The 57671-nt window shown below is 67.3% G+C and carries 47 protein-coding genes and 1 pseudogene (1 of these 48 running past the window's edge); 18 read left to right on the top strand and 30 right to left on the bottom strand.

Annotation, left to right across the window (positions count from 1 at the left end; genetic code table 11):
• Positions 1-667: 667 nt before the first annotated feature.
• A pseudogene (locus tag J7J50_RS18035) lies at positions 668-2857 on the bottom strand (Tex family protein); the annotation flags it as partial.
• Positions 2858-3120: 263 nt separating this feature from the next.
• Here J7J50_RS18035 and J7J50_RS18040 point away from each other — a divergent pair.
• Both J7J50_RS18040 and J7J50_RS18045 read left to right on the top strand, forming a co-directional pair.
• Entirely contained in the window at positions 3121-3933 is an 813-nt protein-coding gene (locus tag J7J50_RS18040; protein WP_215057219.1) for a ferredoxin--NADP reductase, read from the top strand.
• Between the two features lie 50 nt (positions 3934-3983).
• Complete coding sequence (locus J7J50_RS18045; protein ID WP_215057220.1) at positions 3984-4589, top strand: TlpA disulfide reductase family protein; 606 nt, start codon at positions 3984-3986, stop codon at positions 4587-4589.
• Between the two features lie 13 nt (positions 4590-4602).
• On the opposite strand, the gene J7J50_RS18050 is transcribed toward J7J50_RS18045, so the two are convergent.
• Complete coding sequence (locus tag J7J50_RS18050) at positions 4603-5529, bottom strand: LytTR family DNA-binding domain-containing protein (protein ID WP_215057221.1); 927 nt, start codon at positions 5527-5529, stop codon at positions 4603-4605.
• Between the two features lie 154 nt (positions 5530-5683).
• On the opposite strand from J7J50_RS18050, the gene J7J50_RS18055 reads away from it, so the two are divergent.
• A complete protein-coding gene (locus tag J7J50_RS18055; RefSeq protein WP_215057222.1) occupies positions 5684-6886 on the top strand; it encodes an acyltransferase family protein in 1203 nt (400 codons plus the stop codon).
• Between the two features lie 264 nt (positions 6887-7150).
• On the opposite strand, the gene J7J50_RS18060 is transcribed toward J7J50_RS18055, so the two are convergent.
• The 4 genes from J7J50_RS18060 to J7J50_RS18075 form a co-directional block, all read right to left on the bottom strand.
• Positions 7151-7633, bottom strand: a complete 483-nt coding sequence (locus tag J7J50_RS18060) for a glutathione peroxidase (protein WP_057943374.1) — start codon at positions 7631-7633, stop codon at positions 7151-7153.
• Positions 7634-7930: 297 nt separating this feature from the next.
• On the bottom strand, positions 7931-10219 hold the full coding sequence (locus J7J50_RS18065) for a TonB-dependent receptor (protein ID WP_215057223.1): 2289 nt from the start codon (positions 10217-10219) through the stop codon (positions 7931-7933).
• A 500-nt stretch (positions 10220-10719) separates the two neighbouring features.
• Complete coding sequence (locus J7J50_RS18070; RefSeq protein ID WP_215057224.1) at positions 10720-12789, bottom strand: amidohydrolase family protein; 2070 nt, start codon at positions 12787-12789, stop codon at positions 10720-10722.
• Between the two features lie 35 nt (positions 12790-12824).
• Entirely contained in the window at positions 12825-13211 is a 387-nt protein-coding gene (locus J7J50_RS18075) for a VOC family protein (RefSeq protein ID WP_215057225.1), read from the bottom strand.
• Positions 13212-13542: 331 nt separating this feature from the next.
• On the opposite strand from J7J50_RS18075, the gene J7J50_RS18080 reads away from it, so the two are divergent.
• The 4 genes from J7J50_RS18080 (at position 13543) to J7J50_RS18095 (ending at position 21531) form a co-directional block, all read left to right on the top strand.
• Positions 13543-15768 (top strand): M3 family metallopeptidase, encoded by a 2226-nt coding sequence (locus J7J50_RS18080; RefSeq protein ID WP_215057226.1) that lies wholly within the window; start codon positions 13543-13545, stop codon positions 15766-15768.
• Between the two features lie 269 nt (positions 15769-16037).
• On the top strand, positions 16038-16805 hold the full coding sequence (locus tag J7J50_RS18085; RefSeq protein WP_215057227.1) for a winged helix-turn-helix domain-containing protein: 768 nt from the start codon (positions 16038-16040) through the stop codon (positions 16803-16805).
• A gap of 304 nt (positions 16806-17109) precedes the next feature.
• Positions 17110-20427, top strand: coding sequence for a YadA-like family protein (locus J7J50_RS18090; protein ID WP_215057228.1), 3318 nt, complete (start codon positions 17110-17112; stop codon positions 20425-20427).
• Positions 20428-20691: 264 nt separating this feature from the next.
• The gene (locus J7J50_RS18095; protein ID WP_215057229.1) at positions 20692-21531 is read left to right on the top strand and encodes an NAD-dependent protein deacetylase; all 840 of its coding nucleotides are present in this window, start codon (positions 20692-20694) and stop codon (positions 21529-21531) included.
• A gap of 155 nt (positions 21532-21686) precedes the next feature.
• Here J7J50_RS18095 and J7J50_RS18100 read toward each other — a convergent pair whose 3' ends face one another.
• Both J7J50_RS18100 and J7J50_RS18105 read right to left on the bottom strand, forming a co-directional pair.
• Positions 21687-23009, bottom strand: coding sequence for a glycerophosphodiester phosphodiesterase family protein (locus tag J7J50_RS18100; protein ID WP_215057230.1), 1323 nt, complete (start codon positions 23007-23009; stop codon positions 21687-21689).
• A 130-nt stretch (positions 23010-23139) separates the two neighbouring features.
• Positions 23140-23448, bottom strand: a complete 309-nt coding sequence (locus tag J7J50_RS18105) for a hypothetical protein (RefSeq protein ID WP_215057231.1) — start codon at positions 23446-23448, stop codon at positions 23140-23142.
• 242 nt (positions 23449-23690) lie between these two features.
• Between J7J50_RS18105 and J7J50_RS18110 the strand changes: the two genes are divergently transcribed.
• Entirely contained in the window at positions 23691-25133 is a 1443-nt protein-coding gene (locus tag J7J50_RS18110; RefSeq protein ID WP_215057233.1) for an amino acid permease, read from the top strand.
• A 193-nt stretch (positions 25134-25326) separates the two neighbouring features.
• Here the strand turns inward: J7J50_RS18110 and cfa are convergent, their stop codons facing one another.
• The 5 genes from cfa to J7J50_RS24880 form a co-directional block, all read right to left on the bottom strand.
• Positions 25327-26472, bottom strand: coding sequence for a cyclopropane fatty acyl phospholipid synthase (gene cfa / locus J7J50_RS18115; protein ID WP_215057235.1), 1146 nt, complete (start codon positions 26470-26472; stop codon positions 25327-25329).
• A gap of 355 nt (positions 26473-26827) precedes the next feature.
• Entirely contained in the window at positions 26828-27661 is an 834-nt protein-coding gene (locus J7J50_RS18120; protein WP_215057237.1) for a DUF3298 and DUF4163 domain-containing protein, read from the bottom strand.
• Between the two features lie 134 nt (positions 27662-27795).
• Complete coding sequence (locus J7J50_RS18125) at positions 27796-28509, bottom strand: pseudouridine synthase (protein ID WP_057943387.1); 714 nt, start codon at positions 28507-28509, stop codon at positions 27796-27798.
• Between the two features lie 363 nt (positions 28510-28872).
• Positions 28873-29148, bottom strand: coding sequence for a GNAT family N-acetyltransferase (locus J7J50_RS18130; protein ID WP_057943388.1), 276 nt, complete (start codon positions 29146-29148; stop codon positions 28873-28875).
• A gap of 66 nt (positions 29149-29214) precedes the next feature.
• Positions 29215-30771 carry a histone H1-like repetitive region-containing protein gene (locus J7J50_RS24880; RefSeq protein WP_251044526.1) on the bottom strand — a complete coding sequence of 519 codons (1557 nt, stop codon included), beginning with the start codon at positions 30769-30771 and terminating at the stop codon, positions 29215-29217.
• Between the two features lie 318 nt (positions 30772-31089).
• Between J7J50_RS24880 and J7J50_RS18140 the strand changes: the two genes are divergently transcribed.
• Positions 31090-31281: a hypothetical protein gene (locus J7J50_RS18140; protein WP_215057239.1), complete on the top strand. Its 192-nt coding sequence runs from the start codon at positions 31090-31092 to the stop codon at positions 31279-31281.
• A 101-nt stretch (positions 31282-31382) separates the two neighbouring features.
• On the opposite strand, the gene J7J50_RS18145 is transcribed toward J7J50_RS18140, so the two are convergent.
• From J7J50_RS18145 to J7J50_RS18165, 5 genes are all read right to left on the bottom strand, one after another.
• Complete coding sequence (locus tag J7J50_RS18145; RefSeq protein ID WP_215057241.1) at positions 31383-32000, bottom strand: rhomboid family intramembrane serine protease; 618 nt, start codon at positions 31998-32000, stop codon at positions 31383-31385.
• A 46-nt stretch (positions 32001-32046) separates the two neighbouring features.
• Positions 32047-33669 carry an oligopeptide:H+ symporter gene (locus J7J50_RS18150; protein ID WP_251044527.1) on the bottom strand — a complete coding sequence of 541 codons (1623 nt, stop codon included), beginning with the start codon at positions 33667-33669 and terminating at the stop codon, positions 32047-32049.
• Between the two features lie 84 nt (positions 33670-33753).
• Positions 33754-34059, bottom strand: coding sequence for a hypothetical protein (locus J7J50_RS18155; protein WP_215057243.1), 306 nt, complete (start codon positions 34057-34059; stop codon positions 33754-33756).
• Between the two features lie 3 nt (positions 34060-34062).
• A complete protein-coding gene (locus tag J7J50_RS18160; RefSeq protein ID WP_215057245.1) occupies positions 34063-34290 on the bottom strand; it encodes a hypothetical protein in 228 nt (75 codons plus the stop codon).
• A gap of 61 nt (positions 34291-34351) precedes the next feature.
• A complete protein-coding gene (locus tag J7J50_RS18165) occupies positions 34352-34978 on the bottom strand; it encodes a glutathione S-transferase family protein (protein WP_215057246.1) in 627 nt (208 codons plus the stop codon).
• A 249-nt stretch (positions 34979-35227) separates the two neighbouring features.
• Here J7J50_RS18165 and J7J50_RS18170 point away from each other — a divergent pair, with 249 nt between their 5' ends.
• The 5 genes from J7J50_RS18170 to J7J50_RS18190 all read left to right on the top strand — a co-directional run bounded on the left by J7J50_RS18170 (position 35228) and on the right by J7J50_RS18190 (position 40600).
• Positions 35228-35845, top strand: coding sequence for a hypothetical protein (locus tag J7J50_RS18170; protein WP_215057248.1), 618 nt, complete (start codon positions 35228-35230; stop codon positions 35843-35845).
• A 111-nt stretch (positions 35846-35956) separates the two neighbouring features.
• Positions 35957-37669, top strand: a complete 1713-nt coding sequence (locus J7J50_RS18175; RefSeq protein WP_251044529.1) for a M14 family metallopeptidase — start codon at positions 35957-35959, stop codon at positions 37667-37669.
• Positions 37670-37833: 164 nt separating this feature from the next.
• On the top strand, positions 37834-38256 hold the full coding sequence (locus tag J7J50_RS18180) for a hypothetical protein (protein WP_215057252.1): 423 nt from the start codon (positions 37834-37836) through the stop codon (positions 38254-38256).
• On the top strand, positions 38253-39164 hold the full coding sequence (locus tag J7J50_RS18185; protein ID WP_215057254.1) for an endonuclease/exonuclease/phosphatase family protein: 912 nt from the start codon (positions 38253-38255) through the stop codon (positions 39162-39164). The genes J7J50_RS18180 and J7J50_RS18185 overlap by 4 nt, the downstream gene beginning before the upstream one ends.
• A gap of 56 nt (positions 39165-39220) precedes the next feature.
• Positions 39221-40600 carry an esterase-like activity of phytase family protein gene (locus tag J7J50_RS18190; protein WP_215057255.1) on the top strand — a complete coding sequence of 460 codons (1380 nt, stop codon included), beginning with the start codon at positions 39221-39223 and terminating at the stop codon, positions 40598-40600.
• Between the two features lie 186 nt (positions 40601-40786).
• Here J7J50_RS18190 and J7J50_RS18195 read toward each other — a convergent pair whose 3' ends face one another.
• Positions 40787-41410 (bottom strand): YdeI/OmpD-associated family protein, encoded by a 624-nt coding sequence (locus J7J50_RS18195; RefSeq protein ID WP_215057258.1) that lies wholly within the window; start codon positions 41408-41410, stop codon positions 40787-40789.
• Here J7J50_RS18195 and J7J50_RS18200 point away from each other — a divergent pair.
• Entirely contained in the window at positions 41373-41684 is a 312-nt protein-coding gene (locus J7J50_RS18200; protein ID WP_215057261.1) for a hypothetical protein, read from the top strand. The genes J7J50_RS18195 and J7J50_RS18200 overlap by 38 nt on opposite strands.
• Here J7J50_RS18200 and thpR read toward each other — a convergent pair.
• The 10 genes from thpR to J7J50_RS18250 all read right to left on the bottom strand — a co-directional run bounded on the left by thpR (position 41648) and on the right by J7J50_RS18250 (position 52788).
• Entirely contained in the window at positions 41648-42235 is a 588-nt protein-coding gene (thpR, locus tag J7J50_RS18205) for an RNA 2',3'-cyclic phosphodiesterase (RefSeq protein WP_215057262.1), read from the bottom strand. The genes J7J50_RS18200 and thpR overlap by 37 nt on opposite strands.
• 219 nt (positions 42236-42454) lie before the next feature.
• Positions 42455-43588, bottom strand: coding sequence for a hypothetical protein (locus J7J50_RS18210; protein ID WP_215057265.1), 1134 nt, complete (start codon positions 43586-43588; stop codon positions 42455-42457).
• A 38-nt stretch (positions 43589-43626) separates the two neighbouring features.
• The gene (locus J7J50_RS25295) at positions 43627-44343 is read right to left on the bottom strand and encodes a helix-turn-helix domain-containing protein (protein ID WP_215057267.1); all 717 of its coding nucleotides are present in this window, start codon (positions 44341-44343) and stop codon (positions 43627-43629) included.
• Complete coding sequence (locus tag J7J50_RS18220) at positions 44340-44918, bottom strand: SRPBCC domain-containing protein (RefSeq protein ID WP_215057270.1); 579 nt, start codon at positions 44916-44918, stop codon at positions 44340-44342. The genes J7J50_RS25295 and J7J50_RS18220 overlap by 4 nt, the downstream gene beginning before the upstream one ends.
• Before the next feature lie 296 nt (positions 44919-45214).
• Positions 45215-47101: an ATP-binding cassette domain-containing protein gene (locus tag J7J50_RS18225; RefSeq protein WP_215057272.1), complete on the bottom strand. Its 1887-nt coding sequence runs from the start codon at positions 47099-47101 to the stop codon at positions 45215-45217.
• Between the two features lie 98 nt (positions 47102-47199).
• Positions 47200-47712, bottom strand: a complete 513-nt coding sequence (locus J7J50_RS18230) for a hypothetical protein (RefSeq protein ID WP_215057274.1) — start codon at positions 47710-47712, stop codon at positions 47200-47202.
• 472 nt (positions 47713-48184) lie between these two features.
• The gene (locus J7J50_RS18235) at positions 48185-49747 is read right to left on the bottom strand and encodes a YdiU family protein (RefSeq protein WP_215057277.1); all 1563 of its coding nucleotides are present in this window, start codon (positions 49745-49747) and stop codon (positions 48185-48187) included.
• 79 nt (positions 49748-49826) lie between these two features.
• Positions 49827-50504 carry a glutathione S-transferase gene (locus J7J50_RS18240; RefSeq protein WP_215057278.1) on the bottom strand — a complete coding sequence of 226 codons (678 nt, stop codon included), beginning with the start codon at positions 50502-50504 and terminating at the stop codon, positions 49827-49829.
• 94 nt (positions 50505-50598) lie between these two features.
• Positions 50599-51804: an MFS transporter gene (locus tag J7J50_RS18245; RefSeq protein WP_215057280.1), complete on the bottom strand. Its 1206-nt coding sequence runs from the start codon at positions 51802-51804 to the stop codon at positions 50599-50601.
• 207 nt (positions 51805-52011) lie between these two features.
• A complete protein-coding gene (locus J7J50_RS18250; protein ID WP_215057283.1) occupies positions 52012-52788 on the bottom strand; it encodes a DeoR/GlpR family DNA-binding transcription regulator in 777 nt (258 codons plus the stop codon).
• A 364-nt stretch (positions 52789-53152) separates the two neighbouring features.
• Between J7J50_RS18250 and J7J50_RS18255 the strand changes: the two genes are divergently transcribed.
• Together J7J50_RS18255 and J7J50_RS18260 are read left to right on the top strand one after the other, a co-directional pair.
• On the top strand, positions 53153-55261 hold the full coding sequence (locus J7J50_RS18255; RefSeq protein WP_215057286.1) for a DEAD/DEAH box helicase: 2109 nt from the start codon (positions 53153-53155) through the stop codon (positions 55259-55261).
• A 286-nt stretch (positions 55262-55547) separates the two neighbouring features.
• A complete protein-coding gene (locus J7J50_RS18260; protein WP_215057289.1) occupies positions 55548-56303 on the top strand; it encodes a gamma-glutamyl-gamma-aminobutyrate hydrolase family protein in 756 nt (251 codons plus the stop codon).
• Between the two features lie 4 nt (positions 56304-56307).
• Here the strand turns inward: J7J50_RS18260 and J7J50_RS18265 are convergent, their stop codons facing one another.
• Positions 56308-57186: a pseudouridine synthase gene (locus J7J50_RS18265; protein ID WP_215057292.1), complete on the bottom strand. Its 879-nt coding sequence runs from the start codon at positions 57184-57186 to the stop codon at positions 56308-56310.
• Between the two features lie 172 nt (positions 57187-57358).
• On the opposite strand from J7J50_RS18265, the gene J7J50_RS18270 reads away from it, so the two are divergent.
• Positions 57359-57671, top strand: the 5' portion of a protein-coding gene (locus J7J50_RS18270; RefSeq protein WP_215057294.1) for a YaeQ family protein. It continues 245 nt past the right edge of the window; 313 of the gene's 558 nt are visible here — the first part of the coding sequence; its start codon is at positions 57359-57361; its stop codon lies off the right edge, out of view.

Raw genomic sequence — 57671 nt, forward strand, 5'->3', positions numbered from 1 at the left:
GGTGCTTGCGCAGGCAGGTCCCGCAGTGGGCATCCTGCCCACGGCGGGACCCGGCGCACGTCCATGTGCGCCGCCCTCCGGGTGTCCCTGGTCTCGCGAGTTACAAGCCGCGCCCAGCAACGACAAAAACAAAAGCCAAGTCAGAGCTAAACAAAATCTTGGCAACTGCAAGGCAAGGCCAACAGCAAGAGCAACTCCGACTCCGACTCCGACTCCGACTATGGCTGTGGCTGTGGCTGTGGCTGTGGTTGTGGCTGCAACTACAGCTACAGCTACAGCTACAGCTACAGCTACAGAATCTTGATTTCGCACTTGGCTTCAACAATCGCCCACCCGACCCAAGACATCGTCGCGCCCTTGCCCACACCCAACAAAAAAGCCGCCTGCTCTCACGAGCAAGCGGCTTTCCCAATCAACCAACAGCACCCGAAAATCAGGGTTTCTGCTTAGCCCTCGCAAACGCGTCCGCCAGCGCCCCGCCCAACGGCGCCGCCGCCTTGCCCTGCGGCGCGAACGAACCCCCGCGCTGCGGCTGATCGCGACGCTCCGCGTTGTTCGCGGGACGCCCGCTGTTGTTGCCACGCCCACCATCGCCGCGACCACCACCACGCTCGTTGCGATCGCCGCGCTCCGCGCCCGGCGCGCGCGGCGCCGGGACCGCGTCGTCCAGGCGGCGGGTCAAGGCGATGCGCTTGCGCGGAATGTCGATTTCCAATACCCGCACCTTGACCACGTCGCCGGCCTTGACCACTTCGCGCGGGTCCTTGATGTACTTGTCCGACAACGCCGAAATGTGGATCAACCCGTCCTGATGCACGCCGATATCGACGAACGCGCCGAACGCGGCGACGTTGCTGATCACCCCCTCCAGGATCATGCCGACCCGCAGATCCTTAAGGTCTTCCACGCCATCGGCGAACTTCGCCGCCTTGAACTCCGGACGCGGATCGCGGCCGGGCTTTTCCATTTCCTTGAGGATGTCGCGCACCGTCGGCACGCCGAATTTCTCGTCGGTGTACGCCTCGGGCTTGAGGCCGCGCACGAATTGCGGATCGCCCAGCAGGCTCTTCACCTCGCGGCCGCATTGCTTGACGATGCGCTCGACCACCGGGTACGCCTCCGGGTGCACCGCGGACGCGTCCAGCGGTTCGTCGCCATCGACGATGCGCAGGAAGCCGGCGCACTGTTCGAAGGTCTTGTCGCCCAGGCGCGGCACTTTCAGCAAGGCCTTGCGCGAGGCGAACGGGCCGTTCTCGTCGCGGTGGCGGACGATGTTTTCCGCGACCGTGCTCGACAGGCCCGACACCCGCGCCAGCAATGCCGCCGAAGCGGTGTTGACGTAGACGCCGACCGCGTTCACGCAGTCCTCGACCTTGGCGTCGAGCGCGCGCGCCAAACGGTATTGATCGACATCGTGCTGGTACTGGCCCACGCCGATCGCCTTGGGATCGATCTTGACCAGTTCGGCCAGCGGGTCCTGCAGGCGCCGCGCGATCGACACCGCGCCGCGGATGCTCACGTCCAGATCGGGGAATTCCTTCGACGCGAATTCGGAAGCGGAATACACCGAAGCGCCGGCTTCGCTGACCACCACCTTGGTCAGCTTGGTCTCGGGCATCAGCTTGATCAGATCGCCGGCCAGCTTGTCGGTTTCGCGCGAGGCGGTGCCGTTGCCGATCGAGATCAGTTCGACGCCGTGCTTGATGCACAGCGCGCGCAGCGTGTGCAGCGACTGGTCCCACTGCTTGCGCGGTTCGTGCGGGTAGATGGTGTCGTGCGCGACGAACTTGCCGGTGGCGTCCACCACCGCGACCTTGACGCCGGTGCGCAGGCCCGGATCGAGGCCGAGCACGGCGCGCGGGCCGGCCGGCGCCGCCAGCAACAGGTCCTTGAGGTTGTCGCCGAACACGTCGATCGCCTCGGCTTCGGCCTTCTCGCGCGCCTGTCCGAACAGATCCAGCAGCAGATGCAGATGCAGCTTGGCGCGCCAGGTCAGGCGGCAGGCGTCGAGCAGCCAGCGATCGGCCGCACGGCCCTGGTCGCCGATGCCGGCGTTGAGCGCGACCCGGCCTTCGCCGTAGGCATGGCCGGATTCGGCGTCGCTGCCCGGGTCCAGGTCGAGGAACAGGATTTCCTCGCGGCGGGCGCGGAACAGCGCCAACAGACGGTGCGAGGGAATCTTGGCCAGCGATTCGGCGTGGTCGAAGTAGTCGCGGTACTTGGCGCCTTCGTTCTCCTTGCCCTCGGCCACGCGCGCGCGGATCACGCCGACCTCGGTGAGCCAGGTGCGCAGTTCGCCCACCAGGCGGGCGTCTTCGCCCCAGCGCTCCATCAGGATCGCGCGCGCGCCTTCGAGCGCGGCCTTGACGTCGGCGACCTGTTTTTCTTCGCTGACGAACCCGGCGGCGAATTCCTCCGGCTTGAGCGTCGGATCGGCGAGCAGGCCGTCGGCCAACGGTTCCAGCCCGGCTTCGCGCGCGATCTGTGCCTTGGTCCGGCGCTTGGGCTTGTACGGCAGGTACAGGTCTTCCAGGCGCGACTTGGTGTCGGCCGCCTCGATGTCGCCGCGCAGCTCGTCGGTCAGCTTGCCCTGCTCGGCGATGCTTTCCAGCACCGCGGCGCGGCGGTCTTCGAGCTCGCGCAGATAACGCAGGCGCGATTCGAGATCGCGCAACTGGATATCGTCGAGGCCGCCGGTGATTTCCTTGCGGTAGCGCGCGATGAAGGGCACGGTCGCGCCCTCGTCGAGCAGAGCGATCGCGGACAGGGCCTGGGCGGTCTGGGCGCCGATTTCCACCGCGATGAGTTGGGCGATCTTGTTCGCGACCTGCGCGGACTGCGTGTTCTTGTCTTGCATCGTGTCCAATCGTTTAGCCCCGCCGAGCGGGAACCTAGCGATTGTCGCAATGCGGGCGTGAAGGGGGAACCCGTTGACAGCGGACGGGAATGGGGAATGGGAAATCGGGAATCGGGAATCGGTAAAGCCGCGGCACAGCTCTGCTTTCCCGATTCCCGATTCCCGACTCCCGATTCCCGCTCCCCATTCCCGCCCAAGCCCAGATAAGAACCGCTCTCATCCTGGGGTACAATACGCGCCCCGCGCCACCCGAAACCCCCGGCATGTCCTCCGCTTTTGGCACCGAGACGGTGCTGGACGTCCGTCACTGGACCGACGATTACTTCAGCTTCACCACCACCCGCGACGACGGTTTCCGCTTCGAGAACGGCCAGTTCGTGATGATCGGACTGCAGGTCGCGAACGAAGACGGCAGCGCGTCCAAACCGTTGCTGCGCGCGTATTCCATCGCCAGCGCCAACTGGGAAGAGCAGCTCGAATTCTTCAGCATCAAGGTGCCGGGCGGCCCGCTGACCTCGCGCCTGAAGTCGATCCGCCCCGGCGACAGCGTGCTGATCGGGCGCAAGCCCACCGGCACCTTGCTGATCCACGATCTGCATCCGGGCCGCAATCTGTATCTGCTCGGCACCGGCACCGGCTTCGCGCCGTGGCTGTCGGTGATCAAGGACCCGGAAACCTACGAGCGCTTCGACAAGGTCGTGCTCTGCCACGGCGTGCGCAGCGTGCACGACCTGGCCTATCGCGACTACATCGTCAACGAGCTGCCGCAGCACGAGTTCCTCGGCGAACAGATCGCCGCCAAGCTCAAGTACTACCCGGCGGTGAGCCGCGAGGACTTCGCTTTCGACGGGCGCGACCAGCGCGGCCGGCTGACTCAGATGATGGACAGCGGCCTGATGATGGAGCAGCTCGGCATCGAGCCGCTGGACGCCGAGCACGATCGCGCGATGATCTGCGGCAGCCCGCAGATGCTGGCCGATTTCCGCGACATTCTCGACCGCCGCGGCTTCACCGCCGCGCCGCGCATCGGCACGCCGGGCCAATACGTGTTCGAACGCGCCTTCGTCGAGAAGTGAGCGCCTGCTACCCTGCCGGCCTGCATGGCATCCGGACGACGGCGGGACGAATGGCATCCAACAGGTTCCGGGCGACGGCGCGCGCGCTACTGTCGGGCTGGCTCATCGCGGCTTGCGCGCTGACCGCTCCGGTCTTCGCCGCCGAGCCCGCGGCCGAAGCACCCGCCGCCACCCACGCCCCGGCCCATTCCCAGCCGCGACCCGGCGAAACGCCGCCGGACTTTCTCGGCCTGGACCTCGCCGGCAAGCCGGTCAAGGTCAGCGACCATCGCGGCAAACTGGTGGTGGTGAGCTTCTGGGCCAGCTGGTGCGCGCCGTGCCTGCGCGAACTGCCGCTGCTGTCGGCGCTGCAGACCGGCGTCGGCCGCGAGCATCTGCAGGTCATCGCGATCAACCTCAACGAGCCCAAGCGCGATTTCGACGAATTCGTGCGGCGCAACCCCGACCTCGACCTGACCTATATCCACGACCCGGGCACCGCGGCCCGCTACTACGCGGTCAAGGCCGTGCCGAATCTGTTCGTGATCGACCACAAAGGCGTGATCGCCAAGGTCCACAGCGGCTACTCGGCGAAGATGGTGAAGCAGTTCGCGAAGGAAGTGGCCGACCTGCTGCCGCCGGACGTGCTCAGGCAGCCGGCCAAAAAGCGCGACTGACGGGCGCGGCGCCCTAGGCCGCGCGCCGCTCCTGCCGCAACGCGCCGCGATAACGCCGGCTGCACGGGATCTTGCTGCCGTCGTGCATGGTGATGCGCGCATCGCCGCTTTCCAGCGGCTCGATCTCGCCCACGCAATCCAGGTTGACCATGAAGCTGCGGTGCACGCGCACGAAGCGGCCCGGGTCGAGCTGGGTTTCGATCGTCGCCATGGTCGTGCGCAAGGGATAGTCGCGGCCGCGCAGATGCAGGTTGACGTAGTTGGACGAGGCCTGCAGCCACTCGACCTCGCTGGCGGCGATCAGGAATTCCTTGCCCAGCTTGCGCACCAGGAAGCGCTCCGGGCGCTCGGGCACGGCCGGCTCGGCCACGTCGTCCGGGCTGGCGAGCAGGCTGGCCTCGCCCTGCCAACGCCGCATCAGCAGGCGGTAGGCCTCCATCCACAGCACCATGTAGGTATAGGAGCGCACGTCCTTCAGGTATTCGTAGAACAGGTTCATGCCCCAGGAACCGAAGTCGTAGCGCTCGCCCAGGCCGACGTAGATCAACTTGCGCAGCGCGACCATGCCGACCACGTGCAGCACCGACCACAGCACGCTGCCGATCAGGTACAGGGCCAGGGCCCGGCGCCAGCTGTCGAAGCGGAACGGAATCCGGCGCGTGTACCAGACCAGCGCCGGCACCAGCGCCAGCGCGACCGCGCAGCTGCTGACCTCCCATACCGCCGGAGCCCAGGCGGGGATGTCGAGCCCGTAGCGGTGGATGTCGATCACCGTGGTCACGGTGCCGAAGGCGGCGTTGACCGCGAACAGGGTCACCCAGGCCAGCACCTCGACCGTGCGGCGCCAGGGTTGGTAGCGGTCCCAGGCGGTCGGCGCGGCGGCGGCCGGCACGGCGGCTTGCGGGTCGGAGGCGTTGGCGGCGGAAGCATCGAAGCTCATGCCGCGCATTCTCGCCTGCAAGGCGGCGGGGACGGCAACCGATTATCCCTCGGGGCCGCGATTCGTCCCCGCCCGGTCGCCTCCGGTCACCCGGGGATGTCGGCCAAGTGCCTGGGCTTACAGGATTTGTCCACCTTCCCGCCGCGGACCCGCCATGCAACGCCGTTACGACATCGACGCCCTGCGCGCCCTCGCCTTCGCCCTGCTGATCCTCTACCACTGCGCCATGCTCTACGTCGCCGACTGGGGCTGGCACCTCAAGAGCGAGCATCTGTCGCAGAACATCCAGATCCCGATGCTGTTCGTGAACCGCTGGCGCATGGACCTGATCTTCCTGATCTCGGGCCTGTCGGTGCATTTCCTGTTGCGCGGCACCTCGCTGGGGCGTTTCGTGGTCCAGCGCAGCTGGCGCCTGCTGCTGCCGCTGACCTTCGGCTGCCTGCTGATCGTGCCGATCCAGCCCTACGCTCAGGGCGTCGCCAACGGCCTGGTCGAGCCCGGGTTCGTCGATTTCATGATCCGCTACTACCACTTCCAGCCCTGGCCGAAGGGCGCGTTCGACGGCTGGGAGTACGGCTTCACCTGGAACCACCTGTGGTACCTGGTCTACCTGTGGGTCTACACGATGACCCTGGCCGCGCTGCTGCCCCTGTTCCGCAACCGCGTCGGCCGCCGCCTGCACGCACTGGCGGTCGGCCTGCGCGGCTGGAAGCTGATGATCCTGCCGGCGCTGCCGCTGGCGGCGTTCACCTTCGTGCTGGCGCCGCTGTTCGACGATACCGGCGACCTGATCCACGACTGGTATCGCCACACGGTCTATTTCACCGTGTTCCTGTACGGCTACTGGATCGGCAACGACAGCGGCCTGTGGAACGAGTTGGTGCGGCTGCGCAAGTGGACCCTGGGGTTGGCGCTGGGCCTGTTCGGCTTCTATCTGACCTTGGTCCTCGTGTTGCCCGACGATATCCCGACGCTGCTGCAGAACAGCGTGTGGCTGCTGCGCAATCTGTACGTGTGGTTCGCGATCTGCGCGATCCTGGGCTGGGGCCATGCCTTGCTCAACCGCCCGTTCCGCTGGCTGCCGTGGGCGACCGAGGCGGTGTACCCGTGGTATGTGCTGCACCAGAGCCTGATCGTGCTGATCGCGTACTGGATCTTGCCGCTGAAGTTCGGCCCGGTGACGGAGCCGGCGATCGTGCTGGCCGGCACGGTAGCGGGGTGCTTCGTGCTGCACGAGCTCATCCGGCGCGTGCCGCTGTTGCGGCCGGTGTTCGGGTTGAAGGGAGCTCGCCATGGTGAAGGTAAGTCCGCGGCGAACTTCCAGAACGTCATTGCCGCGAATGCGGGAGTCCAGTGACTTCAAACGGTCTCGCACGAAATTCGGTACGGACTTCGGCGTCTTCCTTTCATAACGTCATTCCCGCGGAGGCGGGAATCCAGAGACTTCAAACGTTCTCGCACTAAAGGCCCTGGATTCCCGCGTTCGCGGGAATGACGGTAGGTAAGTACGTCGCGCTCATGGCGCGGAAATGGCGGTAGGTAGGTCGATCGGCACTGAAACGAATAGCGCTTCGGCTGGTCAAGCCGAAGCCTTTCTTTCGCTACGCGACGATCAAGACCATCAAGCCAGCGCCTTCTCGATATCCGCCGCGATCGACTCGGGCTTGTCCGTCGGCGCATAGCGCTTGATGACGCTGCCGTCGCGGCCGACCAGGAACTTGGTGAAGTTCCACTTGATCGCGTCGATGCCGAGGAAACCGCCCTTCTCGTCCTTGAGCCACTTCCACAAGGGATGGGCCTTGTCGCCGTTGACGTCGATCTTGGCGTACATCGGGAAGGTCACGTCGTAAGTCAGCGAACAGAATTCCTTGATCTCGTTCTCGTCGCCCGGTTCCTGGTGGCCGAACTGGTCGCAGGGAAAACCCAGCACTTCGAAGCCGCGCGCCTGGTAATCGCGCTCGAGCTTTTCCAGGCCGGTGTACTGCGGGGTGAAGCCGCACTTGGAGGCGACGTTGACGATCAGCAGCACCTTGCCTTTGTAGCGGTCCAGCGACTGGGTCTTGCCGTCGATGTCGGTAGCGGAGAAGTCGTAGGCGGTGGTCATGGGGACGTCGCTCGGTGTATGGGTTGGGCGCACGATAGCGCGTCGGCGCGGCCTTGTCCGGCCGCCGCCGAAGCTGCCCGACAGCGCACGCAAGGATGTCCGCTTCGATCACGGTTTAACACGGCGCCGCGTCTTGTAGGAGGGCCTTCAGGCCCGATGCTCTCCGGTCGGATCGCCAGGGTCTGAACGAAGAGCATCGGGCCTGAAGGCCCTCCTACAAAAATCCGGCCACGGCGCCAGACAAAAAACGGCCCGCACTGGGCGGGCCGTTCTTCATGACTCAAGCGGCGACAACCGTCAGAACGAAGCCTTGAACTCCACGCCGACGATGCGCGGGTCGTTGACGAAACCGACCAGGTTGTTGAAGTCGATGCCGCCGACCGCGCGCACTTCGTCGAGGATGTTGCGGCCGTACAGGGCCACGTCGTAACGGCCGTTGTCCCACTGGTAACCCACGCGCAGGCCGCCTTCCAGCAGCGCCTTGCCGCGGAATTCCTTCGATTCGTACAGGAAGAAATTCACTTCGCTGCGGTAAGCCCAGTCGGTATAGACGTAGAACTCGTTGCCGTTGGCCAGCGGCAGGCTGTAGCGCGCGGTCACGTTGTACACCCACTTGGGCGCCTGCGGCAGCGAATTGCCGTCGATCGCCGCCAGGGTCTGGCCGTTGCGGACCACGAGCGGGTCGGTCACGGTGCAGCCGCCGCCGCACGGAGCGACGAACAGGTTCTTGTCCTGGATTTCGGTATCGTTGTAGCTGGCGCCGAAGGTGACCATCAGGTTGTCGGTCAGGTACGCGTCCAGGTCGATTTCGAAGCCCTGGCCGAGGGTCTTGTCGGCGTTCACCAGGATCGTCTGGTTGAGCGCGCCGCCGACCGCGTTGAGCTGCTGGTTATCGACGGTGTAGCGGAACAGCGCGAAGCCCAGGCGAGCGCGCTTGTCCCACAGGTCGGCCTTCAGGCCGGCTTCGTAGGAAATCACCTTCTCCGCGTCGGCCACCGACGGCTGCGGCGGCGTCTGGAACAACAAACGGCCCTGGATGCTGGGCGCGCGGAAACCCTTCGCGACGCGCGCATACAGGTTGATGTCGTCGGTGGCCTGGAACACGCCGCTGATATCCCAGCTGACGTCGTTGACGTCGGTGGTGACCTTGAACGGGCCCGACACCGGCGCGCCGAACGGCGCGCTCTGCAGCACGCTGGCGCTGAAGTCCTTCTTGTCCTGGGTGTAACGCAGGCCGCCGCGCAGCTTGAAGCGATCGGTGACCGCGTATTCCAGCGAACCGAACGCCGCCCAGGCCTTGTTGCGCTGCTTCTGCTGGGCATGACCGGCCTGCACGCCACCGGCCAGGGTGTCGTAGTTCAGGCTGTCCACGGTGATGTCTTCGTCGAAGTAGAACAGACCGGCCTGCCAGTTGAGCGGGCCGCTGTAGTTCGACTCCAAACGGAATTCCTGCGTGATCTGGCGATGGTCGGGCAGACCGTCGGCGGATTCGGCGGTGAACGGAATGCCGGTCGGGGTGCTGCCGCCGGGCAGGAACATCGCGCCGACGCCGCCGTCGATGTCGCCGCGGCTGAGCGAATCGGCGGTCTCGTAACCGGTGATCGAGTACAGGGTCAGTTCGTTCGACAGATCCCAGCTCAGGCGCGCGCTGGCGCCGAAGGTCTTCAGGTGCTGGAAGTTGCGCCCGTCGATGCCGACCTTTTCCTCGTCGAAACCGTCGAACAGATCGTTCGTGCCCTTCTTGAACAACTGCGCGCGGAACAGACGCGCGGTGCCGTTGAGGCGGCGCGCGTGGACGTTGAACAGCGCGTGGAAGGTGTCGCTGCCGTCGTACTGCAGTTGCAGGCGCAGCGCCGATTCGTCGTAGCCTTCCAGCTTCTGGTTGGTGCGCGCGTTGGGGTTGGTGTTATCGACCCAATCGTCGCGGCGCTGGAACATCGCCGAAGCGCGTCCGGACCAGTTGGCGCCGAGCGGGCCGCTGACCGCGCCTTCGAAATTGGTGGTGCCGTAGGTGCCGTAGGACACCTGGCCGTAGCCTTCCAGTTCGCGGGTCGGCTTGGCCGATTCGAACTTGACCACGCCGGCCGGGGTGTTGCGGCCGAACAGCGTGCCCTGCGGGCCGCGCAGCAGTTCGACATTCTCCAGATCGAAGACCGGGAAGCCCTTGAGCAGCGGGTTCTCCAGGACGATGTCGTCGTACACCAGCGACACCGGCTGCGATGCGTTGAGATCGAAGTCGGTGTTGCCCAGGCCGCGGATATAGAAACGCGGGAAGGCGCGGCCGAACGAGGACTCGATGTTGAGGCTGGGCAGGCGGCCGGACAGGAAGCGGATATCGCCGCCGCCGGAGCCGAGCACGTGCAGCTTTTCGCGATCGACGGTGGTGAGCGCGACCGGCACGTCCTTGGCGCGCTCGACCTTGCGCTGGGCGGTAACCATCAGCGCATCGAGGGTCTTGGCCTCGCCTTCGGCCGGCGCGGCCGTGGCGGGCGCGGCGTCCTGGGCGAAGGCGGCGGCGGAAACGAGGGTCAGGCCGATGGCGGCAGCCAGGGCATGACTGCGGGGAGCACGCAAGTGCTTGAGCATGGTCGGGTTTCTCGGTGGACGCGGCGCATGGGGCGCCAGTGCTTGGGAAACCACCGCGGCATCATGCTCCCCAGGGGCATGGGCTGACGGCGATGGGCGATCGGACCGTCCCTTGACGGTCGGGACGCGGACCTGCCCGCGCCGTGGTCGGCTCATTGACCGGCGAATGTTACCAAATCATTAAAGAGTCCGTGCTCGAATGGGGGTTTTGGTGATCTGGAGTAGGGTTTTTCGTGTCCAACCGAAGCCAAAGAACCCATAGCCCCCTTTGAAAAAGGGGGCGAGCGCCCGGCGCCACCAACCGAAGCCCCGCGTGCCACGGCGCGGGGGATTTGCTTTGCCGGTGGTTGCGATCTGTCGGGTGGATGGCGCGAAGAGCGAATCCCCCCTGCCCCCCTTTTTCAAAGGGGGGAATACTTCGGGGTGGATTCGATTCGGCTTGATGTGCACGGGCTCGGTTGACGCAAGCGCGCCCCTCGCGAACCCAAACCAACCCAGGTTTACTTCGCCGCCGTCACCTTGGCCGGCGCCGCGAACGCCTTCACCCCAAGCGCCTGATAAACCTCGTTCGGATAGAACGCCGTATCCCCGCGCAGCACCAACGAGACCTTGCGGATATCGCCGATATCCGTGGTCGGGTCGCCGTCGATCAGGATCAGGTCCGAACGCTTGCCCGGCGTCACCGAGCCGCGATCGTCGATCACCCGCGCGACCTTGGCCGCGTTCCAGGTCGCGACCTGCAGCGCCTGCGACGGGGTCAGGCCGGCGCGCACGTACAAGGCCAGTTCGTGCTGCAAGGTGAAACCCGGCACTTCGTCGGTGCCGGCCAACAGCGGCACACCGGCCTTGTAGGCGCGGCCGACGAACTCGACCATCTTGTCGTAGGACTTGTTGTAACGCGCGGCGGTGGCGTCGTCGGGGATGTCCATCTCGGCCGAGCGGCGCATGCGTTGCACGTCCGGCGGCAGGTGGGCTTCGATTCCGGCCACGATCGGCGACAGCTCGCCGTTGCGCTGGTGCAGGAACTCGAACGTCGCCAGGGTCGGATCGATCGCGATCTGCTTTTTCGCCAGGGTCGCGATGAAGTCCTGCACCGGCTTGGAATCGAAATCCAGACCCGCGGTCTTGTCCGCGACCAGATAGAAACGTTGCAACGTGCGCGTGTCGGTCTTGTCGTCGACGAAGAAGTTCAGCATCAACTGATTGATGTGCTGGATTTCGTCGAAGCCCTGATCGACCACGTCCTGCGCGCGCAGGAACGCCGGCACGTGGCCGCTCACGCGCATGCCCTTGCCGTGCGCGTAGGCGACGGTGTCGCGCAGCACGTCCTTCGGGAACGAGTTGTAGATCTTGATCTGCGGATAACCGTGGTCCGAATACCAGTCCACCGCCTTCTTGGCTTCGTCCAGGTTCTTGATCACGAAGCCGTTGCGCGCCGAATACTGGCTCTCGCCCTCGATGAAGCCGGCCGGCACCACGCGCGGCAGGATCAGCGTGCCGTCGTCGCCTTCGGCGATCATCTGCTGCAAGGTCGCGTTGTCGTTGCCCATGTCGCGCACGGTGGTCACGCCGGCGGCGATGTTGAGGCCGCCGTCCCAGCGCGACAGATGCCCGTGCATGTCGAACAACCCCGGCATCAGCACCTTGCCGCCGCCATCGACGACGCGATCGGCCTTTACTTCCTTGCCGGCCTTGCCGACCGAGACGATCTTGCCGTCGGCGATCACCACGTCGGTGGCGGCGCCGAGCTTGGCGTGTTCGCTGTCGAATACCCGCACATCGCGCAGCAGCGTGGTGCCGGCGAAGGAATGGCCCAGTTGCTTGCGCAGATCGACCAGCAGCTTGCCTTCGGCGGTTTTCTGCTGGGCTTCCAGGGCGGCGGCGTTGCCCTGCCAGCCTTCTTCGATCAGTTGCAGATAGCCGGGGAAGATGAAGGCGAACAGGCGCGGATTGGCGCCGGTGGTGACCCAGGCGAAGCTGGGCGAGAAGCCCTGCCCGCTCAGGGCTACCAACTCCACGGTCTGGGACTTGCCGTCGCGGCCGACCTGGGCCTGAGCGAGCTTGCTCATGCTCAGGGTGCCGACGGGCAGCAGCGGCAGTTTGCCGTCGCTGCGCTGGTTCAGGGCGTTGATCATCACCGACACGCCGGCCGGCGTGCCGCCCAGCGGCGAGTACAACCCGACGCCGTCGAGTTTGATCTCGCCCGAATCGGCGAGCGATTTCCAGCTGGCCCGCGCGCCTTCGCGCTTGAAGCTTTCATCGACCTTGGCGCCGAAGGTCGAGGTGCCCTGCACGGCGTAGGTCTGGTACGTCCCGTCCTTGCCGAGCGTGTAGGTTTCCTTCAGCTCGGGGCCGCGGCCGTTGTCCTTGAAGATGTAATCGACCGTGGTGGTGCCGTCGTCGGCGACGTTGACGATCTGATGACCGGCCTGTTTGCCGCCATCGACCAGGGCCAGATAGCGCGTGGTCTGCGCCGCCAGCGCGGTGGTGGACAGGCCCAGCAACAGGCTCGGCAACAGCACCCGCGCGAATGCGCGGCCTGCAGTGGATTTCAGACGCGCTGCATTCATCGGGTACGGCTCCGGGCAATAAGAAAAGTGCGGAATCAATCGTCGTGGTGGGTAATCATCAGGACGTAGCCGTCCGGGTCGCTGACCCGGAACTCGCCCTTGGGACGGTAGAACGGATAGGCCATCTCGCCGGCCTGCATGCCGGCGGCGAGCACGCGTTCGCGCATCGCCGCGACGTCGTCGCAATAGAGGTAGAACAACACGCCCTGGACGGTGTCGTCGATCGGGGCGTCGGCCTTGACCAGCATGAACTGCGCGCCGCCCGGGCTTTCCAGCCAGGCCCAGACCGGGTCGTCGCCGCTGCCGGGCTCATGATGGACGTCGCCGACGCGGAAGCCGAACACCGTATAGAAATCGATCGCCCGCGGCAGGCTGGCGACGTGGACCAAGGGCACGAAGGCGCGTGCGCTCGCCGTGGTCATGGCCTGCTCCCTGCAATGGCGCTGCGCATCCGCCCTCTCCCGGCGTGAAGATCGCCGGAGTGTAAACCGGCGGCCGCGGCGGTTCCCGGGCGGATGGTCATGCTCGTGGTGGGCTTTGGGACTCGGGACTCGGGACTCGGGACTCGGGACTCGCAAAAGCGTAACGCTGGCAGTGGGAGCCGGCAGGCTTTCCCGATTCCCGATTCCCGATTCCCGATTCCCGAGTCCCGAGTCCCGAGTCCCGAAGCCCGAAGCCCCCATGCCTTTCGTCAGGGGCTCCTATCGCCCCCATCGGGTAGGCTTCCAGGTTCCTTTTGACGAGGTTCGTACGATGAAGCATCCCCTCGCCGTGGCCCTGGCCGTGGCCCTGATCGCCACCGTGCCGGGCCTGGCCCACAATGCCCAGGCCCAGACGAAGACCGACAAAGCCGTGACCCAGACCACTGCCTCGACCGCCGCCGCATCCAGCGCGAACCCGTTCTTCCAGCTCAGCCCGCTGCCGCTGCACTTCCCGCAGTTCGACAAGATCAAGGACAGCGATTTCGCTCCGGCCTTCGATCGCGGCATGGCCGACCAGATCAAGGAAATCGAGGCGATCGCGAACAACGCCGACGCCCCGACCTTCGACAACACCCTCCTGGCGATGGAGCGCTCGGGCCAGATCCTCAGCCGCGCCGGCGCGACTTTCTTCAACCTCACCGGCACCGACACCAATCCGACCCGCGAGAACCTGCAGCAGCAATACGCGCCCAAGCTGGCCGCGCACCGCGACGCGATCTCGCTGAACCCGAAGCTGTTCGCGCGGATCAAGAGCCTGTACGACCAGCGCGACAAGCTGGGCCTCGACGCCGAGGGCGTGCGCCTGGTCGAGCGTTACTACTCCGACTTCGTGCGCAGCGGCGCCAATCTGAACGACGCGCAGAAGACCCGGCTCAAGGCGATCAACGCCGAACTGGCCGAGCTGGGCGCGAAGTTCAGCAAGAACGTGCTGGCCGAGGTCAAGGAATCGGCGATCGTCGTCGATACCAAGGAAGAACTGGCCGGTCTGTCGGAAGAGCGCATCGCCGCCGCCGCCGAGGCCGCCAAGGGCCGCAAGCTGGAAGGCAAGTACCTGCTGACCCTGCTCAACACCACCGGCCAGCCGCCGGAAACCGACCTGACCAACCGCGCCCTGCGCGAGAAGCTGCACAAGGCTTCGATCGTGCGCGGCAGCCGCGGCAACCAGTACGACAACACCGCGATCGTGTCCAAGGTCGTCACCCTGCGCGCCGAGCGCGCCAAGATGATGGGCTACCCGAACTACGCGGCCTACGTGCTGGAAGACGAAACCGCGAAGAGCCCCGATGCGGTCAACAAGATGCTCGGCCAGCTCGCCCCGGCCGCGGTCGCCAACGCCAAGCGCGAAGCCGCCGACCTGCAGGCGATGATCGACAAGGAACAGGCCGCCAAGGGCGAGAAGAGCTTCCAGCTCGAGCCCTGGGACTGGGCGTTCTACGCCGAGAAGGTGCGCAAGGAAAAGTTCGCCTTCGACGAAGCCGAGCTCAAGCCCTACTTCGAGATGAATAACGTGCTGGAAAACGGCGTGTTCTACGCCGCCGGCCAGCTCTACGGCCTGAAATTCAAGCAACGCACCGACCTGCCGCTGTACCGCGACGACGTCACCGCCTACGACGTGTTCGACGCCAACGGCAAGCAGCTGGCGATCTTCATCGCCGACATGTACGCCCGCGACAGCAAGCGCGGCGGCGCCTGGATGAACTCCTACGTGGAGCAGTCCGAGCTGTTCGGCACCCTGCCGGTCGTGGCCAACCACCTCAATATCCCCAAGCCGCCGGCCGGCAAGCCGACGCTGATGACCTGGGACGAGGTCACCACCATGTTCCATGAGTTCGGCCATGCCCTGCACGGCATGTTCTCGAACGTGAAGTATCCGTACTTCTCCGGCACCAGCGTGCCGCGCGACTTCGTCGAGTTCCCCTCGCAGGTCAACGAGATGTGGGCCGACTGGCCGTCGGTGCTGGGCAACTACGCCAAGCATTACCAGACCGGCACGCCGATGCCGAAGGAACTGCTGGACAAGGTGCTGGCGGCGTCCAAGTTCAACCAGGGCTTCACCACCACCGAATATCTGGGCGCGGCGATGCTGGACCAGAACTATCACCAGATCGGCGAGGTCAGCCAGATTCCGGCGCCCAAGGACGTGATGGCATTCGAAACCGCCTCGCTGAAGAAAGACGGCATCTATTACCCGCCGGTCCCGCCGCGTTACCGCACCCCGTATTTCAGCCACATCATGGGCGGCTACGCGGCCGGTTATTACGCCTATATCTGGTCCGAGGTGCTGGACGCCAATACCGTGGAATGGATCAAGCAGCACGGCGGCCTGACCCGCGAGAACGGCGACCGCTTCCGCGCCACCTTGCTCTCGCGCGGCGGCAGCAAGGACGCCCTGCAGCTGTTCCGGGACTTCTCCGGCCACGATCCGCAGATTCAACCGCTGCTGGAACGCCGCGGCTTGACCGCGCCGGCGCAGGCTCAGGGCTCGAAGAATAAATAATTCAGCCCGACCCGACGGGTCTTAACAAAAAAGGCCGTCCACCTGTCCGGTGGGCGGCCTTTTCTGCGTTTGAGGCCACATAGACACACCGGATTCGTTATCTCGATCTAAATATCGAGAATTACTTCCGCATTATTTACCTGCTTTTTATGAAGCCCGATCTATGTCACATTAGGTTTCAAGGGAGCCCCATTAACCTGATATTGGATATCGACGGCACTGTTTCCATAAGAAAGCAGCTTGGAGTTCGATCAACAGGGGACATCAGGATGGCCGCTATCTCAGCAGTTCATTCCGGCAGTTCGAACCACTGCGCCGACAATCGCAACAACCGCCGCATCGCTGTGGTCGAACGCGATCCGAATCTGCGCCAGCAGATTCTGCATTCGCTGCAGATGCGCCAGTTCGCGATCGTCGAATGCGCCAACGCCACCGCGCTCTACCGCAACCTGCTCAGCGCGCCGTGCGACATCGCGGTCATCGCCAGCGATCTGCCCGACGACAATCCACGCACCGTGGCGCTGCATCTGCGCCAACACTCCGACATCGGCATCGTCATGCTCGACGCCGACCTCGCCAACGGCGCTCAGTCCGAGTCGTTCCACGATTTCGCCGACGCTTGCTTCGCCAAGCCGGTCGATCTCGACGGCCTGGCCGCGGTGATCACCGCCATGCACAGCCTCCAGCACCACATGCGCGCGATGCCCACCCGCGCCAGCGCCGGACAGCCGGATTGGGAACTGGCCCTGGACGGCTGGACGCTGCGCACGCCCGACGGCGCTTCGATCGACCTGAGCGCGCCCGAACGCAGCGTGTTGATGCGTCTGGTCAACACCGGCGCCGGCGGCCATCCGGTGTCGCACGACAGCCTGATCGGATCGCTGACCAGCGACGTCTACGACTTCGATCCGCACCGTCTGGAGATGCTGATCTATCGGCTGCGCAAGAAAGTGGCGGTGATGAGCCCGCTGCCGTTGCCGCTGCGCGCGGTGCGCGGCATGGGTTACCTGTGCACGATCATCCGCGCCAACAACTGAACCGTTCAGCGCCGCGAGGCGCATCACAACGCTTGAACGCAAGACGGCGGCCTCACCGGCCGCCGTTTTTTTCGCTCGCGCGCGCTGCAATTAGCGTGAGCGGCGGTGAGTGTGTTGCGTGATTCACGCGCCTAGCCTGCGATCGCCGAGGGCTGATCGTGCCAGCGAACGCGGCAGCCAAGGCGTCGGGGGACGGGGGACATCATCGGGGCCGCATCGCTCCGGATCGGTTGCAACCGCTTTCGCATGCGCTCAATCCCATCGAATGCCTATCGGCCTACCGCACACGCAGACGGAGGCTGTCATGACCAGGCTCGACACGAACCAACGCAAGCACACGTCCACCTCTTCCACGTCCGCACGCGCGAAGCTCCTGCGCGCATCGGTGTTGAGCTGGTGCATAGCCATCGGCATGACCGCCCTGCCCGCGACCGCGGCCGAACTCGCCGCCGGCGTCTCGCCGGATCTCGAAAGCGTTGAATCCCAGCCTGTCGCCGACAGCGGCGAAGAATCCGCCACCAGCGATCAGGCGCTCGACAGCGAAGCGCCGCTGCTGCCGCTGGTGTTCGACGGCATTCCCAATCGCGACACCTGGAGCTCGGCCAGCGCCTTCGACGGCGGCATGGTCTCGCCGATGAGCGTGATCGAACCGCCGCCCGCCTTGAACAACACCCTGCCCGGCATCAGCGCCTACCTGAGCAACTGGCTGCTGGGCAACGATTACCAGGCCTGCGGCCTGCTCGGTTCGGGCTGCCTGACCATCGACCGCGCCAACTTCAATTACTCGTACCTGTCGCTGATCCTCAATCTGGTGCAGGCGCCGAACGTGCTCGATCTGGACGGCAACCAGCCGGCCAACCACTTGACCCTGATCGGCGCGGTGCAGTCCGACAGCTACATCCAGTTCCAGGACAGCAACTACACCGGCAACAACAACAGCGCTTCGTGCGTGATCATCGGCCTGGCCTGCACCTGGCAGACCAACGCGGCGCAGAACAACCAGACCATCATCGGCGACGGCAGCTACGCCAACGGCTCCAACACCATCGTGATGGGCACCAACGCGCGCCACCAGTTGCCCACCATCACCGCCGCCGCGGCCGGCTTCACCGGCGGTCCCGACACCAACTACGCCGCGCGCCTGGGCAATTCGGTGGTGATCGGCGACAACAGCTTCGGCAACGCCAATCGCCAGACCATCCTCGGCTTCGGCGCGACTTCCACTCACGCCAACAGCGTCGCCCTCGGCGCCGGTTCCTCCACCGCGGTCGGCGCGCAGGCCGCTTACGCCGCCTTCGGCCTGATCGCGCCGCAGACCTCATCGGGCGAAGTTTCGATCGGCTCGGCCGGCGCGACCCGCAAGCTCACCAACGTCGCCGCCGGCAGCAGCGGCACCGACGCGGTCAACCTCGCCCAGTTGCAGGGCGCGCTGTCCACCGCGGCGTCCGACCCGTTCTCGGTCAAGTACGACGACCTGGGCGGCACTCCGGATTTCGCCAACGTCACCCTGCAAGGCCCGGGCGGCACCACCGTGTCGAACCTGCGCGCCGGCCTGATCGCCGCCGGCAGCACCCAGGCGGTGAACGGCAGCCAGGTGTCCGCGATCAGCCAGTCCAACGCGCAACATCTCGGCGGCGGCGCCACGGTGGCGGTGGACGGAACGATCGCCGCGCCGAACTACGTCATCGAAGGCAACGGCTACAACAACGTCGGTTCGGCCCTGGCCGCGATCGACACCGGCCTGGCCAACGCGGACGCCTTCGCGGTGCAGTACAACGACGACGGCGCCGGCAATCCGGACTACGGCGCGATCACCCTGCGCGGCCCGGCCGGCACCGGCACGCTGATCGGCAACCTGGCCGCGGGCCAGATCGCCGGGGGCAGCCTGGAAGCGGTCAACGGCGGACAGATCTTCGCCATCGGCGGCGCCACCGCGGCGGTGTTCGGCGGCGGCGCCGCGTTCAATACCGGCGGGACCTTCACCGCGCCCAACTACGTCATCGGCGGCACCGGCTACAACAACGTCGGCGCCGCGCTGGCCGCGCTCGACAGCGGCCAGAGCACCGGCAACGCCTTCGCCGTGCAATACGACGACGACGGCGCCGGCAATCCCGACTACGGCAACATCACCCTGCGCGGACCGGCCGGCACCGGCACCGTGCTCGACAACCTCGCCGCCGGCCAGATCGCCGCCGGCAGCCTGCAGGGCGTCAACGGCGGACAGATCTTCGGCCTGGGCACCTCGATCGCGAATCTGTTCGGCGGCGGCTCGGTGTTCAACGCCGGCGGCACCTTCACCGCGCCGAATTATCTGATCGGCGGCAACACCTACAACGATGTCGGCTCGGCGCTGACCGCGCTGGACGGCAACATCAACGGCGCCAACGCCTTCGCCGTGCAGTACGACGACGACGGCGCCGGCAATCCCGATTACGGCAACATCACCCTGCGCGGCCCAGCCGGCACCGGCACCGTGCTCGGCAACCTCGCCAACGGCCAGATCGGCGCCGGCAGCCTGGAAGCGGTCAACGGCGGGCAGTTGCACACCATGGGCAGCGACCTGGCGTCGATCTTCGGCGGCGGCGCGCTGTTCAACAGCGGCGTCTTCGGGGCGCCGACCTTCACCGTGCAAGGCAGCGGCTACCAGAACGTGGGCGCCGCCTTCGCCGCCGTCGATGCCAGCCTGACCAACATCAACAACCGCATCGACAACCTGCCGCCGGCGACCACATCCGATCCGCGCATCGCTATCGACGGCACCGGCAACGCCTCGGTCGCGGCCGGCTCGCGCGGCGTCGCGGTCGGCGCCAGTTCCAGCGCGGGCGGCGATCACGCTACCGCGATCGGCGGCGACAGTTACGCGGCCGGCGCCAACGACACCGCGATCGGCGGCAACGCCCGCGTCAACGCCGACGGCAGCACCGCGGTCGGCGCCAACACCACCATCGCGGCCGGCGCCACCAACGCCGTCGCGGTCGGCGAAGGCGCCAGCGTCAGCGCGGCCGGAGCGGTCGCGCTGGGCCAGGGCGCGGTGGCCGATCGCGCCAACACGGTCTCGGTCGGCAACGCGGGGCAACAGCGCCAGGTCGTCAACGTCGCGGCCGGCAGCCAGGACAACGACGCGGTCAATGTCGCCCAGCTCAAGGCCTCGCAGAACGGCACCGTGCGTTACGACACCAACGTCAATGGCAGCGTCAACAACACTCAGATCACCCTCAACAACGGCGGCGCGGCGGTCACCATCCGCAACGTCCGCGCCGGCGTGTCCAACACCGACGCGGTCAACGTGCAGCAGCTCAACGAAGGCGTGAACCGCGCGATCACCGTGTCCAACACCTACACCGACAACTGGGGCAACAGCCTGCGCCGCGAGATCGGCCAGCTCGACGACAAGGCCAGCGCCGGCGTCGCCTCGGCGATGGCGGTCGCGGGCCTGCCGCAGTCGTACATGCCGGGCAAGAGCATGGCGGCGATCGCGGCGAGCAGCTTCCGCGGCGAGACCGGTTTCGCGATCGGCGTCTCGACCATCACCGAGGACGGCCGCTACGTCTACAAGCTGTCGGGCAACAGCAACTCCAGGGGCGATGTCGGCGTCACGGTCGGCGCGGGCATCGTCTGGTAATCGCTCTGGCCACAGGGATCTCCCCCCGGCGGCCCACGAGCCTCGGCTCGCAGGCCGCCAGGCCGCCCGGAGCGATCCGGGCGGCCTTCTTGTTTGCCGGCGCGGACGCGGCGCGATGCCGCGCCTGCGCCGTTTGCCTCGACAGGCCCGGACGTGGATCGACGGTGTCGGGCCCGCAACCGCGCGTTCCGGACCGGCCCTTGGATCGCCGCTCCCTCGCCGCCATCTCAGAGCCGTGAATCGACGCCAGCCATCGCCGCCCGCATGAATTCCTCCATCGCCCACGACACCCACACCGCCGCGCAAGCGCTCTACGACTGGCTGCGCCCGCACCGGCGGGTGTTCGTGCTGACCGGCGCCGGCATCAGCACCGACTCGGGCATTCCGCATTACCGCGACGAAAGCGGCGCCTGGCAGCGCAAGCCGCCGATCGACCTGCGCGCCTTCGTCGGCGACGCGAGCGCGCGTTCGCGCTACTGGGCGCGCAGCTTCGTCGGCTGGCCGTCGTTTTCCGGCGCGCGGCCCAATGCCGGACACGACGCGCTGGCGCGCTGGCAACAGCGCGAACCCGATCATGCGCTGGTGACGCAGAACGTCGATGGCCTGCACGCGCGCGCCGGCAGCCTCGACGTGGTCGATCTGCACGGCTGCCTGGACGAAGTGATCTGCCTGGACTGCGGCGCGCGGCAAGCGCGCGAAGCCTTGCAGCAGGAACTGGCGCAACGCAATCCGGATTGGGTCGGCCTGGACGCGGCCGCCCTGCCCGACGGCGACGCCGATCTGCAGGGGCTGGACTTCGACCGCTTCCACGCGCCGGTGTGCGCGCAATGCGGCGGCATGGTCAAGCCCGATGTGGTGTTCTTCGGCGAGAACGTTCCGCGCGCGCGGGTGGCGGCGGCGCAGCAATCCCTGGCCGAAGCCGACGCGATGCTGGTGGTCGGCTCGTCGCTGATGGTCTATTCCGGGTTCCGCTTCGCCCGCGCGGCGCGCGCGGCGGGGTTGCCGTTGGCGTTGCTCAATCGCGGGGTGACTCGGGCGGATGAGATCGCGACGTTGAAGTTGCAGGCGGATTGTGGGGCTACGTTGCAGGCGGTGTTGGCTTGATAGATAGAACGCGGGGGCTGAGCGAAAAGCATCGGGCCTGAAGGGCCCTCCCACAACAATCCCATCGGTCACGGCGCTCGCGAAGCGCCGAGGTCTTTTGTGGGAGGGCCTTTCAGGCCCGATGCTTTTCGCTCAGCTCGCACCGAACCCCGACCTCAAGGCCCCTTGACCGGCGCGATCCGGCTCTGCTCCAGGAACAGCTTGCGCGCCGCCACGCCGATGTCCGGCTGGTCGATGAAGAAACCCTGCACTCCCAGCGAATACCACTGCAGCGCTTCGCCGAGCGCGCTCTGATCGACGCCGTTGGCGGTCTGGGTCAGGAACGGCTCTTCGGCGCGCAGCGTGTACGGATGCACCTGCAACCCCAGCGCCAACGCGCGGCCCAGCAGCGGATGGATGAAACCGGTATTGCGCGTGCTCAACAGCGCACGGCCGTCGGCGTCGGCATCGCGCTTGGCCGGCAACGGCGCGCGCAGAATCACGCTGCTCTTGGACGGCCCCAGGCCGGAGACGTAATTCGCCTTCATCCAGGTCAAGGCCGCGGTTTCGGTCAGCGCCGCGAACGAGGTCCTGGCGTCGATACCGCCGGGAATCGCCGCGATCAGTCCGCCGTAGATCGCGTCCAGATCGGCCTTATGGCCGGCGTTGTAGACGAAATCGTAAGGCCGGTCGCGTTCGAAATCGCCGTACAACTGCACCAGCGGCAGGTCGATGCCGGCCTTGGGCAGGATGCGCTGCTTGAGTTCGATCAGATTGGCGACTTCGAAACTCTGGATATACACCCGCCCCGGATCGGTGAAGCCTTCCGCCACCAGCGTGGCGACCAGCTTGTCGCCGAGCGAGAGGTGGATCGGCGATCCGTCCAGGTGCGTGCCTTCGCGGGCGAACCAGGTCGGGTGCTTGGTCTCCGGGTAGATGCCGATGACGCGGCCGTCGCGGCTCTCCTGCCTGGCCAGCGCGATCACTTCCTTGAACGTGGCGATCGGGAACTGCCCGTCGAAGCGGGTGTTGCCCGGGCGGATCTGCGCGATGCGCTCCTTCGCCCGCAGCGTCTTGAGTTCGGCGAGGGTGAAATCCTCCGTGAACCAGCCGGTGAGTTTCTCGCCGTCGATGGTCTTGCTGGTCTTGCGATCGGCGAACTCGGGATGGTCGGCGACATCGGTGGTGCCGGAGATCTCGTTTTCGTGGCGCACCACCAGTTCGCCGTCGCGGGTCGCGACGAGGTCGGGCTCGATGAAGTCGGCGCCCTGCCGGATCGCCAGGCGGTAGGCCTCGAGCGTGTGCTCGGGGCGATAGCCGCTGGCGCCGCGATGGGCGATCACGATCAGGCCCTGCTGGCCCAGGACGGTGGCTCGGTCGGTCATCGGCGTCTTCGCGGGCGTGGGAGCGGAAGCGTGGGCGGCGCTCGCGGCGCACAGCGCCAGCGCGGCCAGCGACCGGCGCAGGCTCGGCCGGGTCAGGAGATGAAAGTGCGGCATTGCGGGATCCTACCTTGTCGTACAGGGCCAGAGAGCGGCGGCCAGGCGCCGCCGCTTCAGTCTGCCGCGACCGCATGACAGGCAGGCGGGAGCGGGCGACGACCCGCGACCGGGTCGTCGCCCGCGTCGATCACTTGTGACTGGCTTCGCCGACCGCGACCACGGTGACCGTTCCGCCGCCGGCGGTGATGAAGATGCGGTCCGGACTGCCTTTGCCGCCCGGATACACCTCGATCGTATTGACGCTGCCCTTGACCTTCTGCGCGAGGATGTCGTCGCCTGCGAGCACCCCCAGCCACTGATTGACCTGATCGCCGGTCACCGGCTCGGTCTCCCCGGCCAGCGTGGAAATCTCCTCGATCACCGCTTCCGCCTGCACAGGGTTGGCGAGCTTGGCGATCTTCTTGGGATTGACGTCGTTGACGAACTGGTACGGCATAGAGCCTCCTGCGGGTATCCGCATTCGATGGCCGGCGCGCCGGCGGCGCCCGGCGCGAGGCCGCGCCGCGCCGTGCGTGGGCACGATCGCCGCGGCCGGCCTCGCATCCAGCACAACGTCCGCCGGCCGGGCTGCGTGAAGCGCCCGGCCCGCCGAAGCCGATGCGGCGCCTCCATGCGCCACCGTCCGCCGCGCGCCCGCGCAGCCGCTATGATGCGGCGGTCATTCGGAAGGAGCGCTCGATGAGCCTGGTTGCCAAGATCCTGCGGCACAAGTCGGTGGAACAGCTGCAAGCCGAAGCGGGCAAACGCTCGGACTTCCGGCGCGTGCTGGGGTTATGGCAGCTCACCGCGATCGGTATCGGCGGCATCATCGGCGTCGGCGTGTTCGTGCTCGCCGGCCATCAGGCCGCGGAGAACGCCGGCCCGGCGGTCGCCCTGGCCTTTCTCATCGCCGGCATCGCCAGCGCCGCGGCGGCGCTGTGCTACGCCGAGTTCGCCGGGATGATCCCGGTCACCGGCAGCGCCTACACCTACAGCTACGCGACCCTGGGCGAACTGGCGGCGTGGCTGATCGGCTGGGACCTGCTGCTGGAGTACGCCTTGATCGTCGCGGTGGTGGCGATCGGCTGGTCCGGCTACGTGCAGGTCCTGCTCGAAGGCATGGGCATCCATCTTCCGGTGTGGGCGCAAGGCGCGATCGGCACCGGCGAAGGCCGCGTGTTCAACGTGATCGCCGCCGGCGTCACCCTGGCGGTGTCGGCGCTGCTGGTGTTCCGCACCGAATGGGGCGCGCGCTTCAACACGCTGGTGGTGGCGATCAAGATCGTCGCCGTGTTGCTGGTGATCGGCGTGGGCGTGTTCTACATCGACACCGCCAACTGGGTTCCGTTCATTCCCGAGCGCGTGGTCGATGCCAACGGCGTCGGCCACTTCGGCTTCGCCGGCGTCGGCACCGCCGCGGCGGTGGTGTTCTTCGCGGTGTTCGGCTACGACACCCTGACCACGGCGGCGGAGGAATCCAAGAATCCGCAGCGCGATCTGCCGCGCGCGGTGCTGCTGTCGCTGGGCGTGTCGATGGCGCTGTACCTGGCGGTGTCGCTGGTGCTGACCGGCATCGCCCACTACTCCACGCTCGACGGCGACGCGCCGGTGTCGGACGCCTTCGCCGCGCTGGGACTGCCGTGGGTGGCGAAGGCGATCGCGTTCTCGGCGGTGATCGGCATCGCCAGCGTGTTGTTCGCCTTCATGCTGGGCGCGGCGCGGATCTGGTTCTCGCTGTCGCGCGACGGCCTGCTGCCGGGCTGGTTCGCCAAGATCCATCCCAAGTACGGCACCCCGCATCGTCCGACCATCGTGCTGGGCGTGTTCACCGCGCTGGTCGCCGGCTTCCTGCCGATCGGCGAGGTCGCCAAGCTGGTCAACATCGGCGTGCTTTCGGCCTTCATCATCATCTGCGCGTCGGTGTGGGTGCTGCGCGTGCGCAAGCCGGACCTGCAACGATCGTTCCGTACGCCGCTGGTGCCGGTAATCCCGATCATCGGCATCGGCTTCTCGATCTGGCTGCTGTCGGAACTGGCGGCGATCACCTGGCTGATCTTCTTGATCTGGGTGTCGCTGGGGTTGCTGGTGTATTTCGCCTATGGCATCCGGCATTCGAAGCTGGCGCTGGAGCGGCAGGGCTGAGGCGACGGCCGGGCTGCTGTTTCTGTGGCTCGGCCTTCCTGTTTTAGTACGTCACCCGCTCGTTTTGTTTGACTCGTCATTCCCGCGAACGCGGGAATCCAGCGACTTTCGTGCCAGTTCGCGCAAAGACACTGGATTCCCGCCTTCGCGGGAATGACGGTTTCAGGGTGCTGCTGCTCGCGAAGATCGCACCCTACCGCGGTGCGACGTACCCCCCCGGCACGCCGTCCGGCGACAGCACCAACTGCCACAGCTGCGCATGCCGGCTGCGGAAGGTCGCCATCGAGGCGGCCAGATAGAACCGCCACATGCGCCGGAAGCGCTCGTCGTAGCGCGCGTCCAGTTGCTCCCAGGCGCGCTCGACGTTGTCGCGCCAGGCCTGCAGGGTCAGGTCGTAGTCGGCGCTGAAATTATGCCAGTCCTCGATCACGAACCGGCCTTCGACGTGCTCGGCGATCTGCCGCGCCGAGGGCAGCATCGAATTGGGGAAGATGTACTTGGCGATCCACGGATCGGTATGGGTCACCGAGCGGTTGCCGCCGATGGTGTGCAGCAGGAACAGGCCGCCGTCGGCGCTGTCGCGGTCCAGGCAGCGCAAGGCGACATCGAAGTAGCTGTCGTAGTTCTTGACCCCGACATGCTCGAACATGCCCAGCGAGAAGATGCGGTCGAAGCGCTGGTCGAGGTCGCGGTAATCCTGCAGGCGGAATTCGATCGGCAGGCCCTTGCACAGATCGCGGGCGAACTCGGCCTGCTCGTGCGACACGGTGATGCCGACGCCGACGATGCCGTAACGCTCGGCGGCGAATTTCAGCGCCTCGCCCCAGCCGCTGCCGATGTCCAGCACGCGCATGCCCGGCTTGAGGCCCAGCTTGCGGCAGACCAGATCGAGCTTGGCCTCCTGGGCCGAATCCAGATCGCGCAGGGGCTGGCCCTGCCGGTCGCGCCAGTAGCCGCAGCTGTAGACCAGGCGCTTGCCGAGCATGGCCCGGTACAGATCGTTGCCCAGGTCGTAGTGGCGCTCGCCGACGGTGAAGCTGCGGCGGTGGCTCTGCAGGTTGATCAGGTGCGCGCGCAGGCCGTCGAGGATCGCCGCCCAGCCGTGCACCTGCTCGTCCACGTGCGCGCGCAGCAGCCGCAGCAGCAGTTCGTCCAGCGCCGGCGCATGCCAGATCCCGTCCATGTAGGTTTCGCCGAGCCCGAGCGAGCCCTGCGCGGCCACGCGCACATAGAATTCGTCGTCTTCGACCTGGATGTCCCAGGGCCGGTCGCCGCCGATGCGCACATCGGCCAGCGCCAGCAGACCTTCGACTCGTTTACGTAGCGGCGCCAGGGGCATGACGGCCTCGATCGGGGGTCGGTGAAGTGCGGTGCGTTACGGCTTGCGCTGCGCCGATGTGAAGCGTTGCGCGCTCGTCCTGAGACGACGTTCCTGTCGCGGCGTCCGGTGCTGCGGCGCCGCGCTGCGCGGTGTTTGCGCATGGCCGCACGATAACAAATGCGGCTTGGGGCGATATGCCGAATCGTGTGGTTTTCGGCGAACGCTGAGTTGCGTTTCTGGCTTCTCTCCGCTCCGCGTCATAGCCGGCAACGTCGAACGTGGCGGCCCTCATCCGCCCCCGCCTTCGCGGGGGCAGGCCCTACGGACACCTTCTCCCGCAAGCGGCAGAAGGGAATGCTCATGAAGGCGGAACTCAGGCCCCGCCGACGAACAGCGGCCGATACGCCGGCGCCAGATGCGGCAGCAATACCGCGGCCGGCACCTCGACCATCTGCGTGCCGTCCGAATACGGGCCGACTTCGTAGGGGGCGAACACGAACTTCAGGCCGCTGAGCTTGCCGTCGGCCGAACGCATCGGTTCGAACATGGCGAAGTTGGCCGGATCGGCGGCGGTGCCGTCGTCGATCATGCGGCCGCCGGTCTCGATCTGCTCGGCGCGCACGGCCGGGGCCAGATCGTCGGCGTCGATGCGCTGCGACAGGGCCGAGTGCAGTTGCTCGCGCACATAACGCGAGACCGCGTCCCAGCCGGTCTTGTCCGGGATCAGTTCCTCGGCCTTGAGCAGCTTGTTCTGCTTGGGCAGCCAGACGAAGCGCGCGATCAGCGGCGCGGCGTGGGCGCCGCCGGTGTAGCTGCTGCCGTCGGCGGATACCGCCGCCATGTCGGGCGCATCGACGACGTCGTCGAAGGTCAGCGACAGCTCGTACGGCGAGGGGTTTTCCTTGGCGGTGCGCCCGTTGGCGGCCTCGATGAGTTCGCTGCGCGCGTTATCGGCGTAGCGCTTGAGCTCGCGCGCCAGCCCCGGGTACTGGGCGGCCTTGGTGTTGTAGGTGATGCCGACCACGTAGTTGGGCGTGGTTTCGACCACTTCCTTGAGCTCGACCGGTCCGGCGTCGGTCGCGACCGGCGCCGGCAGAGCGGTTCCGGGCGTGACGGCCGGCGCGGTCGTGGCCGGCGGCGGCGTGGCTTCCTTCTTGCAGGCCGCCAGGGCCAGGGCAAGCAGACAGACGGCGGTGACGCGCTTCATGCAGCAATCCTTTTAGTCGGACGTCCATTGGATGTTTCGCGCGACATTATCGCGCAATGCGTGACGTCCACATCTAGATCGCGGACCGCTGGGCCATGCGGTCGCGGCCGCTCAGCCGCGGGTTTTGGATCTGTTCACCACTCGCTGCGATGCGGCAGCAGACCCTGCAGTTCGGCGTCGGTGAGATTGCGCCACTGGCCGGGCTTGAGGTGGCCGAGCTTGACGTTGCCGATGCGCGAGCGCAGCAGTTGCTTGACCCGGAAGCCGAAGTGCGCGGCCATCAGGCGGATCTGCCGGTTCAGGCCCTGCACCAGCACGATGCGGAAGCCGAAGCGGCCGAGCTTGCCGGTCTTGCACGGCAGCGTGGTCTGGCCGTGGATCGGCACGCCGCGGCTCATGCCGCGCAGGAATTCGTTCGTGACCTCGTGGTTCACCGCGACCAGGTATTCCTTTTCCAGCTTGTTCTCGGCGCGCAGGATCTCGTTGACGATGTCGCCGTTGCTGGTCATCAGGATCAGGCCTTCGGAATCCTTGTCCAGGCGGCCGATCGGGAATATGCGGCGGTCGTGGCCGACGAAATCGACGATGTTGTCCTTGACCGTGGACTCGGTGGTGCAGACCACGCCGACCGGCTTGTTGAGGACGATGTAGACGTGCTGGCGCTTGCCCTTGACCGCCACGCGCGCGCGCACGATCTCGCCGTCGATGCGGACCTCGTCGCCCTCGCCCACCTCGCTGCCGACGCGGCCGCGGATGCCGTTGACGGTGACCCGTCCTTCGGCGATCAAGCCGTCGGCCTCGCGGCGGGAGCAGAAACCGGTATCGCTGATGTGTTTGTTCAGGCGCATGGCGGAAGCATGCCGGAAAACCGGCCGGCGGGATGTCGGGGGGCGCGTAGGCTGGCACAGACGCCGCGGATTGGCGAGCGCGGGAGCGTTGGGGGGGGGGTGGTTTTTGCGCGGATCGATTCATCCGGCGGGGGGGCGTCGGCAAAGCGCGGCCGACTGAAGGATCGATGGGCCGGGTGCCCCTCCCCGGCCTCCCCGCCCTCACCCGAAGCATCCCCCCCTTTGAAAAAGGGGGGGCAGGGGGGATTTGCTTTTGCTTCTACCCACGAAAAGCAAATCCCCCGCGCTACCGATTCGTCTGCATCCAAGCTTGCGCCGGGCGCCGCCCCCTTTTTCAAAGGGGGCAACGGTTAACGCCAGCCTTCAAGCCAGCAACTGCGAATATTCCGCATGCCGCTCGGCCCAGGCCGCCGCGTATGAGCAGGCCGGGCGGACCTTGTAGCCCGCGCCGCGCGCGTATTCGAACGCCGCCTTGACCAGATCGCTGGCGATGCCGCGACCGCCGATCGCCTCGGGCACGCCGGTGTGGGTGATGACGAGCTGATCGCCGCGCATCTGATATTCGAGCAACGCCTGGACGCCATCGACCTCGACGGTGAAGCGCTGCGACTGCGGTTCGTGTTGTACGGAAACGGCCATTGAACAGTCCTGTGCGATAGGGGCGACACCGGAATCGCCGCGAGGTGGCGACTCCGGCCTGCGCGCTCAGCGGTTGTCGCGCTTGCCCTGGTTGTGCCGGTCCTGGGTGCTGTTGGAACCCTGGATCGCGTCCATCCGGCTCTCGGCCGCATGCAGTTCGCCGGCCTTCTGCGCCGCGCTCTCCGACTGCGGGCCGGACTGCGGCACCTGGCCGTGGTGCGAGTCGAGCTGCTGCCACGGCTGCGCCCCACGCGCCTGTTCGTGCTTGGCTTCCAGCAAGCGACGGGTGTTTTCCAGCGCCTGTTCAGCGGTGATGTGGGAACCGCCGCCGCTGCCTTCGTCGTCGGAACCGTCGTCGTCGCTGTCCTCGGCCGATGCGGTGGCCGCCGCTTCGTCTTCGCGCTGCGGCGCAACGTCGGCCTTGCGAGCCTGGGATGCGTCGCCTTCGGCCTCGACCGCGGTCTGCGCCGCGCCTTGAGCGGCGACGCTGGCGGCCGCGGCCTGCGGCTTGGACTCATGCGATTGCGGCAACAGCGCGGGCGCGGCCGACTCCGACGCCACCGCCGCGGCCGCCAGCGAGCCGGCCGGCACCGCCGACGGCGCTTCCGCCTTGGGCTTGGGCTTGCGTTGCGCCTTGGGCTTGCTCGGCGCGGCCGCGACCTGATCCTGGAACAGATCAACCGGAGCCGGCGTCGCCGCGACCGCGGCGCTGGCCGACGGCGTCGGCTGAGCGCGCTTGGACACGGGCTTGGCCTTGGCCGGTTCCGACGCCGCGGGCTGCGTGGCCGGGGTCGGCTTCGCGGGCTTCGGCGCGACTTGCTTCGGTGCGGCCGATGCAGCCGACTTGGGCGCCACCGGCTGCACGGCGGGCTTGCTCACCGTCTTCTTCGCCGCCGGCGCAGCAGTCTGCTTCGCCACCGTCGGCTTGGCGGTCGGCTTGGGCGCCAGCGCCTTGGGCTGCGGTGCGACGGATTTCTTCACCACGGCCGGCTTGGCCGCGCTCTTGGTCATTACGGACTTGCCCGGCGCCGGCTTGGCCGCGACCGGCTTGACCGCGGCACGCTTGTTCGCGACCGGCTTGGCCGCCTGCTTCAGCACCGGCTTGCGCGCGGCCGGCTTGGGCGCGACGCGCTTGGCGGCGGGCTTGCGCGCCGCGACTTTCTTGGCCGCGACTTTGCCGCTCGCGGTCTTCTTGACGACGGCCTGCTTGCTCGCGCTCTTCTTCGCCGCGCTCTTCTTCGCGATCGGCTTGCTCGCCTTCTTCGCCGCGGCCTTCTTCGCCACCGGCTTCTTGCCTACCACTTTCTTGCCTACCACTTTCTTGCCTGCGACTTTCTTGCTGGACGCCTTCTTGGCCACCGGCTTCTTGCTCGCGACCTTCTTCGCAGCCGCCTTCTTCACCGCCGGCTTGCTCGCCGCGGCTTTCCGGGCACCTGCCGTTTTCTTGGTTACCGCCTTTTTTACAGCGGTTTTCTTGCTTGCCGCGGGCTTGGCCGGCTTGCTCGCGACCTTCTTCGCCGCGGCCTTGCCGGCGGACTTGGCCGCGGCGGTTTTCTTCGCCGCGCGCTTGGCCGCGGGCTTCGCGGATTTACCCGCGGACTTGCCGACTTTCTTGATCGCCATACTTAACTCCTCGTCGAAGTGTTCCGAATGCGCGAATGATAGCGGCTGCCCCTGTACCCACATCAGCCTGTGCGTAAACGCGATCACCGTGTTAGCACGCGCAACCTTCATGGCGGGTGAGCGAACGTGAGCATCGCCGGATCGTGTCGCGGGTGAGCGGAAGTGAGAGTCGCCGCATCGCGTCACGCGACTGATCATGATCGGCCTGTGTTGACCTCTCGCGTCACTTTTTCGCTCGTCAAGCTAGGGAAAACCCTGGCACGGAATATGCGTGGAACTGTGCGTAAGTCCACATATGAACTGAGCAGGGGGTTGCAGATGACCAGGCATATCGACCAGTACAGCGACGACGCCCACACCAGCGCCGTCATCGCCCGCCTCTACGAACTGGCCCGCGGCGGGGAAGCCGACGACGCCGAACTGCGCGAACTCGATGCCGAGATCCAGGCCGGCCTGGCCGCCGCCTACGGCGAGAGCGACCACGCCTTCGAGCGCTCGATGGCGGCCTGAGGCCCGCGACGCCGGGCCGATCGAATCGCGTCAACGAACGACGGCGGCCCAGGCCGCCGTCGTCTTATCTCCGCAAGCCCCCGCACGGGCCGCGCCGGAACTCAGCCGAAGAACCCCGGCAGGCTCGGGCTCGCCAGCTTCTGCAGGAAGCGCAGGCCCAGCCCCGGCTCCATCAACAGCACGAACAGCAGGCCGTAGATCGCGCCGGACAGGTGCGCGTTGTGGTTGATGCTGTCGCGGCCGCGCTTGTCCATCCAGTAGGAATAGCCGATGTAGGCGACGGCATAGATCACCGCCGGCACCGGGATCACGAACACGATGATCCAGCTCCACGGATCGACCAGCACGAAGGCGAACAACACCGCCGACACCGCGCCCGAAGCTCCCAGGCTGACGTAGTTGCCGTCCTTGCGATGGCGCAGGTAGCTCGGCAGGATCGCCACCACGATCGCCGACAGGTAGAACAGCACGAACATCGCCTGCCCCACCAACTGCGCGAACACGCCCTCGACCGCGCGGCCGAAGAAGTACAGCGTGATCATGTTGAACAGCAGGTGCATCCAGTCGGCATGCACGAAACCGTGGGTCAGCAGGCGGTCGTACTGGCGGAAGCGCTCCACGCCCGGCGGCCACAGCACCAGGCGTTCGAAGATGCGGCGTTTCTCGAACGCCTGCCACGACACCAGCACGGTCACGGCGATCAGGATGAAGGTGATCATGGTCGGGTCTGGCTCGTAAGGTTCACGGAGAGTCCGGCGCGGCCGCTCAGGCCGCGCGGTAGTGGTCTTGCATCGGATAGGTGCGGGCGTACAGCCCGAACGCGGCCGCGGCGAGGAAGGCGAAGCCGGCGAAGAAGAACATCAGGAACGCGTTCTCGCTCAGGCCGGTGGAGGCGATGTGCGAGATCACCGCGTCGTTGCGCACCGCCGCGTTGGTCAGCATCACCCACAGATTGCCGAAGGTGCTGGTCAGGTACCAGAACGCCATGATCACGCCCTTCATCGACGGCGGCGCCTGACTGTAGGCGAACTCCAGCGCCGTCGCCGAGACCAGAATCTCGCCGAACGTCAGCAAGATGTAGGGAATAATCTGCCATGCCAGCGACATGGGGTGCCCGGCGTCCATATACAACTGAATAGTCGCCGCGACGATCCACGACAACCCCGTGACCGCGATACCGAACCCCATCCGCCGCAGCGGCGTGGGATTGAAGCCCACCCGGCGCAAGGCCGGGTACAGGACCAGGTTGTTGAACGGGATCAGCAGCATCACCAGCAATGGATTGATCGCCTGCATCTGCGAAGCCGCGGCCTTGGCCCCGCCCTCGCCGGAGATCAGCCAGTTCGGCCACCACCACAGGTCGGTCGGCACCACCATGCGCTGGCCCTGCAGCACCCAGGTCGAGGCCTTCTGGTCGAACAGCGACCAGAACGGGGTCACGAAGGCGAACACGATCAGAATCCGCAGCACCGCGCGCGCGCCGTCCACCGCCGCGGCCGGATGCGTGCCGCGCGCGCGTTCGAGCTGCAGCGACACGCCGTAACCGCCGAAGCCGATCAGCAGGCCCAGCGCCATGCACGCGCTCTTGACGAAGCCCAGGCTCGGAATCAGCGCCAGCGCGCCGGCCGCGAGCGCCACGCCGATCGCCGCCACGGCCACGCCGGGGTTGCCCTGCCCGGCGACCTTGGCGGTCAGCGCGGTGCGGGCGACGTTGAAGAACGAATCCGGGTCCGGCGCCTGCCGGCTCGGCGGCACCATCACGTAGTAATTGCGGCCCAGCCAGAAGATCAAGGTGGCCAGGAACATCAGCGCGCCGGGAACGCCGAACGCCACCGCCGGGCCGTAGTCGCGCAGGAAGATCGGCATCAGCAGGGAGGCGAACAGCGAGCCGAAGTTGATCGTCCAGTAAAACGCATCGAACACCAGCTTGGCCTTGTGCTTGTTGCTCTGGTCGAACTGGTCGCCGCAGAACGACACCACCAGCGGCTTGATGCCGCCGGCGCCCAAGGCGATCAGGAACAGGCCGGTGTAGAAACCGGTCTGGTTGTGCTCGAACAAGGCCAGGCAGGCGTGGCCCACGCAGTACACCAGCGAGAACCAGATGACGGTGTTGTACTTGCCGAAATAGCGGTCGGCCAGCCAGCCGCCGAGCAGCGGGAAGAAGTACGTGCCGATCATGAAGCTGTGGAACACTTCCTTGGCCATGTGCTCGCGCTCGGCCAGGCCCTCGGTCGAGGCCAGCAGCAGCGTCCCGACCAGGAACGAGATCAGGATGCTGCGCATGCCGTAGAAGCTGAAGCGCTCGGCCGCCTCGTTGCCGATGATGAAAGCGATCTGGCGGGGCATCTTGCCCTGCGAATCGGCGGGGACGGTGGCGGCTTGGCTCATCTACGGCGGTCCTGTGCGGGTCGGGTCGCGCATTCCATGCGAAAGCCCGGGCGCAGCGGCGCCCGGACGGTCCAGCCCCACAGCCTAACCGATCGGCCCCGCACCCGGTTTGGCCGCGCCCGGCGGCGCGCCGGCCGTCGCCGCGGCGCCGTTCAGATGGCCGATCCGCAGCTCGTATTCGAAGTTCTGGATCATGCGGCCGTAGGCCTCGTCCTCATCGCTGCCGTAATTGGCGCCGACCACCACCCGGTGCTTGCCCGGGGGCAGCGGCGGCAACAGCGCCCAGCAACCGTCGGCCGCGGCGTGGTGGCGGGACTTGGGTCCTGCCGCGGGCCGGAACCGCGCTGCACGGCGAAGGGGTCGAAGCAGCGCGCCCAGCGCCATCAGCACCGTTCATTCCTCCGGCACGATGCCGCCGACCTGCGTGCCCGCCGGCGCGTTCGCTACGCGGGTTTCCGACTTCGCGGGCGCCGATTTCGTGCTCGCGGCGAGTGCCGGCAGCGACAGGGTCAGGCCGAGGGCGAGTGCGGCGATGAGGCGTGCCGCGCGCGGCTCTCTGGGCAACGCTGCTGCACGGAAGATGCTTCGAAACGGGTACGTCTGCATTTGATCGGCGTCCATTTTGATCTGCGGGCTTTCGCGGCAATGGCGAGCTGGTTTTTCAGCGCCGTTGCACCGACGCCTACGCCCACTCGCTCAAGCCTTCGCGCTGATACAGCGTGGCGAAGCCCGGCCGCGCCTTCATGCGCCGCGCGAACTCGCCCAGATGCGGCCATTCGTGCGCGGGCTTGGGCATCTTGCGGGTCCAGCGCATCAGCATGGTCAGGTAGAAATCGGCCGCGCTCAGGCGCTCGCCGAGCAGATACGGCCCGTGCGCGGCCAGTTGTGCGTCCAGCCGTTCGCAGGCGTCCTCGATCCGCGCCTGCGCGCCGGCCCGCACCGCGTCGTCGTCGGCCTGCAGGTCCCACGGATACCACCACAGGCGCAGCGGCGACTGCAGCGTGCTGGCCAGATTGAACATCCACTGGTCGTACTGCGCGCGCCGTGGATCGTCGAGCGCCGGCGCCAATCCGGCTTCGGGATGACGATCGGCCAGGTACATCGCCAGCGCCGCGGCTTCGTAGCGCGGCTGGCCGTCGACGATCAGCGTGGGCACCACGCCGTTGGGATTCATCGCCAGATACTCGGCGCTCTTGTGCGCGCGCGCGTCCATGTCGACCGGACGCAGCTCGTGTTCGATATCCATCTCGATCAACAACCAATGGACCAGCAGGCTGGCGGTGCCCGGCGAGTAATACAAGGCGTACATGGCGAAGGTATCCAGACAGGACGGATGCGAAGTCTAGACCACGCGCGGGCACGGCCGCAGCCCGTCCCGTCCGCGCGCGCAGGCGGTCGCGATGACTCCTGTCACCTCGTGTCAGCTGGCTAAAGAATCCGCAAGCGCGGCCGCACGCGATCCCGTAAATTAGGCCGCTCGCGACGCCGCAAGGCGCCGATCCGCATCCCGCCGCCACGCCGGCCCGTCTCGGGTCGGCGCACGATCAGGAATCGCCGCATGTTCACGCGTTCCCCCCTGACGCTCTGCGCCCTGTGCTTCGCGATCGCGCTGGGCGGCTGCGACTCGGTCAACAAGGCGTTCGAATACGCATCGCAGCGCGAACGGCCGCAAGACCCGCCCGCCGCCGCACCTGCGGACACCGCGGTGCCGCCGCGGCCTTCGCCGCCTGCCGTCGAACCGACCCCGACCGAGTCCACCCCAAGGCGCGCGTCGGCCGTCGCCTCGCCAGCGCCTCCTCCCGCGGCCGCGCCGCCGGCGCTCAAACCCATCGTGCCGGTCGTGCCCGCCTACACCGGACCCGAGGGCGAAGCCGGCCTGATCCAAGGCGTGCGCGACGGCTATCTGCGCGAAGCCCGCCGCAGCGATCTGCAGCAGTGGCAGAGCAGCCAGCGCGGCGTCGATGCGCGGCGCGACGAATCGTCCTCGGGCTTCGCCCTGCACAACGCTTACGTGGTACTCAAGCCATATCGGCTGCCGACCGGACTGTACGGCGCGCACAGCGCCCGCTTCTACGTTCCGCGCGGCGTGGAGCGCCCGACCGGAGAGTTGGGGCACTCGGTGATCTACGACTTCAACACGCTCACCTGCAATGGTGCGACCTGCAATTTCGAATAACCCCTTTCCGCTCGCTGGATGTCCGCAATGACCGACCGTCTGTTCCATTCTCCCCTGCTGTCCCGCGGCCTGCTGCCGCTCGCCCTGAGCTTCGCCCTCGCCGCTCCGGCGATGGCCGCGCCCGAGCCGCTGACCACCGTCTCCGAACGCAGCGGCTTCGTCAAAACCGGGCGCTATCAGGAAGTGATCGAGCTGTGCGCGCAGTTCGCCCAGCGCTATCCCGACGCGGTGCGTTGCGAAGACTTCGGCACCACGCCCGAGGGCCGGCCGATGAAGGTGCTGGTGGCGACCCGCAGCGGCGCGTTCACGCCGCAGCAGGCGCAGGCGAAGAATCTGCCGGTGCTGCTGATCCAGGGCGGCATCCACTCGGGCGAAATCGACGGCAAGGACGCCGGCTTCCTGGCGCTGCGCCAGGCCCTGGACGGCGAAGCGGCCAAGGGCGCGCTCGACAAGCAGGTGCTGCTGTTCGTACCGGTGTTCAACATCGACGGACACGAGCGCTTCGGCCGCTGGAACCGCCCCAATCAGCGCGGCCCGGAGGAAATGGGCTGGCGCACCACCGCGCAGAACTACAACCTCAATCGCGATTACCTGAAGGCCGACGCGCCGGAAATGCAGGCCATGCTCAAGCTGTTCGAGCGCTGGGACCCGCTGGCCTACGTCGATCTGCACGTCACCGACGGCGCCAAGTTCGAACACGATGTGTCGATCCAGGTCGAACCCGTGCATGCCGGCGACGAGGCCCTGCGCAAGGCCGGCACCGCGCTGCGCGACGGCGTGATCGAGCGCTTGAACCGGAACGGCTCGATGGCGCTGTGGTACTACCCGTCCTTCGTCGAGTCCGACAACCCCGCCTCCGGCTTCGAAGACAGCGTGCCGCCGCCGCGTTTCTCGCACGGCTATTTCTTCCTGCGCAACCGCCTGGGCATGCTGGTGGAAACGCATTCGTGGAAGGACTATCCGACCCGCGTGCGCATCACCCGCAACACCATCGTCGATGTGCTGGACCTGGTCGCCGCGAACGGCGCCGACTGGCGCCGCACCGCGCTGGCCGCCGACCAGCGTGCGCAGGCGCTGGGCGGACAGAACGTCGCCATCGACTACAAGGCCGGCGACAAGATCCGCACCGTCGCATTCCGCGGCTACGCCTACACGCGCACGCCGTCGGACGTGTCCGGCGCGCTGATGACGCGTTACGACGAAACCAAGCCGGAAATCTGGAACATTCCGCTGAAATACGACATCCAGCCCAGCCGTCAGGTGCTCGCGCCGCGCGGCGGTTATCTGGTGCCGGCGGCGCATGCGGCCTGGGTCGCGGCCAAGCTCGACCAGCACGGGGTGAGCTATCGCCGCCTCGACAGCGCGCTCAAGCAGGCCCGGGTCGAAACCTTCCGCGCCGACAAGGCCGAGTTCGCCGCGCAGTCGGTCGAAGGCCATCAGCGCACCACGCTGAGCGGCGACTGGAAGGCCGAGACGCAGGACCTGGTCGCCGGCGCGCTGTTCGTGCCGATCGCCCAGCCCAAGGCGCGCCTGGCGATCGCGCTCCTGGAACCGCTGGCGCCCGATTCGCTGGCCGCCTGGGGCGAGTTCAACAACGCCTTCGAGCGCAAGGAATACATGGAGGATTACGTCGCCGAGGACGTGGCGCGCGAAATGCTCAAGGACCCGAAGGTCAAGGCCGAATTCGACGCCCGGCTGCAAAGCGATGCGGCCTTCGCCAAGAGCCCGCAGGCGCGCCTGGATTTCTTCTATCGCCGCCATTCGGCCTGGGATACGCGCTACAACCAGTACCCGGTGCTGCGCACGCAGTCGGTGCCGCGCTGATCGACCGCCCTAACCGCTGAACCGGCACAAAGGCGCGGGGCTCAGGCTCCGCGCTTTTTTTATCCGCGTATATGAGCCGATCGCTTATGCCCGGGCCCAGCGTGACCCGCGCGGATCGACCCACGCGCTATCCTGCCCGCATCCGTCCCCCGCCGAGATCCCGCATGCGTTCGCGAACCGCGCTGCTGCCGGCCCTGACCGTCGCATTGCTGGCGGCCTGCTCCGGAACACCCGCGCCGCCGCCCGACACCGCGAAAACCCGCGCAACGCCGGCCAAAAAACCGGCGCTGGCCTTGCGCGCGATCGGCACCGAACCGGGCTGGCTGGCCGAGGTCGACGCCGGCCCGCAACCGAAGATTCGGTTGCAACTCGACTACGGCCTGCGCAAGATGGAACTGTCCATCGTCGTCGAGAGCGAACAAAAGAACGGCTACGTGGGCGTCACCGACGACGGCACCGTGATCGGGCTGATCTACAAGCGCGAGCGCTGCAGCGACGGCATGAGCGATCGCGTCTATGCCGCCAGCGCCGCGTTGTGGGACGGCCACAGGATGTACCAGGGCTGCGCCGAGGTCGCTTCGCCATGATCCGCAACCCATTCATAGCCGACACCGCTCCGCGGCGGCGGCGAAGCGCGATCCCGGCCGCCATCGCGCTGTTCGCGGCGATGCTCGCCACGACCGCTTCGGGCGAAGAATTGCCGCGATCGCAGGACACCATCGCGGCCGCTCCGGTCGCCGTGCTCACCCTCAACCTGTGGCACGACAAAGGCGACTGGCCCAAGCGCCGGGCGATGATCGTGGACGAAATCCGGCGCCTGAATCCGAACCTGATCGCGCTGCAGGAAGTGCTGCAACGTCCGGGCCTGCGCAATCAGGCCGAGGATCTCGCGCAAGCCACCGGTTACCAGGTCCGATTCGTCTCGGTCGATGCCGACGATGCCGAGCGCCGCTACGGCAACGCGATCTTGTACAAGACCCTGGGCTCGGCGCAGGACATGCGCAAGTTGGAACCCTTGAACGACTACCGCACCGCCGCGCATGCGACCTTGGACGCCATGCACAAGGGCGTGGATTTCTACGCCACCCACCTGCACAACGAACGCGAGGGCGGCGCGATCCGCCGCCGCCAGATCGCCAGCCTGCTGGACTTCATCGACGACAGCCAGCGCACCGGCAACGTCATCGTCGCCGGCGACTTCAACAGCGACGCCGATTCGCCCGAACTCAAGGCCCTGGCCGCGCGTTATCGCGACGCCTACGCCCAGGCGCATCCCGACAGCGCCGCCGATCCGGCGCGCAGCACCACCCTCAACCCGGCCTATCTGCCCGCGCAGCGCATCGACCACGTGTTCTACGACCCGAAGCGTTTCGAGCTGATCGAGGCGCGCATCGTCCTGAATCAGCCGCGCGACGGCGTCTGGGCGTCGGATCACTTCGGTCTGTTCGTGCGGTTGCGCCCGATCCAGCCGCCGGAATCGGGCCGCCGTCATTGAACTGACATGTGCCGCTCCTAGCGTGGTCCGCTTCCCCCGCCCCGCAGGAGCCCCGCATGATCCGCACCGCCCTGACCACGCTGCTGCTGGCTTGCGCCATGCCCGCCATGGCCGCGCCGCCCAGCGCCGCGCGCTGGTCGCTGACCAACCTCGTCGAAACCCCGGCCACCACCCGCGACGCCGTGCGCCTGCCGCCGGGCACGCCCGACCAGGCCAACCTCAACCGCTTCGGCTTCTATTCCGACCTGAGCTACAACCGCCGCGACGGCTACTGGTACGCGCTGTCCGACCGCGGCCCGGGCGGCGGCGTGATCGACTACGCCACGCGCCTGCAGCGTCTGCGCATTCACTACGATCGCCGCAGCGGCCGCATCGGCCAGCCGGTGGTCGATAAGACCGTCCTGTTCCACACCGCGCGCGGCGAGAGCTTCAACGGGCTCAATCCGCAGTTGCTCAACGGCGAGGTGTCCAAGCTGGGCCTGAGCTTCGATCCGGAAGGTCTGGCGATCGGCCGCAACGGCCACTTCTTCATTGCCGACGAATACGGCCCGAGCGTGTATGAGTTCTCGCCGAACGGCCGCTTCCTGCGTGCCTTCGCCACGCCCGCCAATCTGTTGCCGCGCAACGCCCAGGGCGGACTGGATTACGTCGGCGACCGCAAGCTGGTGATCAACGGCCGCCAGGACAATCGCGGTTTCGAAGGCCTGAGCTTCAACGCCTCCGGCGACAAACTGTATGCGGTCATGCAGGACCCGCTGACTCAGGAAGGCGCCAACAACGACGGCCGCCGCAGCCGCAACGTGCGCATCGTCGAGTTCGATCTGCGCAGCGGCCGTTCGCGCGCCCAGTACGTGTACCGGCTGGAACCGATCGCGGACTTGAATGCGATCGATCCGTCGACCGCGGACGACTTCACCGCCACGCAGCAGGGCCGCAGCATCGGCCTGAGCGCGATCCACGCGCTGAGCGACAGCGAATTCCTGGTGTTGGAGCGCGACAACCGCGGCCTGGGCGTCGAAGTCACCGCCGCGCCCTTGCACAAGCGCGTCTATCGGATTTCGTTGCGCGGCGCGAGCAATGTCGCCGAGCGTTCGCTGGCCGGCAGCGACGATCTGCCCGCCGACGTGCGCGCAGTCGGCAAGGCGCCGGAGCTCGACATCCTGGCCGCGTTGCGCGACGCCGGCGCGCGCGACATCCCGGAGAAGCTCGAAGGCCTGGCGATCGGCCCGCGCCTGCGCAGCGGCAAGCATCTGGTGCTGATCGGCAGCGACAACGATTACAGCGTCACTCAGACGGGCGCGGGCGAGCAGTTCGAAGTCTGCGTCAATCGCGTCAGCGGCGAGCGTGCGCAGGTAGCGCTGGATGGCGATTGCCCGGTGGGCATGAGCCGGATTCCGGGTACGTTGATTGGGTTTGCGGTGGATTTTCGGCGCTGAGACACGCGGCTTGGGGCGATGCGCGCCCGAGCTGACGCTTCGCCCCATCGTCCTCCCTGCCCCCCCCGCTTCGATTCCCCCCTTTGAAAAAGGGGGGCTAGGGGGGATTTGCTGTTGCTGTTCGCGCCCAAAGGCAGAAGCAAATCCCCCCCTACCCCCCTTTTTCAAAGGGGGGAACGGCGTTGGCTACTTCGCCATATATTTCCAGTTCCGAATCTTCCCTTCCGCCATCCACTCCACCGCCTGGGCAAGACGCGACTGGCGCGTCTGATCGCGCTTGGCCTCTTCGATCCACTCCACATACTCGCGCTGCTGGCTCGGCGGAAAACCTACGTAAGTCGCCCTCGCCTTCGCATTGCCCTTCAACGCGGCGGCCAGATCGTCCGGCACCACCACCGGCGGCTTGGTCCGCGCGGTCTTGCCCGGCGAACGCGTCGCCCCGGCCTCGATCAACTCCATCGCCTGCTTCACCAGCCGGCTCAGTTCGCGCGCGCCGGGCAGATCGCCGACCGCGGTCAGCCGCCCGAACTGGCCCATCGCTTCGCCGCTGCGGGATCGATCGGCATCGGCGATGTTCGGCGCCTGCCAGAAGCCCAGAGTCGCGTGCTGCTTGAACGCGGCCATGCCGCACAGGATCTTGCCGCGATAGACGAAGCTCGGCATGCCCCACTTGATCGACTCTTCCACCTGCGGGCAGGCCTTGTGCACCAGCGCGCGCACGTGTTCGAGGATCGGCTGGGCGAAGGCCGCGGAGGCGGCGATGTAGGTGTCGATGCGCGGATCGTGCGACGTCGGCGCTGCGGCTTTCATCTTCGCCTTGGCCGGAAGGTCTTTCTTCGGCGCGGCGCTCGCCGGTTTCGCGCTCGCGGATTTCTTCGCAGCAACTGCTTGTTTAGACGACGCGGTCTTCGCCGCGGATTTCTTCGCGACCGGTTTCTTCGCAGTCGTCTTGGTCGAAACGGTTTTCGCCGATGCCGCCTTCGCCGATCCCGATTTTCGCTGTGCCATGGCCACCTCCCGCGCTGAGGATGGCCTATTGTGCGCCGCTCAATCCGCCAGCGGCCACTGCCCCAGCACGGTGTAGGCGTTGCGCGAGCCCAGTTGGCTGTGGATCAGGGCGAAATCGCTGACGCGCCAGGCGATGGGCTCGATCGCGATCGGCGGATGCAAGGGCGCGGCGGCGTCGCGGACGATGGTCACGTGCGGGGTCAGGCTGTGCCCGCCCTCCACCCGCACTCCGCGCTTGGCCAGCGCCACGCCGAGGCGGTCGAACAAGGTCTGCAGGCCTTCGGGGGTGCGCTCGCATCCCAGCCACCACGGGATCGAGCGGTTGCGGAAGCTGCCGGCGCGGTCCAGCGGCAGATCGAATGCGGCCGCGGCGATGTCGGCGGCGGCCTTTTGCGCGGCGGCAGCGCGGTCGGCCTGGAACTGGTGGGCGTCGCCGAGGAATTGCAGGGTCAGGTGGTAACGGTGCGCGCCGATCGGGCGGCCGCCGGCGTGGTGCTGTGTGCGCAGGTCGGCGGCGACGGCGGCCATGCGCTCGCGCGTGGCCTCATCGGGCAGCAGAGCGAAGAACAGGCGATGGAGGTCGGCCGTGGGCGGCGGTTCGGCGCCGAATAGGGAGTTTTGTTGCATGCGGGCAGTTTACTCGGGGCTTGTGCGGGTGCGCGGCGATCTGGGCCGAAAGCGTCGGGGCTGAAGCTCCCTCCCACAAAAGACTTCGCGGTGCGCGGCTATCTGAGCCGAAAGCGTCGGGGCTGAAGTTCCCTCCCACAAAAGACTTCGGGGCTTCAGTGGCGACCATGCGGCATCGCCTCGGCACGATCGCGGTTTCGCTTTAACCGCGCATCGCACTCACGACTTCGGCGTGGCCGCCGCATCGCCCGCGGCCGCCGGCGGCGTTTCCGCCTCGCGCTTTCGCGTGTCTTCGATCAGCACATCGCGCGCGGCCTTGCGCACGGCCAGCGGGTCGGAGTTGTGCAGGTCGCTGTCGGCCGGCAGGCCCATCTTGGCGACGATGTCCGCGATCACGCGCTTGTTGGCGTAGGGATGCGGATGATCGGGTTCGTCGTCGCGGCTGCGGTAGAACTTGTCCAGCAAGGCCATGTGGGTCTTGTCGGACTTGAACAGTTCGGTCAGTTTGGCGCGGTATTCCAGCACCCACGGTTTCATGTCGGGCCAGCGCTTGAGATCGGCGAAGTGCTGGGCTTCGTGGCCGAGGAAGCTGGCCTGGAAGTCTTCGCCGGTCAGGTCGCCATAGGCCGAATGCACGGCGTACAGGCCTTCGGGCTTGACCCATCCGCCGGTGCCGGTGCGCTCGCAGGCGGTGTAGCGGCTCCAGCCGCGGCTGACCCAATCGTCCATCAGGAACACGCGCACCGGTTGCTTCTCGCCGCTGGGCAGATCGACGGTGTAGTCCCGTTCCTCCTGCTTGCCCCACACCAGCAAGTCGTACAGTGGCGGCGTGCGGCCCTGCAAGGCGTGCATGCCGCGCTTGCCGAGCTCGGCGCTGAGGCGGTCGGTCATCGCCTCGAACGCTTCCTCGCCCTCGCCCGGCGGCTTTTCGCCGATCAGGGCGGCGAGCTTGGCCTTGAGCTGCTTTTCCTCGGCCGGCCGCGTGGCCGGATCGCGCGCGGCCTGCCACCAGTAGCGCTGATACGCCTCCAGCGCTTGCCGGGCCAGCGGGTCGGCCGGCGCATCGGTCATCGGCGGCGGAGTCTTGCGTTCGTGGCGCTCGATCATGCACGTGCGGAAGCGCGCGTCCTTGTCGTTGAACTGATCGACCGGCGCGGTCTTCAACGCGGCCAGCGCGGTCGGCACGTCGGCGCGCAAGGTCGCGCCGATCGCGTCGCTGACGGCCTTGGCGGCCAGCGGACCGCTGTCGGGCTGCTTGGGCATGTCGGCGGCATGGCCGATCGCGCAGGCGATCAGCAGCGGCAGCAGGGCCGCGGCCGGCAGCAGGGAGGCTTTCTTCACAGATGCGTGCATGGGGGAAGCTCCGTATACGCGATGGCGCGTTGGAGCCATTAGGCCGCGACGGCCAGGTCCCGGTCTTGTACGTACTTGATCTGTTGCCGCAGCCGCATCGGCGTGCAACCGGCGTGGGCGACGACGATACGGTGCAGATGGCTCTGATCGGCGAATCCGGCCGCGGCGGCGACCTCGGCCAGCGGCAGCGAGCCGCCGAGCAGGCCCAGCGCGCGGCGCCAGCGCGCTTCGCGCCGCAGCGCCCGCGGCGACATGCCGTAGCTGCGGCTCAGCGCGCGGCTGGCGTGTTCGGCCGAGACGCCGAGGCGGCGCGCGATCAGGGCGATGTCGTCGTCGCTTTCGTCCATGCCGCGCAGCAATTCGCCCTGCCAGTCCGGCAGCTCGGCCGCGGCTTGCGGCGTGGCGCAGGCCAGCAATTCGGACAGCCGTTGCGGGCAACGCTGGAACACCTCCAGCGCCTCGCGCAGGTCGTGCACTTGCCAGGCGCTGGCGGCGGTCTGGATCCGTTGCGTCGGCGGCGGTTCGGGCAGTTCGATATTGATCGCGCTGGCGCCGCCGCGGCCGAAGCGGTCGCCGTGGGCGTGATAGGGCGGATGCAGGATCAAGGTTCCCGGCCGGCACGGCAGCGGGCCGTCGAGGCTGGTTTCGGTGTAGTCGCCGTCCAGCACCAGCGCCGCGTAGGCCTCGCGATGGCGATGCGTCGCCAGCGTCGCGCCGCGATCGTGACGGGTGCGGTAGGCGCCGGCCGGATTCACTGATGCGCGTCCTTGGCCGCCGCGCCGGGCTTGCGCAGGTAATCGGCCAGGCCGCCGAGTTGCAGCCCCTGCACTTTGTCGATCACCGGCACGAACTTGCTCAGATCGTCCGGGCTGTAACCGCCGGCGCGGTAGTACAGGACGATGCGGGTGCCGCCGTCCTTGGCCGCGCTCAGGCGGAATTCCATCGCTCCGCTCAGCCCCATGCCCTGCAGCGGGCCCAGGCCGCCGAGCAGGCGCAGGGTCTTGCCCGGATCGACGAAGCTCACGGTCATGTGCAGGGCCTGCTGCTTGCCGTCGCGGCCGATCTCGCAGAAGCAGCCACCGGCGCGCGGATCGATCGACAAGGTCGAAGCCGCGCCCCACCAGGTGTGGTCCTTCGGCCACCAGCGATCGACATCGCCGACCAGGGCTTTCCAGACCGTGGCCGGATCGGCGGCGACGGTCTGTTCGTTCTCGATGGTGAAGCCGTTGGCGGTCACGTCCTTGACCGCGGCGCCGGCGCTGCCGGCGGCCAGCGCCAGGCCGAGGGCGGCGATGATGCCGGTGGTGATCGATCCGATGGTGGTGCGCATCGCCCTGCTCCCTCGCCGGCCTTCCGGCGTTGTTGAGGGATTAGGGACCGGTGCGATGGTTCTGCGCAATGGACGGAAGTTGGGGTGAGCGGATGCGCTTGCGAGCCACAGGCTCGCGCATCCGCGAACGCCAGGGCGGCCAGCCCTGGCCGGGGTCGCTAAAGAGCTAACTGCGATGCCACCTGACTTCAGAACACCGCGTCTTCGCCTGAACGATTATCGCGATGAAGCCCTGGATCCCCGCCTACGCGGGGATGACGGCCTGAAGGTTCGCAGCGCCGAAAAGCGCCCCGCCTTCAGGCATCCAACTCCGCCCACCGCGCATACGCCGCTTCCAGCTCGAGCTGCGTCTGCGCCAAGCCGGCGTTATGCGCGTTGATCGCCGCGCTGTCGCGCTGATAGAACGCGGGCTCGTTCATCTGCGCCGTCAGCTCGGCCAAGCGCGCCTCCAGTTGCTCGATCCGCGCCGGCATCTGTTCGAGTTCGCGCGCGTCCTTGTAGCTGAGCTTGCGCTTGACCGCGGGCGCGGCCGCTTCCGGCGCCGGCTTGGTCACGGCCTTGGCCGAGTCCTTGGCCGTCGCCTTGGCGGCGGCGGCGTAACCGGCCGGGCGCTGGCGCTGCCAGTCGCTGTAGCCGCCGACGTATTCGCCGACCTGGCCGTCGCCTTCCATGACCAGGGTCGAGGTGACCACGTTGTCGAGGAAGTCGCGGTCGTGGCTGACCAGCAGCAGCGTGCCCGGGTACTCGCCGAGCAGTTCTTCCAGCAACTCCAGCGTTTCCACGTCCAGGTCGTTGGTCGGTTCGTCCATCACCAGCAGGTTGGACGGCTGCGCGAACAGCTTGGCCAGCAGCAGGCGGTTGCGCTCGCCGCCGGACAGGCGGGTGATCGGCGCGCGCGCGCGTTCGGGCGTGAACAGGAAATCCTGCAGATAGCCGATCACGTGCTTGCTCTTGCCGCCGACTTCGACGAACTCGCGGCCCTCGGCGACGTTTTCCAGCGCGTTCCAGTCCTCGCGCAAGGTCGCGCGGTACTGGTCGAAATAAGCGATCTGCAGCTTGCTGCCTTCGCGCACTTCGCCGCTCTTGGCCTGCAGGTCGCCGAGCAGGATCTTCAGCAGCGTGGTCTTGCCGCTGCCGTTGGGGCCGATCAAGCCGATGCGGTCGCCGCGGAACACCGTCGTGGACAGATCGCGCAGCAGCGGCTTGCCGCCGTAATCGAAGGACACGTTCTTGGCCTCGATCACCTTGCGGCCGGAGGCTTCCGACTGGGCCAGGTCCATGCGCACGTTGCCGACCGTGTCGCGGCGGGCCTGGCGCTCGTTGCGCATGGCCTTGAGCCGGCGCACGCGGCCTTCGTCGCGGGTGCGGCGGGCCTTGATGCCCTGGCGGATCCACACCTCTTCCTGCGCCAGCAACTTGTCGAAGCGGGCGTTTTCCTGCGCTTCGGCGTTCAGGCGCTCTTCGCGGCGGCGCACGTAGTTGTCCCAGTCGCCGGGCCAGTTGGTGACCTGGCCGCGGTCGATCTCGACGATGCGGGTGGCCAGCGCGCGCAGGAAGCGGCGGTCGTGGGTCACGAACAGCAGCGCGCCCTGCCACGACTTGAGGAATTGTTCGAGCCAGTCGATGGCTTCGATGTCGAGGTGGTTGGTCGGCTCGTCCAGCAGCAGCAGGTCCGGCGCCGACACCAGCGCGCGCGCCAGCAGCACGCGCCGCTTCATGCCGCCGGACAGGCCGGAGAATTCCGCTTCGCCGTCCAGGTCCAGCCGGGTCAGGGTTTCGGTGACGCGCTGGTCCAGTCCCCAGCCTTGCGCGGCTTCGATCTTGGTCTGGACTTCGGCGAGCTTGTCGGCGTCGTAATGATCGCCATGGGTGAGGTGGTGGTATTCGGCCAGCCAGTGGCCCAGATCGCCCAGGCCGTCGGCGACCACGTCGAACACCGTGCCGCTGGCGCCGGGCGGGACTTCCTGTTCGAGGCGGGCGATGCGAGTGCTGCCCTCGCGGCGGATTTCGCCGTCGTCGGCCTGGATTTCTCCGGCCAGCAGTTTCATGAGCGTGGACTTGCCCGCGCCGTTGCGACCGATCAGGGCGATGCGTTCGCCCGGTTCGATGGCCAATTCGACGTTTTCGAGCAGGAGCGGGCCGCCGACGCTGTAGTCGACGTTCTGGACGGTGATCAAAGGCATCCGCCCATGGTATCAGGCGCTGCGACTTCAGCGTTGGGCCGGATTCGAGCGCGGACGCCTGAAACCGCTCCCGACCCGGCCGGGTGGGCGGCGGCGACTTAAACCGGATTCACCGAAACGCAAATCCGGCTTTGAAACCACACTTCGAATTCGGCGCCGGCCACCGTCCAATCACCCGACTCCAGGCCATGGTCGAAGCTGCCGAAACGTTTCGGCAACCCGATGTAGAACTCCACCTCAGTCAGCGCCAACCCTTTCAACAAGGCATCGAGCATCGTTTCATCGATCGGCTGCCCGTTATTGATCCGGTCCAGCAGCGCCGCCGCCTGGCGATTGGCGTTTTCGACGCTCGCCTTGAACCGCGACAGCGGCCCTGCGTAGTCCTCGACCTCTACGTATGCGTCGAGACAGCCGAAACAAATGGCGGTCGCGCCTTGCGCGGGCACGGAGCAATCCCGCAAGGGGAAGTCGCATAAAAAACAGGTCCGAACCCCGGACTGGGCGGTTATTTCATATAGATCGATATCGAAACAACGAATATCCCGCGCGCCGCGGACTTTCTCGATCCTGTCGGCCATGGACTCGAAATCGACGATTCTGTTTTTCAGCACGACCCCGCCCTGCTTATTGAATCCACGGTTCGACACGGACCTGCCCGGCCGGCAGATTACCCCGCACGGCGACAGGCGACGATAACCTTCCGCTTACACGACGGCCCGGGCAGGCGCATACTCGGCGCAGGCGCCCGGCATCCGCCGCGCCGCGCCGTCATCCAGCGAGGAAAACGTCATGAGCAAGGGCCTAGACCGCAAGAAGGAAACCAAGAAGAAACCGGCCAAGACCATGAAGGAAAAGCGCGCCGAGAAGAACGAAAAGAAGACCACCAAGGGCTTCGCCCCGGTCTGAAGCGGTACCCGCCCGACGGGCCCGCAAGCGGCCTGATGGGTTGAGGCGGTGGCAGCGGCATCCGCCGCCACCGCACGCGCCGCGCGACCGCTCAGGTCGGCGCCGGCCGCCGGAAACGGCCTGGACCCGCGCCCGACAGCCGATTGCGCACACACAGCGCCCCAGGGTCCGCGGACCTCAGGAACTGCACGACAGCATCGAACACCCCGCCTTCACCCGCGCCCAATCCGGGCGCTTGGCCGCGAAGGCTTCGCGCCCGGGCTGATCGTCGTAGGGCCGGCGCATCACTTCGAGCAGTTCGCACACCCCGTCCGGATCGCCCTGCTCGGCGCGGTCGATCGCCTGTTGGGCCAGGTAGTTGCGCAGCACATAGCGCGGATTGGCGGCGTTCATGCGTGCGACGCGCTCGGCCGCGGGCATCGCATCGGCGCGCGCGCGCTCGGCGTAGCGCGCCAGCCACGCGCGCAGGGCCGGTTCGCCTTCGTCGCGCTTTTCCGCGTCGTAACAGGCATCGGCGAACACCTGCGTGTCGGCGGCATCGCCGGCGACATCGACCTTCGCCAGCGCGCGGAAGAAAATGCTCATATCGACCTCGTGCCGCTGCAGCCAGTCGCGCAGTTCCTGCATCAGCGCGACATCGCTCTCGCCGCATTCGCGCAAGCCCAGCTTGCGCGCGATGCTGCCGCCCTCGGCGGCGTTGTAGGCATCGACATAACGGCGCAAGCCGTCCTGCAGCACTTCGACCGGAATCAGCACCGACAGCGCGCCGGCCAGCCGGCTCAGATTCCAGTACGCGACCTGAGGCTGCTGGCTGTAGCGGTAACGGCGGCGGCCGGCGTCGGTGGTGTTCGGGGTCCAGTCCGGATCGTAGTTGTCGATCCAGCCGTAGGGGCCGTAATCGATGGTGAGGCCCAGAATCGACAGATTGTCGGTATTCATCACCCCGTGCACGAAGCCCACCCGCATCCAGTGCGCCATCAGCACGGCGGTGCGTTCGCACACTTGCGCGAACCACTGCGCGTACAGGTCCTCGCCCGCGCCGGACAGCTCGGGGAAGTCGCGGCGAATGCAGAAATCCAGCAGTTTCTGCAGCAGCTCGTTCTCGCCGCGCGAGGCCGGCAGTTCGAAGTTGCCGAAGCGGATGAACGACGGCGCGACCCGGCAGACGATCGCGCCGGGTTCGGCCTGCGGATGGCCGTCATAGAACATGTCGCGGACCACCGCATCGCCGGTGCCGACCAGACTCAGCGCGCGCGTGGTCGGCACGCCGAGGTGATGCATGGCCTCGCTGCACAGGAATTCGCGAATCGACGAGCGCAACACCGCGCGGCCGTCGGCGCTGCGCGAGTACGGCGTCGGCCCGGCGCCCTTGAGCTGCAGTTCCCAGCGCTCACCGGCGGCGTTGATGGTTTCGCCGAGCGAAATCGCGCGGCCGTCGCCGAGCTGTCCGGCCCAATGGCCGAACTGATGGCCGCCGTAATTGGCCGCATACGGCTGCATGCCGTCGAGCAAGGCGTTGCCGCCGAACACCGCCGCGAACTCGGCGCTGGCGACGTCGGCCTCGCTGAAACCCAGGGTCGCGGCCATTTCCGCCGAATGCGCCAGCAGCACCGGCGCGGCCACCGGCGTGGGCTCCACGCGCGAATACAGCGCACCGTGCACCTGACGCACGTCGGGCCCGGTCTCCGGATCGCCCGGCAGATCGCGGACGAAGGCATTGTCGAAACGCAGTGCGTGCATGAAAACCCAGGACTTCGCCGCGACGGCCGGCGTTACCGCTTCAGATGGTGCCGCCCGGCGCGAACCCAAGCGCCGGCGCTCAGCTCAGCAGCGAATACGGCCCGCCCTTTTCCACCGCGCGCTGATAGGCCGGACGCGCGCGGATGCGTTCGACGAAGGCCTGCGTGTGCGGGCGCTTGCCGCCGGCGCGCGCGGCCGCGGCTTCCACCGGAAAACTCATCTGGATATCCGCCGCGGTGAAACGCTCGCCGGCGAACCATGGCCGCTGGCCCAACTCGCTTTCGATATAACCCAGGTGCAGCGCCAACTGCGGGCCGACGAAGGACGACATGGCCTTGTCGGCGATACCGCGCGCGATCGGCTTGGCGAAGAACGGCATCGGCGCGGTCTTCAGGCGCGCGAACACCAGACTCATCAGCAACGGCGGCATCGCCGAGCCCTCCGCGTAATGCAGCCAGTAGCGATAGCGCGTGCGCTCCTCGCTCTCCAGCGGATGCAGCGGCGGCGAGAGCTGATGCTGGCTGTCGTAGCGCTCGGTCAGGGTTTCGATGATCGCGGCCGATTCGGCCAGCACCTGGCCGTCGAGCTCGACCACCGGCGATTTGCCCAGCGGATGGATCGCGCGCAACTCCGGCGGCGCCAGCATGGTCTTGGGATCGCGCTGGTAGCGGACGATCTCGTACGGAAGCTGCAGCTCTTCCAACAGCCACAGCACGCGCTGGGAACGGGAGTTGTTGAGGTGATGGACCTTGATCATGCGCGCGATGCAGCCAGCGAGAAGGTGCGGGCATGGTACGGGATGCGCGCGGACGACCATGTGGGCGCCATCGTCGCCCCGGCCCGCGACCTGCTCAGGCCCTGGCCGCGGCGATGCGCGCGCTCGCCGCGACCGCGACCAGGGCCGCGCCCAGCAGCAGGAACGCCAGCGGCAGGCTGCTGATCTTCGCGATCCAGCCGATGCCGGCCGGGCCGACGAGAATGCCGGCGTAACCCAGCGTGCTGATCGCCGACACCGCCGCGCCGGCCGGCATCGCTTTCTGATTGCCGGCGGCGGTGAACAGGATCGGCACGATGTTCGAGCAACCCAGTCCGACCAAGGCGAAGCCGAGCAAGGTCGTTCCCGCCCAGGGCAGCAGCGCCGCCAGCAGGAAACCGGCCGCCGCGCAGGCGCCGCCCAGCGCCAGCACCGGACGCGGGCCGAACCGCTGCACGATGCGGTCGCCGTTGAAGCGGCCGATGGTCATCGCCAAAGCGAATACCGCGTAGCCGATACCGGCCACGCTCGGCGCGACGCCGCGTCCGGACACCAGCAGCAGCGCGCTCCAGTCCAGCATCGCGCCTTCGGCCAGGAACACGATGAAGCACAGCGCGCCGATCAGGATCACCACGCCGTGCGGCAACACGAACATCGAACCGCCGTGGCCGTCGTCGCCGTAGCGCAACAGGCCGCGGCCGCCGAGCAGCATCAGCAGCGCCAACAGCACCGCCACGCTCAAGGCCGCCACCAGCGGCGTCGCCTGCAGCCACAGCATGATGCTGACCAGGCCCGCGCCGGCAATGCCGCCGACGCTGAAAAAGCCGTGGAATCCGGACATCAACGGACGCCCGCTGGCCTTTTCCACGATCACCGCCTGGATGTTGATGGCGACATCGATGGTGCCGATGGCCGCGCCGAACACGAACAGGCTCAGCGCCATCGCCGGCACCGTGGAGAACTGCGCGAGCAGCGGCAAGGTCGCGCAGACCACCGCGCTGGCCAGCAGGATCACCCGCCGGCAGCCGTAGCGCGCGGCGATCGCGCCGGTCAGCGGCATGGTCATCAACGAACCGGCGCCTAGCGCGAGCAGCAATAGCCCGAGCGTGCCCTCGTCCACCCCGGTGCGCGCTTTCGCGTACGGCACCAGCGGCGCCCAGGCCGCCATCGCCAGACCGGCGATGAAGAAGGCGATGCGGGTGGAGAGGCGTTCGCTTGCGCCGATGGGGGCGGTGGCTGCGCGCGCGCTGGCGGCGGAAGCGGTGGATGCGAGCGCGGCCGCTCGGGAATCGGATTCGCTCATGGGTGTTTCGGACTCCGGTGCTTGGATTGAATCAGGGGAAGGCTGGGTGGAGGGGTCGGCGCGGCGGAACGAAAGGCATCGGGGCTGAAGCCCCTCCCACAAAAAGGCTTCGGGGCTGAAGCCCCTCCCACAAGAGCCTTGGGACGCCACGAGGTCTTTTGTGGGAGGGGCTTCAGCCCCGACGCTGTTCGATCCGCCGCCACGCAATCACACCTGCGCCCGCACCACGCGCACGCCCAGCCGCGCGAAGGCCTTGGCCTGCGCCGCATCGCCGCCGTGTTCGATCACCAGCGCATGCAGGCCATCGGCCGCCACCACCGCGTACGGCGCGGCGGTGCCGAGCTTTTCGTCGGTGACCACCGCCACCACCGCGCGGCTGGCCGCGGCGACCGCCAGCTTGAACTGCGCGTCTTCGTAACCCAGCGCGCTAACGCCGGCCTCGGCGTCAGCGCCACAGACGCCGACGAAGTACAGATCGCTGCGGATCGCCTCGGCATCGCGGATCGCGCCGCTGCCCAGGCTGGCGCCGATGCGCGGATCGACCCGGCCGCCGATCACGATCAGTTCCAGGTCCTCGCGCTGGGCGATCAACGCGGCGATGGCGGGCGCGTTGGTCACCACGGTCAGTCCGTAGCCGCGCGGCAGCGCCTGGGCGATGGCGGTATTGGTCGAACCGGCGTCGAGAAACAGCACCTGCCCGCGTTCGACCAGAGCGGCCGCCGCGCGCGCCAGCGCCGCCTTGCGCGCCGGCGCCTGGGTCTGGCGCAGCGCGATCGGGCCGTTGTCCGGCGCCAGCGGCAACGCGCCGCCGTACACGCGCCGGCATTGCCCGGCCGCGGCCATCTCGCGCAGGTCGCGGCGGATGGTGTCGTGGGATACCTCCAACTCGCGCGCCAGATCGACCGCGATCACCCGGCCCTGGGCGAGCAGGCGGTCGAGGATCAGACGGTGGCGTTGCTGGGGCAGCAGTTCTTCGGCCGACATCGGGAGACCAATCGTTAATAATTGGACTCAATTGTGCACAAACGTGCAAACCTCGCAAGCACCGGATTCCGGACCCGGGCCAACCGACCGATCCGGCACAGCGCGATCGGCGCGGCTTGGGCCGGGCACGACCGCGGCGGCGATCGAAACGGCGAATCGAGCCGTCAGCGAAGCAGGCAATCGCGCAACCCGGCCCCGATCGGCCGCGCAAAACGCTCGCCGCCCCGCTCCATCGCCGACAAAAACCCCTGTTTTTTCCGTCTTTCGGAGAAAGCCTTCGCTTAAGAGCCTTCGCTCCACGCACATGCGAGTAAACTGGTCGGTCTTCCCCGACCGGCCTCGCCGGCGCTGCTGGAGCCTCGTCATGAGCGCCGACTTGCCTAATACCCCCTCCGATTCTCCCGCCGAATCTCCGGCCTCGCCGAAATTCACCGATCTCGCCCTGTCCGCGCCGCTGCTGCGCGCGCTGGCCGACGTCGGCTATGAATCGCCCTCGCCGATCCAGGCCGCGACCATCCCGCCGCTGCTGGAAGGCCGCGACGTGCTCGGCCAGGCCCAAACCGGCACCGGCAAGACCGCCGCGTTCGCGCTGCCGATCCTGGCCCAGATCGATCCCAAGCAGTTCAAGCCGCAGGCGCTGGTGCTGGCGCCCACGCGCGAGCTGGCGATCCAGGTCGCCGAAGCGTTCCAGAAGTACGCCGTGCACCTGCCCGGCTTCCACGTCCTGCCGATCTACGGCGGCCAGAGCTACTACCCACAGTTGCAGGCGCTCAAGCGCGGCGTGCACGTGGTCGTCGGCACCCCGGGCCGGGTGATCGATCACCTCGACCGCGGCACCCTGGACCTGTCCGAGCTGCGTTGCCTGGTGCTGGACGAAGCCGACGAAATGCTGCGCATGGGCTTCATCGACGATGTCGAGAACGTCCTCAAGAAGACGCCGGAAACGCGTCAGGTCGCGTTGTTCTCCGCGACCATGCCCTCGCAGATCAAGCGCATCGCCCAGACGTATCTGAAGAGCCCGGTCGAGATCGCGATCAAATCGACCACCACCACCGCGGCCAACATCCGCCAGCGCTACTGGTCGGTCAGCGGCGTGCACAAGCTCGATGCGCTGACCCGCATCCTGGAAGCCGAATCCTTCGACGCGATGATCGTGTTCTCGCGCACCAAGCTGGGCACCGAGGAACTGGCCGAGAAGCTGTCGGCCAGGGGCATTTCGGCCGCGGCCATCAACGGCGACGTGCAGCAGGCGCAGCGCGAGAAGACCATCCAGAACCTCAAGGACGGCAAGATCGACGTGCTGGTCGCCACCGACGTGGCCGCGCGCGGTCTCGACGTGGAACGCATCAGCCACGTGCTGAACTACGACATCCCCTACGACACCGAAAGCTACGTCCACCGCATCGGCCGCACCGGCCGCGCCGGGCGCAAGGGCGAGGCGATCTTGTTCGTCACCCCGCGCGAGCGCGGCATGCTGCGCGCGATCGAGCGCGCCACGCGCCAGCCGATCGAGCCGATGGAGCTGCCGAGCGTGGAGACGGTCAACGAGCAGCGCGTCTCGCGCTTCCTCGGCCGCATCAGCGACGCGCTGGAGAGCAGCGACCTGGGCCTGTTCCGCGACATGATCGAGCGCTACGAGCGCGAGAAGAACGTGCCGGCGGTGGAAATCGCCGCGGCGCTGGCCAAGCTGGTGCAGGGCGACAACCCGCTGTTGCTGACCCCGCCGCCGGCGGTGCCGCGCTATGCGCGCGAAGAGCGCGACAATCCGCGCGAACACCGCGGCCAGGCCACGCGCAAGTTCGTCGAGCGCGACAACGCCTCCAATTCCGGCGCGCATCGCCAGGAATACCGTCAGGATCAGCGTCCGGATTCGCGCCGCGCCGAAGCGCCGCGTGCGCCGCGCGATCACGAGCGTTCCGCGCCGGCGCCGCGCCATGAAGAACGCCAGTACACGCCGCCGGCCGCGCACCGCCCGGTGATCAACAACGCCGAATCGTTCTTCGACGACGAAGCGCCCTCGCCGCGCGCCGAACGCAGCGAGCGTTCGCACGACCGCGGCGCGCCGCGCGACGCCGAAGTCGGCATGGAGACCTTCCGCATCGAGGTCGGCCACAGCCACGGCGTGCAGCCGGGCAACATCGTCGGCGCCATCGCCAACGAGGCCGATCTGGAAAGCCGTTACATCGGCCGCATCGACATCCGCGACGACTACACCCTGGTCGATCTGCCCGAGGGCATGCCGCGCGAGTTGATGGAGCATCTGAAGAAGGTGCGCGTGTCCGGGCATCCGCTGCGCATCCAGCGCGCCACGCCGGGCGACACCGAAGGCGGCCGTTCGCCGCGTCCGGGCGGCGGTCCTGGCGGCCCGCGTCCGGGTGGCTCGCGTCCGCACAGCGGCGCGCCGCGCCCGGGCGGCCCGCGTCCGCCGCATGGCGGGCCGAAGAAGTCGTTCAAGCCGCGGACGCCTCGCTAAAAGCACGCAGCTCGCGAATACCCTTCTCCCGCTTGCGGGAGAAGGTGGCCCGAAGAGCCTGCCCCCGCGAAGGCGGGGGGCCGGATGAGGGCACGCGAAATGTGGCAACGCCGTAGTTGCGGATACGCGCGCCCTCACCCCAGCCCTCTCCCGCAAGCGGGAGAGGGAGTCAGGACCGACAACTGGCCATCGGCCACTGCCCCACACCAGAAGTCATAAGCCGACCATCGCGCATCGCGCTCGCGGTTTGGCATAGTCGCAGGCGTAACCCGCAACGCCGCCGCTCATGTCCCGCATCCTGGTCTTCCAACACGTCGCCGCCGAACCGCTGGGTACGCTGGACCCGCTGATCCGCCGGCGCGGCCATCGCATCCGCTTCACCAACTTCGACCGCGATCCCGAGGCGCAGCCCAACGTCGATCGCTATCGCGGTCTGATCGTGCTCGGCGGGCCGATGAACGTCGAAGACCAGGCCACGCGCACGCACCTGAAGACCGAGCTGCTGGCGATCGAACGCATGCTCGAACAAGGCAAGCCCGTGCTCGGCATCTGCCTGGGCGCGCAGTTGCTCGCGCACGTGCTCGGCGCGCCGGTGCGCAGGCACCATCAGCCCGAAATCGGCTGGTACCGGCTGCAGCCGACCGCGGCCTGCGCCGCCGATCTGGTGCTGGCGCCGCTGGCGCAGGCCGCGCCGGTGTTCCAGTGGCACCGCTACAGTTTCGAAGTCCCGCAGGGCGCGCAGCATCTGGCCCGCACCGACACCTGCGAGCAGCAGGCCTTCCGCTGGGGAGACAACGCCTACGGCTTCCAGTTCCATCTGGAGATGGACGTGCCGCTGATCGAGCGCTGGCTGGCCAATCCGGTCTATCGCGAGGAACTGGCCGAACTGGGCCACGACACCAGCGAAGCGGCGATCCGCGCGCAGACCCTCGAGCATATCCAGGCCATGCAAACCCGCGCGGACGCGGTGTTCAACAATTTCCTCGACCTGATCGGCCGGCCGCAGCGCAAGTTCACCCTGCCCTCGCGCGAATGGGTCTGAGCGGCTACAGACTCAACCCGCTTTCGAAGCGTCGCTGCCTGCCGTCGATCGGATCGACGAAGGCCAACTCGCGCGCCAGCAGCTTCAACGGCCGCGAAAAATCGTCTTCGGCCTGCTCGGCCAGCGGATAAAAACGATCGTTGACGATCGCCGCGCCCAGCCCGGCCATGTGCACGCGCAGTTGGTGCTTGCGGCCGCTGACCGGCTCCAGCGCATAACGCCACAGGACCGCGCCGCGTTCGATCACATCGATGCGGGTTTCGCTGTTGGCCTCGCCCTCAGCCTCGCGCATCAGGAAGAACGGCTCGCCCGCGACCAGACGCGTGCGCCGCAGCAGCGGGAACTGCCATTGCGGTAGCGGCGGGGCCAGGGCTTCATAACGCTTGCGGATGCGCCGCTCGCGGAACAGCGACTGATAGGCATCGCGCGTGGCCGGATCGCGCGAGAACATCACCACACCGGCGGTGCCGCGGTCGAGCCGGTGCAAGGGCGCCAGATCGGTCTCGCCGTAGCGCCGCTGCAGCCGCCCCAGCAAGGTTTCGGCGACGAAACCGCCGGCCGGGATCACCGGCAGGAAATGCGGCTTGTCGGCCACCAGCAGGCGTTCGTCGCGATACAGCACGCGCTCTTCGAAGGGGATGACCGGTTCGCGTTCGACTTCGCGGAAATAGCGGATCTCGATGCCGACGCGGTAAGCCTCATCGGCCGCCAGCGCATGGCCCTGCGCGTCGAGCACGCGGCCGCGGGCGAAACGCTCGCGCCAGACTTCGCGGCCGATCGCCGGAAACCGCGCGCACAAACCATCGAGCAGGCTCGCCCACGGGCCGGGCGGCAGTTGCAGGCGGCTGGGCGCGCTGGCGGCGGGAGCATCGTGGCTGGGCATGCGCGCATCTTCGCCGATCGCGGGCCGAAACCGGATGCGCGGCCGGGCGAAAGCCGAATCCGTGCGGCGTTTGCGCGGTTTTGCGCGCGCGACTCGGGCCGCCCGGCCCCGAAATCGGGCGCCGGGCCCGCCAGAAGCTTAGAATGCGCGCTGTTTTCCAGCAGGCACGCCCATGGCGCCCAACGCCACCATCGTCAAGATCGAACTGCAAATCAGCGACATGGACCGGCATTACTACGCCGCCCACGCGCTCACCCTGGCCCAGCATCCGTCCGAGACCCAGCAGCGGTTGATGGTGCGCATGCTCGCCTTCGCCTTGAACGCGCACGAGCGGCTGGAGTTCGGCCCGGGGCTGAGCAGCGAGGACGAACCGGACTTGGCGCTGCGCGATTACACCGGCGATATCGAGCTGTGGATCGATGTCGGCCAGCCGGACGAGTCGCGCATCCGCAAGGCCTGCGGGCGGGCGCGGCAGGTGGTGGTGG

The organism is Lysobacter sp. ISL-50, assembly GCF_018612875.1.
In the GTDB taxonomy this organism is placed as follows: Bacteria; Pseudomonadota; Gammaproteobacteria; order Xanthomonadales; family Xanthomonadaceae; genus Lysobacter.

Coding starts and splice junctions, on each gene's coding strand:
- J7J50_RS18040 (WP_215057219.1), top strand. CDS start 3,121: ATGTCCTCCGCTTTTGGCACCGAGACGGTGCTGGACGTCCGTCACTGG.
- J7J50_RS18045 (WP_215057220.1), top strand. CDS start 3,984: ATGGCATCCAACAGGTTCCGGGCGACGGCGCGCGCGCTACTGTCGGGC.
- J7J50_RS18050 (WP_215057221.1), bottom strand. CDS start 5,529: ATGAGCTTCGATGCTTCCGCCGCCAACGCCTCCGACCCGCAAGCCGCC.
- J7J50_RS18055 (WP_215057222.1), top strand. CDS start 5,684: ATGCAACGCCGTTACGACATCGACGCCCTGCGCGCCCTCGCCTTCGCC.
- J7J50_RS18060 (WP_057943374.1), bottom strand. CDS start 7,633: ATGACCACCGCCTACGACTTCTCCGCTACCGACATCGACGGCAAGACC.
- J7J50_RS18065 (WP_215057223.1), bottom strand. CDS start 10,219: ATGCTCAAGCACTTGCGTGCTCCCCGCAGTCATGCCCTGGCTGCCGCC.
- J7J50_RS18070 (WP_215057224.1), bottom strand. CDS start 12,789: ATGAATGCAGCGCGTCTGAAATCCACTGCAGGCCGCGCATTCGCGCGG.
- J7J50_RS18075 (WP_215057225.1), bottom strand. CDS start 13,211: ATGACCACGGCGAGCGCACGCGCCTTCGTGCCCTTGGTCCACGTCGCC.
- J7J50_RS18080 (WP_215057226.1), top strand. CDS start 13,543: ATGAAGCATCCCCTCGCCGTGGCCCTGGCCGTGGCCCTGATCGCCACC.
- J7J50_RS18085 (WP_215057227.1), top strand. CDS start 16,038: ATGGCCGCTATCTCAGCAGTTCATTCCGGCAGTTCGAACCACTGCGCC.
- J7J50_RS18090 (WP_215057228.1), top strand. CDS start 17,110: ATGACCAGGCTCGACACGAACCAACGCAAGCACACGTCCACCTCTTCC.
- J7J50_RS18095 (WP_215057229.1), top strand. CDS start 20,692: ATGAATTCCTCCATCGCCCACGACACCCACACCGCCGCGCAAGCGCTC.
- J7J50_RS18100 (WP_215057230.1), bottom strand. CDS start 23,009: ATGCCGCACTTTCATCTCCTGACCCGGCCGAGCCTGCGCCGGTCGCTG.
- J7J50_RS18105 (WP_215057231.1), bottom strand. CDS start 23,448: ATGCCGTACCAGTTCGTCAACGACGTCAATCCCAAGAAGATCGCCAAG.
- J7J50_RS18110 (WP_215057233.1), top strand. CDS start 23,691: ATGAGCCTGGTTGCCAAGATCCTGCGGCACAAGTCGGTGGAACAGCTG.
- cfa (WP_215057235.1), bottom strand. CDS start 26,472: ATGCCCCTGGCGCCGCTACGTAAACGAGTCGAAGGTCTGCTGGCGCTG.
- J7J50_RS18120 (WP_215057237.1), bottom strand. CDS start 27,661: ATGAAGCGCGTCACCGCCGTCTGTCTGCTTGCCCTGGCCCTGGCGGCC.
- J7J50_RS18125 (WP_057943387.1), bottom strand. CDS start 28,509: ATGCGCCTGAACAAACACATCAGCGATACCGGTTTCTGCTCCCGCCGC.
- J7J50_RS18130 (WP_057943388.1), bottom strand. CDS start 29,148: ATGGCCGTTTCCGTACAACACGAACCGCAGTCGCAGCGCTTCACCGTC.
- J7J50_RS24880 (WP_251044526.1), bottom strand. CDS start 30,771: ATGGCGATCAAGAAAGTCGGCAAGTCCGCGGGTAAATCCGCGAAGCCC.
- J7J50_RS18140 (WP_215057239.1), top strand. CDS start 31,090: ATGACCAGGCATATCGACCAGTACAGCGACGACGCCCACACCAGCGCC.
- J7J50_RS18145 (WP_215057241.1), bottom strand. CDS start 32,000: ATGATCACCTTCATCCTGATCGCCGTGACCGTGCTGGTGTCGTGGCAG.
- J7J50_RS18150 (WP_251044527.1), bottom strand. CDS start 33,669: ATGAGCCAAGCCGCCACCGTCCCCGCCGATTCGCAGGGCAAGATGCCC.
- J7J50_RS18160 (WP_215057245.1), bottom strand. CDS start 34,290: ATGGACGCCGATCAAATGCAGACGTACCCGTTTCGAAGCATCTTCCGT.
- J7J50_RS18165 (WP_215057246.1), bottom strand. CDS start 34,978: ATGTACGCCTTGTATTACTCGCCGGGCACCGCCAGCCTGCTGGTCCAT.
- J7J50_RS18170 (WP_215057248.1), top strand. CDS start 35,228: ATGTTCACGCGTTCCCCCCTGACGCTCTGCGCCCTGTGCTTCGCGATC.
- J7J50_RS18175 (WP_251044529.1), top strand. CDS start 35,957: ATGGCCGCGCCCGAGCCGCTGACCACCGTCTCCGAACGCAGCGGCTTC.
- J7J50_RS18180 (WP_215057252.1), top strand. CDS start 37,834: ATGCGTTCGCGAACCGCGCTGCTGCCGGCCCTGACCGTCGCATTGCTG.
- J7J50_RS18185 (WP_215057254.1), top strand. CDS start 38,253: ATGATCCGCAACCCATTCATAGCCGACACCGCTCCGCGGCGGCGGCGA.
- J7J50_RS18190 (WP_215057255.1), top strand. CDS start 39,221: ATGATCCGCACCGCCCTGACCACGCTGCTGCTGGCTTGCGCCATGCCC.
- J7J50_RS18200 (WP_215057261.1), top strand. CDS start 41,373: ATGCGCGGATCGTGCGACGTCGGCGCTGCGGCTTTCATCTTCGCCTTG.
- J7J50_RS18195 (WP_215057258.1), bottom strand. CDS start 41,410: ATGAAAGCCGCAGCGCCGACGTCGCACGATCCGCGCATCGACACCTAC.
- thpR (WP_215057262.1), bottom strand. CDS start 42,235: ATGCAACAAAACTCCCTATTCGGCGCCGAACCGCCGCCCACGGCCGAC.
- J7J50_RS18210 (WP_215057265.1), bottom strand. CDS start 43,588: ATGCACGCATCTGTGAAGAAAGCCTCCCTGCTGCCGGCCGCGGCCCTG.
- J7J50_RS18220 (WP_215057270.1), bottom strand. CDS start 44,918: ATGCGCACCACCATCGGATCGATCACCACCGGCATCATCGCCGCCCTC.
- J7J50_RS18225 (WP_215057272.1), bottom strand. CDS start 47,101: ATGCCTTTGATCACCGTCCAGAACGTCGACTACAGCGTCGGCGGCCCG.
- J7J50_RS18235 (WP_215057277.1), bottom strand. CDS start 49,747: ATGCACGCACTGCGTTTCGACAATGCCTTCGTCCGCGATCTGCCGGGC.
- J7J50_RS18240 (WP_215057278.1), bottom strand. CDS start 50,504: ATGATCAAGGTCCATCACCTCAACAACTCCCGTTCCCAGCGCGTGCTG.
- J7J50_RS18245 (WP_215057280.1), bottom strand. CDS start 51,804: ATGAGCGAATCCGATTCCCGAGCGGCCGCGCTCGCATCCACCGCTTCC.
- J7J50_RS18250 (WP_215057283.1), bottom strand. CDS start 52,788: ATGTCGGCCGAAGAACTGCTGCCCCAGCAACGCCACCGTCTGATCCTC.
- J7J50_RS18255 (WP_215057286.1), top strand. CDS start 53,153: ATGAGCGCCGACTTGCCTAATACCCCCTCCGATTCTCCCGCCGAATCT.
- J7J50_RS18260 (WP_215057289.1), top strand. CDS start 55,548: ATGTCCCGCATCCTGGTCTTCCAACACGTCGCCGCCGAACCGCTGGGT.
- J7J50_RS18265 (WP_215057292.1), bottom strand. CDS start 57,186: ATGCCCAGCCACGATGCTCCCGCCGCCAGCGCGCCCAGCCGCCTGCAA.